This is a genomic window from Streptomyces odontomachicola (assembly GCF_039605595.1).
Lineage (GTDB): Bacteria > Actinomycetota > Actinomycetes > Streptomycetales > Streptomycetaceae > Streptomyces.
In genome coordinates this window covers 55,943-105,328 of record NZ_JBCFOK010000023.1, presented here as the reverse complement: position 1 = coordinate 105,328, position 49,386 = coordinate 55,943, and the positions used below count along the sequence as shown (strand labels likewise).

The 49,386-nt window shown below is 73.0% G+C and carries 34 protein-coding genes, 4 tRNA genes and 1 riboswitch (1 of these 39 running past the window's edge); of the genes, 18 read left to right on the top strand and 20 right to left on the bottom strand.

From position 1 onward, the window contains the following. Positions 1 to 273 precede the first annotated feature (273 nt). Positions 274 to 810, bottom strand: a complete 537-nt coding sequence (locus tag ABEE00_RS32360) for a MarR family winged helix-turn-helix transcriptional regulator (RefSeq protein WP_345749331.1) — start codon at positions 808 to 810, stop codon at positions 274 to 276. 139 nt (positions 811 to 949) lie between these two features. Here ABEE00_RS32360 and ABEE00_RS32355 point away from each other — a divergent pair, with 139 nt between their 5' ends. Next, entirely contained in the window at positions 950 to 2,245 is a 1,296-nt protein-coding gene (locus tag ABEE00_RS32355) for an MFS transporter (RefSeq protein WP_345749339.1), read from the top strand. Between the two features lie 219 nt (positions 2,246 to 2,464). Here the strand turns inward: ABEE00_RS32355 and ABEE00_RS32350 are convergent, their stop codons facing one another. Then, on the bottom strand, positions 2,465 to 4,219 hold the full coding sequence (locus ABEE00_RS32350; RefSeq protein WP_345749330.1) for an ATP-binding SpoIIE family protein phosphatase: 1,755 nt from the start codon (positions 4,217 to 4,219) through the stop codon (positions 2,465 to 2,467). 443 nt (positions 4,220 to 4,662) lie between these two features. Continuing rightward, positions 4,663 to 6,051, bottom strand: coding sequence for an NAD(P)/FAD-dependent oxidoreductase (locus ABEE00_RS32345; RefSeq protein WP_345749329.1), 1,389 nt, complete (start codon positions 6,049 to 6,051; stop codon positions 4,663 to 4,665). Between the two features lie 452 nt (positions 6,052 to 6,503). On the opposite strand from ABEE00_RS32345, the gene ABEE00_RS32340 reads away from it, so the two are divergent. Together ABEE00_RS32340 and ABEE00_RS32335 are read left to right on the top strand one after the other, a co-directional pair. Beyond that, the gene (locus ABEE00_RS32340; RefSeq protein WP_451918719.1) at positions 6,504 to 7,409 is read left to right on the top strand and encodes a TetR/AcrR family transcriptional regulator; all 906 of its coding nucleotides are present in this window, start codon (positions 6,504 to 6,506) and stop codon (positions 7,407 to 7,409) included. Between the two features lie 205 nt (positions 7,410 to 7,614). Next, positions 7,615 to 9,594: a sigma-70 family RNA polymerase sigma factor gene (locus ABEE00_RS32335; protein WP_345749327.1), complete on the top strand. Its 1,980-nt coding sequence runs from the start codon at positions 7,615 to 7,617 to the stop codon at positions 9,592 to 9,594. A 69-nt stretch (positions 9,595 to 9,663) separates the two neighbouring features. Here the strand turns inward: ABEE00_RS32335 and ABEE00_RS32330 are convergent, their stop codons facing one another. Both ABEE00_RS32330 and ABEE00_RS32325 read right to left on the bottom strand, forming a co-directional pair. After that, positions 9,664 to 13,110, bottom strand: a complete 3,447-nt coding sequence (locus tag ABEE00_RS32330) for an ATP-binding protein (protein WP_345749326.1) — start codon at positions 13,108 to 13,110, stop codon at positions 9,664 to 9,666. A gap of 325 nt (positions 13,111 to 13,435) precedes the next feature. Then, positions 13,436 to 15,754: an asparagine synthase-related protein gene (locus ABEE00_RS32325; protein ID WP_345749325.1), complete on the bottom strand. Its 2,319-nt coding sequence runs from the start codon at positions 15,752 to 15,754 to the stop codon at positions 13,436 to 13,438. Between the two features lie 1,048 nt (positions 15,755 to 16,802). Here ABEE00_RS32325 and ABEE00_RS32320 point away from each other — a divergent pair. The 4 genes from ABEE00_RS32320 (at position 16,803) to ABEE00_RS32305 (ending at position 22,364) form a co-directional block, all read left to right on the top strand. Continuing rightward, entirely contained in the window at positions 16,803 to 18,338 is a 1,536-nt protein-coding gene (locus ABEE00_RS32320; RefSeq protein WP_345749324.1) for an NsdA family TPR-like regulatory protein, read from the top strand. A 67-nt stretch (positions 18,339 to 18,405) separates the two neighbouring features. Then, positions 18,406 to 19,788, top strand: a complete 1,383-nt coding sequence (gene lhgO, locus ABEE00_RS32315; RefSeq protein WP_345749323.1) for an L-2-hydroxyglutarate oxidase — start codon at positions 18,406 to 18,408, stop codon at positions 19,786 to 19,788. Positions 19,789 to 19,914: 126 nt separating this feature from the next. Beyond that, positions 19,915 to 20,766: a tRNA (guanosine(46)-N7)-methyltransferase TrmB gene (gene trmB / locus ABEE00_RS32310; RefSeq protein WP_451918718.1), complete on the top strand. Its 852-nt coding sequence runs from the start codon at positions 19,915 to 19,917 to the stop codon at positions 20,764 to 20,766. Positions 20,767 to 20,849: 83 nt separating this feature from the next. Beyond that, entirely contained in the window at positions 20,850 to 22,364 is a 1,515-nt protein-coding gene (locus tag ABEE00_RS32305; protein ID WP_345749322.1) for a PrsW family intramembrane metalloprotease, read from the top strand. Positions 22,365 to 22,537: 173 nt separating this feature from the next. Here ABEE00_RS32305 and ABEE00_RS32300 read toward each other — a convergent pair whose 3' ends face one another. Then, a complete protein-coding gene (locus ABEE00_RS32300) occupies positions 22,538 to 22,960 on the bottom strand; it encodes a (deoxy)nucleoside triphosphate pyrophosphohydrolase (protein WP_345749321.1) in 423 nt (140 codons plus the stop codon). A 111-nt stretch (positions 22,961 to 23,071) separates the two neighbouring features. Here ABEE00_RS32300 and ABEE00_RS32295 point away from each other — a divergent pair, with 111 nt between their 5' ends. Continuing rightward, positions 23,072 to 23,476 (top strand): PPOX class F420-dependent oxidoreductase, encoded by a 405-nt coding sequence (locus ABEE00_RS32295; RefSeq protein WP_345749337.1) that lies wholly within the window; start codon positions 23,072 to 23,074, stop codon positions 23,474 to 23,476. A gap of 91 nt (positions 23,477 to 23,567) precedes the next feature. On the opposite strand, the gene ABEE00_RS32290 is transcribed toward ABEE00_RS32295, so the two are convergent. The 3 genes from ABEE00_RS32290 to ABEE00_RS32280 all read right to left on the bottom strand — a co-directional run bounded on the left by ABEE00_RS32290 (position 23,568) and on the right by ABEE00_RS32280 (position 28,088). After that, positions 23,568 to 24,512 (bottom strand): aldo/keto reductase, encoded by a 945-nt coding sequence (locus ABEE00_RS32290; protein ID WP_345749336.1) that lies wholly within the window; start codon positions 24,510 to 24,512, stop codon positions 23,568 to 23,570. A 504-nt stretch (positions 24,513 to 25,016) separates the two neighbouring features. Next, positions 25,017 to 26,204 carry a M23 family metallopeptidase gene (locus ABEE00_RS32285; protein WP_345749320.1) on the bottom strand — a complete coding sequence of 396 codons (1,188 nt, stop codon included), beginning with the start codon at positions 26,202 to 26,204 and terminating at the stop codon, positions 25,017 to 25,019. A 13-nt stretch (positions 26,205 to 26,217) separates the two neighbouring features. Beyond that, positions 26,218 to 26,444: riboswitch (cyclic di-AMP (ydaO/yuaA leader) on the bottom strand. Positions 26,445 to 26,771: 327 nt separating this feature from the next. Further along, positions 26,772 to 28,088, bottom strand: a complete 1,317-nt coding sequence (locus tag ABEE00_RS32280) for a PP2C family protein-serine/threonine phosphatase (protein ID WP_345749319.1) — start codon at positions 28,086 to 28,088, stop codon at positions 26,772 to 26,774. Positions 28,089 to 28,471: 383 nt separating this feature from the next. Here ABEE00_RS32280 and ABEE00_RS32275 point away from each other — a divergent pair, with 383 nt between their 5' ends. The 5 genes from ABEE00_RS32275 to ABEE00_RS32255 all read left to right on the top strand — a co-directional run bounded on the left by ABEE00_RS32275 (position 28,472) and on the right by ABEE00_RS32255 (position 33,829). After that, a complete protein-coding gene (locus ABEE00_RS32275; protein ID WP_345749318.1) occupies positions 28,472 to 29,797 on the top strand; it encodes a PP2C family protein-serine/threonine phosphatase in 1,326 nt (441 codons plus the stop codon). Between the two features lie 169 nt (positions 29,798 to 29,966). Continuing rightward, positions 29,967 to 30,566, top strand: coding sequence for a chemotaxis protein CheB (locus tag ABEE00_RS32270; protein WP_345749317.1), 600 nt, complete (start codon positions 29,967 to 29,969; stop codon positions 30,564 to 30,566). After that, positions 30,566 to 32,437, top strand: coding sequence for a CheR family methyltransferase (locus tag ABEE00_RS32265; RefSeq protein ID WP_345749316.1), 1,872 nt, complete (start codon positions 30,566 to 30,568; stop codon positions 32,435 to 32,437). The genes ABEE00_RS32270 and ABEE00_RS32265 overlap by 1 nt, the downstream gene beginning before the upstream one ends. A 21-nt stretch (positions 32,438 to 32,458) precedes the next feature. Beyond that, entirely contained in the window at positions 32,459 to 33,328 is an 870-nt protein-coding gene (locus ABEE00_RS32260; protein WP_345749315.1) for a GAF domain-containing protein, read from the top strand. Positions 33,329 to 33,529: 201 nt separating this feature from the next. Further along, the gene (locus tag ABEE00_RS32255; protein WP_345749314.1) at positions 33,530 to 33,829 is read left to right on the top strand and encodes an ANTAR domain-containing protein; all 300 of its coding nucleotides are present in this window, start codon (positions 33,530 to 33,532) and stop codon (positions 33,827 to 33,829) included. A 78-nt stretch (positions 33,830 to 33,907) separates the two neighbouring features. On the opposite strand, the gene ABEE00_RS32250 is transcribed toward ABEE00_RS32255, so the two are convergent. From ABEE00_RS32250 to ABEE00_RS32230, 5 genes are all read right to left on the bottom strand, one after another. Continuing rightward, positions 33,908 to 33,980: transfer RNA gene (locus ABEE00_RS32250), tRNA-Lys, on the bottom strand. Between the two features lie 196 nt (positions 33,981 to 34,176). Beyond that, positions 34,177 to 36,177 (bottom strand): DEAD/DEAH box helicase, encoded by a 2,001-nt coding sequence (locus tag ABEE00_RS32245; protein WP_345749313.1) that lies wholly within the window; start codon positions 36,175 to 36,177, stop codon positions 34,177 to 34,179. 1,069 nt (positions 36,178 to 37,246) lie between these two features. After that, complete coding sequence (locus ABEE00_RS32240; protein ID WP_345749312.1) at positions 37,247 to 37,621, bottom strand: fluoride efflux transporter FluC; 375 nt, start codon at positions 37,619 to 37,621, stop codon at positions 37,247 to 37,249. Next, positions 37,618 to 38,148: a fluoride efflux transporter CrcB gene (gene crcB / locus ABEE00_RS32235; protein WP_345749311.1), complete on the bottom strand. Its 531-nt coding sequence runs from the start codon at positions 38,146 to 38,148 to the stop codon at positions 37,618 to 37,620. The genes ABEE00_RS32240 and crcB overlap by 4 nt, the downstream gene beginning before the upstream one ends. Before the next feature lie 7 nt (positions 38,149 to 38,155). Further along, the gene (locus tag ABEE00_RS32230; protein ID WP_345749310.1) at positions 38,156 to 38,518 is read right to left on the bottom strand and encodes a metallopeptidase family protein; all 363 of its coding nucleotides are present in this window, start codon (positions 38,516 to 38,518) and stop codon (positions 38,156 to 38,158) included. A gap of 172 nt (positions 38,519 to 38,690) precedes the next feature. Here ABEE00_RS32230 and ABEE00_RS32225 point away from each other — a divergent pair, with 172 nt between their 5' ends. From ABEE00_RS32225 to ABEE00_RS32210, 4 genes are all read left to right on the top strand, one after another. Then, complete coding sequence (locus ABEE00_RS32225; protein WP_345749309.1) at positions 38,691 to 40,388, top strand: metallophosphoesterase family protein; 1,698 nt, start codon at positions 38,691 to 38,693, stop codon at positions 40,386 to 40,388. Between the two features lie 165 nt (positions 40,389 to 40,553). Further along, a tRNA-Glu gene (locus ABEE00_RS32220) sits at positions 40,554 to 40,626 on the top strand. 38 nt (positions 40,627 to 40,664) lie between these two features. Next, positions 40,665 to 40,739: transfer RNA gene (locus tag ABEE00_RS32215), tRNA-Asp, on the top strand. 20 nt (positions 40,740 to 40,759) lie between these two features. Further along, a tRNA-Phe gene (locus ABEE00_RS32210) sits at positions 40,760 to 40,833 on the top strand. A 97-nt stretch (positions 40,834 to 40,930) separates the two neighbouring features. Here ABEE00_RS32210 and ABEE00_RS32205 read toward each other — a convergent pair. The 6 genes from ABEE00_RS32205 to ABEE00_RS32180 all read right to left on the bottom strand — a co-directional run bounded on the left by ABEE00_RS32205 (position 40,931) and on the right by ABEE00_RS32180 (position 46,528). Then, positions 40,931 to 42,031: a hypothetical protein gene (locus ABEE00_RS32205; RefSeq protein ID WP_345749308.1), complete on the bottom strand. Its 1,101-nt coding sequence runs from the start codon at positions 42,029 to 42,031 to the stop codon at positions 40,931 to 40,933. 116 nt (positions 42,032 to 42,147) lie between these two features. Further along, positions 42,148 to 43,377: an ABC transporter permease gene (locus ABEE00_RS32200; RefSeq protein ID WP_345749307.1), complete on the bottom strand. Its 1,230-nt coding sequence runs from the start codon at positions 43,375 to 43,377 to the stop codon at positions 42,148 to 42,150. 10 nt (positions 43,378 to 43,387) lie between these two features. Next, positions 43,388 to 44,290: a cytochrome c biogenesis CcdA family protein gene (locus ABEE00_RS32195; protein ID WP_345749306.1), complete on the bottom strand. Its 903-nt coding sequence runs from the start codon at positions 44,288 to 44,290 to the stop codon at positions 43,388 to 43,390. Beyond that, positions 44,290 to 45,150 (bottom strand): DsbA family protein, encoded by an 861-nt coding sequence (locus ABEE00_RS32190; protein ID WP_345749305.1) that lies wholly within the window; start codon positions 45,148 to 45,150, stop codon positions 44,290 to 44,292. Before ABEE00_RS32190 ends, ABEE00_RS32195 begins: the two co-directional genes overlap by 1 nt. A gap of 157 nt (positions 45,151 to 45,307) precedes the next feature. Beyond that, on the bottom strand, positions 45,308 to 45,856 hold the full coding sequence (locus tag ABEE00_RS32185; protein WP_345749304.1) for a hypothetical protein: 549 nt from the start codon (positions 45,854 to 45,856) through the stop codon (positions 45,308 to 45,310). A gap of 96 nt (positions 45,857 to 45,952) precedes the next feature. Continuing rightward, entirely contained in the window at positions 45,953 to 46,528 is a 576-nt protein-coding gene (locus tag ABEE00_RS32180; RefSeq protein ID WP_345749303.1) for a hypothetical protein, read from the bottom strand. A gap of 282 nt (positions 46,529 to 46,810) precedes the next feature. On the opposite strand from ABEE00_RS32180, the gene hrpA reads away from it, so the two are divergent. Next, a protein-coding gene (gene hrpA / locus ABEE00_RS32175; RefSeq protein ID WP_345749302.1) for an ATP-dependent RNA helicase HrpA crosses the window boundary here: on the top strand, positions 46,811 to 49,386 show its 5' portion. 1,639 nt of this gene lie beyond the right edge of the window; 2,576 of the gene's 4,215 nt are visible here — the first part of the coding sequence; it begins with the start codon at positions 46,811 to 46,813; the stop codon falls past the right edge of the window.

Sequence of the window (49,386 nt, the reverse complement as noted above, 5' to 3'; positions counted from 1 at the left end):
AAATTCGTTCCTGCTTTTCCCCTGTCGGCGGGGTGCCTTCCGGCGTGGCCGCTACGTTAGTGGATTTCCCCGGCTGATCAAAATCAGCGTCCGCGGTCGTTTTCCGGCATGCCGAAAAGCTTCCCGCGAAGGGAGATCGTGCTGAGTAGTGGATGCCACCGGATGTGGCGGGAGGTGCTGCCGCCGTAACCTTTCGGCTCCGTGGCAACCCGAAGAACTTTACGGACGGGGCCGGGTGGTGTCAACCGTTCCCCGGGGGTCAATCCAGACCGGTCAGTCCAGGTCGGTCAGCCGGCCGCCCGCGTCGGGCTGCGCGTCCTCGACGCGGCGGAGCAGGCGGGTCAGCAGCTCGCCCAGGCAGCCGCGCTCGTCGCCCGTGAGGTCCTGGAGGAGCTCCTCCTCGAAGACAGAGGCGCGGCGCATGACCTGGAGCCACTTCTCGCGGCCCTCGTCGGTGAGGCCGATGATCACGCGGACGCGGTTCTCCTCGTCGCGCTCCCTGGTGACCAGGCCCTGCGTGACCATCCGGTCGATGCGGTGGGTCATCGCCGCGGGCGTCAGGCCGAGGCGCTTGGCGATGGTGCCCGGCCAGAGCTGGTACGGCTCGCCGGCCATCACCAGTTCCTTGAGCACCTCCCACTCGGGGCTGGTGAGGCCCAGGGTGGAGAGCTGGCGGCCGTACGCGACGTTCATGCGGCGGTCGAGCCTGCTCAGCGCGTTCACGACCTTCTCCACCTGAGGGTCGAGGTCGCGGTATTCGCGCTGGTAGATGGCGATCTGCTCGTCGAGCGTCGGCTGTCTGTCCGGCATGAGCGGGAGTATCCCCCACGGGTATCGATTCGCGCTAAACGGCTTCCCTGTGTACTCTTTAGCTTCGAACTTTAGCATTGAACTCTACGGTCCCGGTGGGCTTCTCCAGCCATCGGGGCCTTGTCCTGGGGAGGTGAGTGTGACCACCGCGATGGGCGCTGCGCTGCGCCGCATTCAGATCGGGAACGCGCTGGTGGCGTTCGGCAACGGCTTCACCGTGCCGTTCCTGTTCGTCTACGTGGCGCGGGTGCGCGATCTCGGCGACGGCACGGCGGGTGCCGTGCTGGCCGTCTTCGCCGCCGCGGCGCTGCTGGTGCTTCCGTTCTCGGGGCGGGTGATCGACCAGCGCGGGCCGCTGCCGGTCGCCTTCGCCGGGGCCGGTGCCGCCGCGGTGGGAGCGCTCGGGTTCGGGCTGTCGAGTACGGCGCCGATGGTGCTGGTGTCCTCCGGGCTGATGGGGGGCGGGATCGCCGTACTGCAGCCCGCGCTGGCGACGATGATCGTGTGGTGCTCGACGACGGCGACCAGGTCGCGCGCGTTCGCCACGCAGTTCTTCCTGAACAACGCGGGGCTCGGGGTCGGCGGGCTGCTCGGCGGGTTCCTCGTGGACGAGTCGGAGCCGGCGAGCTTCACGTTGCTGTTCTGCATCGAGGCGACGATGTTCGTGGTGCTGCCGATGGTGCTGGCCTCGGTGCGGCTGCCGGAGCGCGCCGCCGCGGGTGCCGACGTACGGCCCGGGCAGGCCGCCGGGCAGCGGAACGCCGGCTGGGGGTTCCTGCTGCGGGACCGGGCGATGGTGCTGCTGTGCGTGCTCGGGTTCGTCGTGTTCTTCACCTGCTACGGGCAGTTCGAGTCGGGCCTCTCGGCGTACGCGGTCGAGGTCACCCGGATCTCGACGGCGACGCTCGGCACGGCGCTGGCCGCGAACACGGCGGTGATCGTGCTGGCGCAGTTCGTGGTGCTGCGGCTCGTGGAGCGGCGGCGGCGCAGCCGGGTCGTGCTGGCGGTCGGGCTGATCTGGACCGTGGCGTGGCTGGCGGCCGGGGCTTCCGGGCTCGTGCACGGGTCGCAGGGGGTCGCGACGGCGCTGCTGATCTCGACGTACGCGCTGTTCGGGGTCGGCGAGACGATGCTGTCGCCGACTGTGGCGCCGCTCGTCGCGGATCTGGCGCCTGAGCGTCTTGTCGGTCAGTACAACTCGGCGTTTGCGCTGGTCAAGCAGATGGCGTTGGCGGTTGGGCCTGCTGTGGGCGGGCTGATGGCCGCGGGTGGGCTGTACGCCGTGTACATCGGGATGCTTGTCGTGTGCTCGTTGGGGATCTGTGGGCTGGCGCTGTTGTTGGGGCGGCGGTTGTCGCCTGCGCAGGATCGGCCTTATGGGTCTGTTGTTGTGGCTGAGTCTGTGCCTGATGCGCGGGTGGGGTCGGCCGTGTGAGCCCTGCGGGGCTTGGGTTGGGGTTCGGGGCTTCGCCCCGGGCCCCTTTTTCGGGGCTTCGCCCCGTGCCCCGTTGGGTGTATGGCTGGGTGGGGTGCGGGGGCTTGCGTTCCGGTGTGCCCACCCGTTCCGCCCCTTGCGGAACGACTGCCCACACCTCGGTGGGGGGGGGAGGCGGCGGTGGGGCGGCTGGCCACACCTCGTGGAGAGGGCCGGAGGCTAGGTGCGGCGGGGCAAGGCGAATTCGCACCAGACTGATTTGCCTCCGTCTGGGGTTCTGCGGGAGCCCCAGGAGGAGGCGATCGTGGCGATGATCGAGATGCCTCTGCCCGCCTCGTCGGCCGGTTCAGCGCGGCGGCGGCGTGGGAGGTGTTCGTCGCCGTCCGTCACCTCGACGATCAGGCGTCGGTCCGTACGGCGCAGTCGGAGGCGCATCGGGGGCGTGCCGTGCTGGAGGGAGTTGGCTACCAGCTCGCTGGAGGCGAGAACGCCCAGGTCATGCAGGTCGGGCGGGAAGCGCCAGGAGGTCAGCACCCCTGAGGCGAACGCACGGGCCCGGGGCGCGGCCTCCGTACCACCCAGGAGGTCGAGGGCGGCGTTGTGGAACAGCTCCGCGTCCGGGCCCTCCCTCTCCGGGTGCTGGAGCACCAGGGCCGCGACGTCGTCGTCGTGGGATGAGGTGATGCCCAGGGAGCGGAGCAGGCGGTCGCAGATGACCTCGGGGGAGCCGACCGCGCCGGCGAAGGCGCGCTCCAGGGCGTCCACGCCCTCGTCGATGTCGGCGTCGCGGCGTTCGACCAGGCCGTCCGTGTAGAGGACGGCGGAGGAACCGGGGCTGAGGGCCACCGTGCCCGAGGTGTGGGTCCAGCCGCCGGTGCCCAGGGGCGGTCCCGTCGCCTCGGCCGCGCGGTGCACCGTACCGTCGGACTCCCGTACGAGGATGGGGAGATGGCCCGCGGAGGCGTAGGTCAGGCGGCCCTCGTTGGGGTCGTGTACGGCGTAGACGCAGGTGGCGATCTGGCTGGAGTCGATCTCGGCGGCGAGGCCGTCGAGGAGCTGGAGCACCTCGTGCGGCGGGAGGTCCAGACGGGCGTAGGCCCTGACCGCCGTGCGGAGCTGGCCCATCACGGCGGCCGCGCGCACGCCGCGGCCCATGACGTCGCCGATCACCAGGGCCGTGCGGCCGGCACCGAGGGTGATGACGTCGTACCAGTCGCCGCCGACCGCGGCGTCGGCGCCGCCGGGCTGGTACGTGGCGGCGACGCGCAGGTCGTCGGGCTGCTCCAACTCCTGAGGCAGGAGTGAACGTTGCAGGGTGACGGCCGCCTCGCGCTGGCGGCGTTCGCTGGCGCGCAGCCGCTCGGCCGACTCGACCTGGTCGGTGACCTCGGCCGCGAAGATCAGGACCCCGTCGCCGCCGGGCGCGGTGATGGGGGTGCAGGTGAAGGTGTAGTAGGCGTCGCGCCCGGTGGCGGAGTGCACCCGGCGGGACTTCACGGTGCGCGGCCTGCCGCTGCGCAGCACCTGGTCCATCAGCGGGAGCAGGCCCAGCTCGTCGAGCTCGGGCAGCGCCTCGCGGGCCGGTGCGCCGGGTGCGCGGGGGCCGAAGACCTCGGCGTACGCGTCGTTGACGTACGCGATGCGGTGCTCGGGGCCGTGCACGACGGCGGCGAGCGCGGGGACCTGGCCCAGCAGCGCGTGCACGGAGAGCGCGTCGATGCTGCGGGTGACCTCGGAGGCGCCGGGCGCTTCGCCGTCGGCGGCCGCCGGGTCGGGGTCGCCGGGGCTGCCGGGGGCGTCCGGCGGGGTGTCGCGCGCCGTGTCGTGCGCTGTGTCCTGCGCGCCGCCCTCCTCGTGGCGGGTGCGCTCGGCGCGGGCCGACGGGACCGTACTCGCCTCCTCCGCCGGGCGGTGCGCGGCGGCGGTGCGCCGTTGGGTGCCGGGCAGTCGGGCGCTCCAGCGCGTGAAGTTCACGGTCGTGGGGTCCTCGTGTCGTTCGCCGTGGTCGTTCGCGGTCGTTGTCCGGCGGTCCGGGGACCGTCGGCGGTGTGTGCGCGAAGGTTCGCGCACGTTTCCCGGCGGTCCGGGGACCGTCGGTGGTCCGTACGCGAAGGTTCGCGCACGTTCTCCGGCGGTCCGGGGACCGCCGGCGGTGTGTGCGCGATGCTTCGCGCACGGGGTCCGGCGGCCTGAGGACCGTCGGTGGTCTGTGCGCGATGCTTCGCGCGTTCTCCGGCGGCCGGGGACCGTCGGTGGTGCCTTCGCGAGGCTCGTGGACGCTTCGCGGTGGTCACTCTTTGCAGGTGCGGGCGCACCCATGGTCACACGGACAGTGTGGGCCACGGTGCTGACATCCCTCAGACGCCGCCCTGCCGCGGGCAGTTCCGGCGCCGCGTCCGGGTGGGGGACGGCGCGTGTCAGCTGCCCTCCGGATGCCGTCCGGTGCCCGCCGCCAGCTCGAACTCGGCGCGCGGATGCTCCAGCGAGCCGAGCGAGACGATCTCGCGCTTGAACAGTCCTGCCAGCGTCCACTCCGCGAGCACTCTGGCCTTCCGGTTGAAGGTCGGCACCCTGCTCAGGTGGTACGCGCGGTGCATGAACCAGGCCGGGTAGCCCTTGAGTTTGCGCCCGTAGACGTGCGCCACGCCCTTGTGCAGCCCGAGGGAGGCCACCGAACCGGCGTACGCATGACGGTAGTCGGCGCTCTGGCCCCCCGTCAGGGTGGCGGCGAGATTCTCCGCGAGACGGCGGGCCTGGCGCACGGCGTGCTGGGCGTTCGGCGCGCAGAGCGCGTCGGGGTCGCCGCCCTTCTCCCTGGTGAGCAGGTCGGGCACGGCGGCCGCGTCGCCGGCGGCCCAGGCGTGCTCGGTCCCCTCCACGCGCAGTTCCGCCGTGCACCGGAGCCGGCCCCGCTCGTTGAGCGGCAGCCCGGTGGCGGCGAGCACCGGGTGCGGCTTGACCCCGGCGGTCCACACGAGGGTGCGGGTGGGGCGGCGGGTGCCGTCGCTGAGCACGGCGACGCGCTGCTCGCAGGAGTCCAGTCGGGTCTCCAGGCGTACGTCGATGTCGCGGGCCCGCAGCTCGCGCAGCGCGTAGAGGCCCATCTCCTCGCCGACCTCGGGGAGGATGCGGTCGCTGGCCTCGACGAGGAGGAAACGCAGGTCCTGCGGCTCGATGTTGTGGTAGTAGCGGCAGGCGTAGCGCGCCATGTCCTCCAGCTCGGCGAGCGCCTCCACGCCCGCGTACCCACCGCCGACGAAGACGAAGCTCAGGGCCGCGTCCCGCACGTCGGGGTTGCGGGTGGAGGAGGCGATGTCGAGCTGTTCGAGCACGTGGTTGCGGAGCCCGATGGCCTCCTCGACGGTCTTGAAGCCGATGCCGTGCTCGGCGAGTCCCGGCACCGGCAGGGTGCGGGCGACGGAACCCGGAGCCAGCACCAGTTCCGTGTAGGGGACTTCGATCGCGCCCGTGCCTTCTTCCTCCGTGGCGAGGGTGCTCACGGTGGCCACTCTCTTCTCGTGGTCGAGCGCCTGGACCTCGCCGATGAGCAGCCGGCACTGGGGCAGCACGCGGCGCAGCGGCACCACGACGTGCCGGGGCGAGATGGATCCGGCCGCGGCCTCGGGGAGGAACGGCTGATACGTCATGTACGGGTCGGGGTCCACCACGACCACTTCGACCGGTGCCGCCGCGCCGGGTTTGAGGTGCTGTTTCAGCTTCTGCTGCAACCGCAGCGCGGTGTACATGCCGACGTAGCCTCCGCCGACCACGAGAATGCGCGCGGGCTCCTTCGTCGCCTTGGTCACCCGTCCATGACGCACCCGGGGTCCGGCATTTGTCCACAGGGGGGCGGGAACGAGCAACGGTCCTGATTACGGCGTACGGGGTCTCAAGTTCCGCGCGGGGACGGTGCGTTGCAGGTCACGGGGTGGCGTGGGGAGGCGACGCGTGCGCCGGTTGGTGCGGGCTTCGCCATGTACTCCGATCGTGCGGCGTTCTGTGAGGAACTGCCCCCTTCTCTCTTGACCCGGGCTGAACTATGTTCGTATCCGTCGGAGCACGATGGGGGGCGGCCCGGACTGCGTACCGCACTGCTCGGAGCGCTTGCACACAGCACTCGCTCACAGCACTGCGTACGGCGGCGGGCGGCACGGCGGTACCGGGCCCAGCGCCACTGGGCAGCGCACGCGGCATCGTCTCCGGCCGAGACAGGGCGGGGGTCTCCGGGGGGAGACATACAGCACCGGGGGAAATACGTATGCACATGCAGGGTATTCACGGCTCTCATGGAGCCGCGGCGGCGATGACGCACGCCGCGGAGGCGGGGTCGGGCTCCGGCGGCGGCGTCGGCAACGGCGCGGGCGCGCAGGGGGACGGCGCTCCGCGCACGACACCGCTGCGGGTGGACGCGCAGCGGAATCTGGAACACGTCCTGCGCGCCGCGCGCGAGGTGTTCGGCGAGCTCGGGTACGGGGCGCCGATGGAGGATGTCGCCCGGCGCGCCCGGGTCGGCGTCGGCACCGTGTACCGCCGCTTTCCCAGCAAGGACGTGCTGGTGCGGCGCATAGCCGAGGAGGAGACCGCGCGGCTCACCGAGCAGGCGCGCAGCGCGCTCGGACAGGAGGAGGACCCCTGGGCGGCGCTGTCCAGGTTCCTGCGCACCTCCGTGGCGTCCGGCGCGGGGCGGCTGCTGCCTCCGCGGATACTGCGGGCCGACGGGGTGGGTCCCGTCGGCGCGGGCTCCTCGGGCGCTGCGGTCGACGGCTCGGCCGAGCACGGCACGCGGGTGCCGCAGCAGCGGCTCCCCGGTGAGGACGCGGCGAACGGGTCGCACGGCGCGCACGGTTCGCACGGCGCGGGCCCGCTGGGTCAGCCGGGCGACAACGGGCTGCGGCTCGTGGACGGCGGGCGCGCGGGTCAGCAGGGGCACGGTTCAGGTGCGGGCCCCGAGCCCGAGCCGGACAGCGCGGCCGAACTGCTGGGCGTGGTCGGACAGTTGGTCGAGCGTGCCCGTGAGGCGGGCGAGCTGCGCACCGATGTGACGGTCGGCGACGTGCTGCTGGTGATCGCCACGGCGGCTCCCTCGCTGCCGGACGCGGCGCAGCAGGCCGCGGCCTCGAAGCGGCTGCTCGACATCCTGCTGGAGGGTCTGCGCTCGCGGTAGCCCGTGCGACGGCGCAGCCCCGTGGCGGGCCCCGGCTCGTGACGCGTTGTGACGTGTCGGGGCGGCGATGTCACGGGGCGTGGTGGAGGCGTGTACGACGCGTTCTCGGATGAGTGGTTGCGGTGAACGGCCTCTTCCGGGCCAACCCCCGTGTGGCACTCTTGCCCGGTGATCGGGTACCGAGTTCGTACGGGGGGCCGCCACCATGAGCGCCGACAGGCGGAAGGACGCCCAGGAGTCGGAAGCAGCGGAGTCCGTCCCGGAGCAGTCCTCCGCTGAACGGCCCGCGAAGGGCACCGTTCCCAGCCAGCGCGGGCGGCACCGCAGCGCGGGGCGGGGGGCGGCATCGGACTCGGAGGCGGACGCGGGAGCTGCTCCGGGGTCCGGAGCGGCCGCCGGGTCGGCCGCGGCCGGCGCCGCGAGTGCCGCGGGCGAGGACGCGTCCTCGGACACCGACCTCATCGCGCGCATGCGCGAGGGCGACAGCTCCGCCTACGACGAGCTGTATCGCAGGCACTCCGAGGCCGTACGCCGCTATGCCCGCACCTGCTGCCGCGACGGGCACACCGCCGACGACCTCACCAACGAGGTCTTCGCGCGCACCCTGCAGGCCGTGCGCGGCGGCAAGGGCCCCGAGACCTCCGTACGCGCGTATCTGCTCACCTCGGTGCGGCACGTCGGCGCCGCCTGGGCGAAGACCCGCAAGCGGGAGCAACTGGTCGAGGACTTCGCGGTGTTCGCGCAGTCCGAGGCCAGCGCGTCCGCCGCGTCAGACGAGGACACCCTCGACCTCGGCGCCGATGTGCGGGCGATGCGCGAGGCCGAACAGACCCTGGTGGTCAAGGCGTTCAAGAGCCTGTCGGAGAAGGACCAGATGGTCCTGTGGCACACCACCGTCGAGGAGTCCAAGCCGCAGGAGGTCGCCCCGCTGCTGGGGATGACCGACAACGCCACGGCCGTGGCCGCGCACCGCGCCCGCGAGAACCTCAAGAAGGCCTACCTCCAGGCGCACGTGAGCACGTCCCTGACCGAGGGCGGCGACTGCGCGCGCTACGCCGACCGGCTCGGGGCCTATGCGCGCGGCTCCCTGCGCAGCCGCGCCGAGCTGGGCCTGCGCAAGCACCTCAAGGAGTGCGAGCGCTGCCAGGCCGCGGCGGCCGAGGTCGTGAATCTCAACGAGCGCATCCGTCTGCTGGTTCCCGTGGCCCTCATCGGCTGGTTCGCGACGGCGGGCGGCGCGAAGGCGTTCGGCCTGCTGGTCGGCGGTGGCGGTGCGGCCGCCGCTGCCGGCGCCGGCGGAGCGGCCGCCGCCGCGACCGGTTCGGGTGGGGCCGGCGGCGCGGCGGGAGGCGGCGCCGCGTCCGAGGGGCTCGGCGCCCCCGCCAAGATCGGGATCGCGGCGGGCGCCACGGTCGCGGCCGGCGCGGTCCTCGCGTACGCGCTGGCGGGCGGCGAGCCGCCCAAGAAGCCCGAGGCGAAGCCGAAGCCCCCGCCCGCCGCGCCCTCGAAGCAGCCGGAGAAGCCGAAGCCCAAGCCCCCGCCGCCGCCCGAGCCCAAGCCGAAGCCGAAGCCGGACCCGCCGAAGCCCAAGCCCAAGCCGAAGCCGCCGCCGGAGAAGCCGAAGCCCAAGCCTCCGCCGCCGAAGCCCGAGCCGACGCCCCCGAAGCCGACCCCCACGCCGAAGCCGCCGCCTCCTCCGCCGGCGGACTACCCGGTCAACGAGCTGAAGTACGACCTCGGGCAGCCGGGCGGCGGGGACGGGCTCCCCGGGCTGCCGGGCGGCGACGACAAGCAGGACGCGAAGGAACCCACCGTGCGCATGGCCGAGAGCAGCCCGCTCTGGCAGCGCCAGGACATGAGCATCGACGGCAAGAAGTACGCGCACGGCGCGACCGTGCACGCACCGTCCTCGGTGACCATCGACCTGAACCGCCCCTGCACGGCGTACGACGCGTCGGCCGGCATCGACGACATGACGCTGGGCCTCGGCAAGGCGCGCTTCTCGGTGTTCGGGGACGGCGCGCGGTTGTGGCAGTCGCCGCTGGTCAGCGGGCACGACCCCGCGGTGCCGGTGCACGTGCCGCTGTCCGGGGTGAAGACGATCAAGCTCGTCGTGGAGCCGGACTCCGCCGTCGACACGGTCGCCGTGGCCGACTGGGCGGAGTCGCGGATCACCTGCGGTTGAGGGCGTACGCGACGCTGAGCGCGCTCACTGCGAGGGCGCTCCCCGCGAGAACGGTCCCCGCGCGGGCGGTCACTTGCCGGTGAGGGTGTCCAGGAGGGCGATGGCGCGCTGCACGGTGTGCTCCACCGCCTGAGGGCCCGGGGCGTCCGGGGTTTCCGAGGTGTCCGGGGCTTCCGGGTCCTGCTCGGGCTCCCGCGCGTACTCCCTCACCCACGCCTCCATGCGGGCCTCGGGGACGGAGCGGGCCAGTTCGCCGCGTACGGAGCGGGACGCGTCGGCCAGGCGGCGGGCCGCGGTCGCGGGCGGGCAGCCGTCCGGCGTCGGCGGGATGCCCTCGGCGCTCTCCAGGACCACGGCACCCGCGCACAACAGGCAGTGGGCCAGCAGTGCTTCGGGGGCGCCGAGGTCCAGCGCGTGCCGCAGGACCTCCCGTACCTCGCGCAGCGGCTGGAGGTCGCGGTCGGGCCGGGGCCCGCGGCGCTCCCGCTCCTCGCGCTGCTCGGCCGAGATGACGCGCACCCGCAGCACGCGCAGCACCAGCTCGAAGACCGAGGGCAGGGTGCTGGCCCTGGCGTGCTCCTCGGTCTCGTCGTACAGCACGCGGGCCCGCGCGGTGTCGCCGCTCTCCAGCGCGAGGACCCCGCGCAGATAGCAGCCGAAGGTGCGGGCGTCGGTCACGCCGAGCCGATCGGCCTCCTCCAGGGAGCGCTCGGCTAGCCGTTCGGCGGCCGCCGTGTCGCCCTGCCGGTGCCAGTTGTCCGCGATGCGGGCGAGCAGCACGGGCATCTCGGTGTGCGCGCCGAGCTCCTGCGCGTACCGCATCGCCGTCTCGTACCCCTCGCGCGCCTCCTCGTACCGGCCGAGCTGGGTGTCGAACTCGGCGCGCAGCCCGCATACCTGGCTGATCAGCCAGCGGTCCCCGGTGGCCTCGGCGAGCGACTCGATCTCCGGGAAGTCGGCCGCCGCTGTGCGCAGGCCGTGCGGGGTGTCGATCTTCACGTGGGCGCGGAAGAGCAGCGAGACGGCGAGTTCCCAGGGGCCGCCGTGGGTGCGGCAGTTGGCGACGGCGCGGTCCATCAGCCGTACGACGCCCGCGCTGGTCTCCACGATGAAAGCGGAGAACGGCCAGAGCAGTCCGGGGAAGCGGGCGGCCGAGGGCGAGGGCGCTCCGCTGTAGGAGCCGGCGAGTTCGTGCGCGACGGTGCGCTGGGTCTCGTCGTCCAGCAGGCTGGACGCGTACTGCTCGTGCAGCAGGAAGTAGTAGAGGAGCTGCAGCTCGCGGTAGACCGTCTCCTGTTCCGCGGTGCGCGCGGTGTGCTCGGGCGGGAGGAAGCCGAGCGCGGCCTGCGTCCACTGGGCGCCCTCGTCGCGGTAGTTGCGCAGCCACCAGAACCAGCCCATGTGGAGGACGAGTTCGATCACGGTGTCCGCGTCGGCCGCCACTACGCAGCGGTGCAGCGCCGCGCGGATGTTGTCCAGGTCGGCTTCCAGGCGCGGGAACCAGCGGAGCTGCTCGGCCGAGCGCAGCCGCGGGTCGGCGGCCGCGGCGAAGCGGCGGATCTGCTCGGTGTGCCGCCGCTCGGCGGCCGCGCGGTCGGCGGGATGCGCGGCGGCGCGCTCGGCCGCGTACTCGTGGATGGTCTCCAGCATGCGGTAGCGCATGCCGGTCTCGGAGAGCGGCGGCGGCTCGTGCGCGACCAGGATCGACTTGTCCACGAGCGCGCCGAGGAGGGGGAGCACGTCGTGCTCGGTGACCTCGGTGCCGTCGGCGCACACGTACTCGGCGGCCGACAGGGTGCAGCCGCCGGCGAACACCGAGAGCCGCCGCATCACGGTCCGCTCGGCCGCATCCAGCAGGTCCCAGGACCAGTCGACGACCGCGCGCAGCGTCTGCTGGCGCGGCAGAACGGTGCGGCTTCCGCTGGTCAGCAGCCTGAAGCGGTCATCGAGCCGGTCGGCGATCTGGCGCGGCGTGAGCGAGCGCAGCCGCGCGGCGGCGAGCTCGATGGCCAGCGGCAGGCCGTCGAGTCTGCGGCAGATCTCCGCGACGGACGCCGGGTCGGCCTCGGTACGGAAGCCGGGGCAGGCGGTCGCGGCGCGGTCCGCGAACAGCCGGTGCGCGTGCTCCGGCGGCAGCGGCTCCACGGGGCGCATCGACTCGCCCGGCACGCCCAGCGGTTCGCGGCTGGTGGCGAGCACGGTCAGGCCCGGGCAGTGCGCGAGCAGGGTCTCGGCGAGCCGGGCCGCCGCGTGGATCACGTGCTCGCAGTTGTCGAGTACGAGGAGGAGGCGGCGGTGCGCGCAGTGCTCCAGGAGGGGGCCGAGGGCGTCGCTCGTCGCCGCGCCCCCGCCTCCGCTCTGCGTGCCTCCGCCGGTGCTTCCGCTTCCTGGCCGCGCGGTGTCCAGGCCCGCGCCGAACAGCGCCGTGTCGCGGCGGCCCAGCGCGCTGAGCACGGCGCCGGGCACCGCGGCCGGATGCTCCAGCGGGGCGAGCTCCACGAGCCAGGCGCCGTCGGGGTAGGACTCGGGGTTGGCGGCCGCGGCCTGCTCGGCCAGCCGGGTCTTGCCCGAACCCCCAGGCCCCGTAAGGGTCACGAGACGGGAGCGGCGCAGGTCCTCGCGGAGCGCGGAGAGTTCGGACTCGCGGCCGACGAAGCTGGTGAGGCGGGCGCGGAGGTTGCCCTTGGGGTGGCCGGCCGGCTCGGGGGCACGGGCTTCCGTTTCCCGTTCCGTTTTCTGCTCCGCCTGCGGTGCCTCCGGCTGCGCTTCCGGCGGTGCTTCGGGTCCGGCCGCCAGGAGCTGGGCGTGCAGCGTGCGGAGTTCGCTGCCCGGGTCGGTGCCGATGCGGTCGGCGATCTCGCGGCGTACGGCCTCGTACGCGGACAGCGCCTCCGCCGGTCTGCCGCTGTCCCGCAGGGCGCGGATCAGCAGGGCCTGGAGCGGTTCGTCGAGGGGCCACTGGGCTGCGAGGTCGCGGAGTTCGGGGAGTACGGACTCGGCGCGGCCCAAGGTCACCTCGGCGGCGAGCCTGCGCTGTTCGGTCATGCGGCGCAGGGCCTCGGGGCGGGCGGCGGCGGCCGTCTGCTCCGGCAGGTCGGAGAGGGCGGGGCCGCGCCAGAGGTCCAGTGCCTCGGCGAGCAGGCGCGCGGCGGTCTCCGGTGCGCCGTCCTCCAGCGCGCGGGCGCCCTTTTCGGCGAGGCGCTGGAAGCGGTGCAGGTCGACGTCGTCGGGGTCGGCGCGGAGGCGGTAGCCGCCGGGCAGCGACTCCACGGCGTCCTTGCCGAGGGTGCGGCGCAGGCGGCCCACCAGCGCTTGCAGCGCGGCGGGCGCGTCCGATGGCAGGGTCTCGGCGGCCGTCCAGACCTCGGCGACGAGGACGTCGACGGGTACGGCGGCGTGGGTGTCCGCGCGCAGGGCGAGCGCGGCGAGGAGGGCGCGGAGCCGGTGGCCGCCCAGGGGCAGCGGCCGGCCCTCCGTGTCCCGCGCCTCTGTGGCGCCCAGCAGCAGATATCGCACGGCCCCATTGTTGCGGAGCGTGCGGCCTACGCCCTGCGGTTTTTGGGGCGGGCCCCGCGGGTCGCACCTGAACCGGGGGCTCCGCCCCCGGGCCCCCGATTGGGTGCATAGCTGGGCGGGTGCCGGGCCTTGCGTCCGCTGTGCCCACCCGTTCCGCCCCTGCGGAACGACTGCCCACAGCTCGTGAGGGCTGAATCCCGCCGCAGCGGAAAGCAACAAGGAGCGGACCCGACCGGCGGTCGAAGCGCAGCGATGCCGCAAAGGGGGCAATCAGGACGCGCCCCGTAGCGCAAAGGAACCGGAGCAGGCCGGGGGCGGCCGGCGGCTAGAGCGCTTTGCGCGAACGCCCCGCCGTCACACCCCCCGACGCCGCCCGCTGCTTCGGCGCGGCGGAACCCGCCCAGCATGTGCCGCGGCGTGCCAGCAGGCGGCGCAGCCACAGTTCCGTGGAGACCAGGTCGGCGAGGCCGTCCAGCGGAAGCGGCGTACCGTCGGCCGCCGCGCGCAGCGCACGCCGCACCACGCGCGCCTCCACCAGACCCGCGTCGGCGAGCAGCGGCGCCTCGAAGAGCTGGAGCAGTTCCTCGGAGGCCGCCCGCAGCCCCGCCCGTACGGACGCGGTCTGCGAGGCGTGCGAGGGCGCGCCCCACCCGGCGGGCAGCTCGTGCACACCCGCCCCGGCCAGCACGGACCGCAGCACGGACGCCCGCGCGCCCGGTCTCACCCGCAGCGTCTCGGGCAGCGCGCGGCAGGCCCGTACGACCTCGTTGTCGTAGAAGGGGGCGTGCAGGCGCTGGTTGCGGATCTCCGCGGCCTGCTCCAGTACCCGGTGGTCTGCGGCCTGCCGGGCCAGCGCGGCGCGCGCCCGCCGCTCGCCGGGCCGCTCCGCCGTGGGCCGGGTCCTGGCCGCGTGCTCCAGGCGGCGCGACACCTCGGCCAGCGCCTCACCGGTGAGCCAGCGCGCGGCGGGGCCCGGCCTGCACCAGGTCAGCGCGGCGAGCGAGGCGCCCACGGCGCCCTCCTCGGCGGCGTCGAAACCACCGTTGCCGCCGCCGGCCGCCGAGCCGTTGACCGCACCGGTCCCGGACCCGGCCCCCGTACCCGCTCCCGAGGCCGCAGCGGAACCTTTCCCTCCGCGTCCCCCTCCCCCGTTCCGCAGCGCGGCCGCGGCCTGCTCCACGCCCTCGCGGTACGGCGTACGGGCCAGCTTCCGTGCGGCGCGGTACACCGTCCACGGCACCGTGACCGAACGGCCGGGCGGCGCACCCTCCGCGCGGGCCAACGCGACCACGGGCCGCAGCAGATGGCGCCGCCGCCGGTCCAGCAGCAGGTCGGCCATGCGCGCGGGGTGCGCGTCCAGCACCTGGCGCGCGCCGAGGCCCACGAGGTGGTCGGCGCTGCCCGCGGCGAGCCTGCGCCGGTGCCGCTCGGCCGTGACCAGCGAGGGCCCGGGCTCGTCGGTGAGCGGTCCGTCCAGGTCGGCGTAGGGCAGGCCCTCCTCGCCCGCCGCGACGACGACGTGGTGCAGCCGCGGGTTCTCGGCGATGGTGCGCGCGCGTTCCAGCTCGGGCCCAGCGGGCGAGCCGTTGCCCGAACCGCCCTTGGTGGCCAGGTCGTTGAAGGTGACGGCCAGCAGCCGTTCCCCGGCCTCGGTCTCGCCCGCCCCGTACAGCGTCCCCGGCATCCCGGGCAGCCCGGCGGCCAGCAGGGCCAGCGTCCCCGAAGCCGGGCCGCCGGACAGGTCGGCGCCGATGCCGGGCGCGGGACCGCCGCGCGCTGCGCGCCGCTCGGCGGGGCCCATCCCGGGAACGGGCCCGGGATCGAGGTGCCCGAAGTCGCCCTCGGCCGCGTGCCGGGGAGCTGACAGCCGCGCCCGTACGGCCTCCACCAGCGCGTCGCGTACGCGTGCCACGGCCGTGTCCGGGTCGGCCGGCGGCGGGGCGCCGGCGACCAGCGAGGTGGCGGGCTCGTAACCGGTTATCTCGCGGCTGCCACCCTCCCGCAGGATCAGCGCGTGCCCCGGCGGAACGCGGTAGACCCCCTTGTACGGGGTGCCGTCGGCCAGCGCCTCGGGCGCGTCGGGGCAGGCCAGCAGCGCGGCCAGGTGGCCGACGTCGAGCTGGGCCTCGATGAGGTCGGCGAGCGGCAGTGCCGCCGTGGCGTACGCCGTACCGCCGGCCCAGGGCGTGTAGAACACCGGCCGCACGCCCGCCAGGTCGGCGGCGAGGGTGATCCGGCGGCCGATCCTGGCGACGGCCGTGTAACTGCCGGGCCAGGAGGTCAGATGGCGGAAGGCGCCGCCGCGCGCCGCGTTCAGACCCGCGCGCAGCTCCTTGTCGTCGGCGCCGCAGCAGCCCAGCACCGCCAGGCGGTTGTTCGGGTCGGCCGTCTCGGCCTGGAGTACGCGGATCTCGTCGGGGCGCCAGTCGCCCACGGCCCACAGCGGGTCGGGGTCGCCCCAGAGCAGTTGCGCGCCGACCGGGTGGAGGGTGCGGCCCTCGTCGTCCTCGTCCCGCACCGAGCCGCCCTGGCCCCAACCGCCGTACCCGGCCGCGCCGTTGCCGAAGGTCCCGGTGCGGGCGTACGCGCCGCCCGCCTGCGCGTTGCCCGGGGCGGCGCTGCTCCACCCCACCAACCACCGCATCGCCCGCCCCGCCTTCGCTGCCGCTGGACTCCGCCGGCCCCCGCGGGCCTTCGCGCCGGGCCGCCCGGGCCCGGAACGCGGCCCCTCCGGCCGCAACGGCGGTGCCGTACCCCGCCGTTGCGGCCATGTTGCCACGAGAGCGGCGCGGGAGAGCGCATAAGGGGCGCGGACCTTGAGTGGACGCATCCCCGATGCGCCTCGGGGTTCGGCGGGGGTGCCCGCAGGGGTGGTGAGGGTTTTCCCGTACGGGATGAGGGAGGGGCCGCACCCCTAAGGGCGCGCGCGGACCCCGTACGGGATGCGCCGTGCCCCTAGCTGGGCCCCTAAGGGCCGGGCCCCGAGCCCGTACGAGCGGCGCGGGCTCCCCGTACGGGACGCGCAGCCGGCGAAGCCCGCGTCGGGGCCGGATCCTTCGGCCCCGGCCGCTTTGCACGCGTCCAGAGGGGCATATGCCCTGGGCCTCCGCGCGCGGCACGGCGCCGCGGACCGATGCCATTCGGCCAAATCCGAGCGTTCAACAGTGAGTTGAGTTCAGCGCAGAGTCACCGTGCACCGTACGGGCGGACCTCCGGCATCCGTACGGCTTCCACCGGGCGCGACAGCACTTGTCAGCCCGGGAGGCGACCCCCGCCCCCCGGGCCGAACCGCCGCCCGCGGGGAATGAGACGGCGGTGTCCCCCAGCCCGCTGCACAGGACCGTTCCTTCCTGCCAGCACAACGGGCCGACCCACGCAGGAACCATGGAAGCGCTCCCCGCCCTCCCGGCACAGGCGCATGGGCAGGCGCACGGCCACACGGCGGGAGCACGGCGTATGCGTGCGGGCCCGGGCCCGCACGCGAGGTCGGCCGGAACCCGCGCGTCCGGCGGACCCTCCGGCGGACACGCGCAGTTGGCACGTGCCGGATGTGCGCACGCGTGTCCGCACACGAATCCCGCCATCCGGCAGGCGGCCTCTTAACGGTCGGGATGCGCCGAACTACTCTGGGTTCACGAATGTCCCAAGCCACTCGGCGCGGGGCGGTCGTCAGGTGTTCAGGGGTGCTGTGCATGTCCAGGGACTCACGCGGGCCGAATGAGAAGCTCGGCACGGTTCTCGCGCTCGCAGGAATCAGCAACGCCGGACTCGCCCGGAGGGTCAACGACCTGGGCGCACAGCGTGGTCTGACGCTTCGTTACGACAAGACCTCGGTGGCGCGCTGGGTCTCCAAGGGCATGGTCCCGCAGGGCGCCGCGCCCCATCTGATCGCGGCCGCGATCGGCAGCAAGCTGGGCCGCCCGGTCCCGCTGCACGAGATCGGCCTCGCGGACGCCGACCCGACACCCGAGGTCGGTCTCGCCTTCCCGCGCGACGTCCGCAAGGCGGTCAAGGCCGCCACCGATCTCTACCGCCTCGATCTGCACGCCGGGCGCCGCGGCGGTGGCGGCATCTGGCAGTCGCTGGCCGGCTCCTTCTCCGTGAGCGCCTATGCGACGCCCGCGTCCCGCTGGCTGATAACCCCGGCCGACAGCTCCGTCGCGCGCGACCCGCAGACCGCGGCCGCCACCCGCGCCGAGCACGCCGAGCAGTCCGCGCGGTCCGGCGCCGCGCCGCCCGAGGGGCACGACGAGGCGGAGCCCGGCGCCGATCCGCACGACACCGGCGGCCCCTCCGAGACCGACCCCCCGCTGCGGGTCGGCCACAGCGACGTGGCCAAGCTGCGCGAGGCGGCCGACGAGGCGCGCCGCTGGGACTCCAAGTACGGGGGCGGCGACTGGCGTTCCTCGATGGTGCCCGAGTGCCTGCGGGTGGACGCCGCGCCGCTGCTCCTCGGTTCGTACACCGACGAGGTCGGCCGCTCCCTCTTCGGCGCCACCGCCGAACTCACCCGCCTCGCGGGCTGGATGGCCTTCGACACGGGCCAGCAGGAGGCCGCGCAGCGCTATTACATCCAGGCGCTGCGGCTGGCGCGCGCCGCCGCCGACGTCCCCCTCGGGGGGTACGTGCTCGCCTCGATGTCCCTCCAGGCCACCTACCGCGGCTTCGCCGACGAGGGCGTCGACCTGGCGCAGGCCGCGCTGGAGCGCAACCGCGGGCTGGCCACCGCGCGCACCATGAGCTTCTTCCGGCTGGTCGAGGCGCGCGCGCACGCCAAGGCCGACGATTCGCACGCCTGCGGTGCCTCGCTCTCCTCGGCGGAGAGCTGGCTCGAGCGTTCCAGGACAGGAGACGGGGATCCGTGCTGGCTGGACTTCTATTCGTACGACAGACTCGCCGCCGACGCGGCCGAGTGCTATCGCGACCTCAAGGCGCCACGGCAGGTGCGCAGGTTCACGGAGAAGGCGCTGTCCAAGCCGACCGAGGAGTTCGTGCGCTCGCACGGCCTGCGCCTCGTGGTCTCGGCCGTCGCCGAACTGGAGTCGGGCAACCTGGACGCGGCGTGCGCCGCCGGCACCCGCGCCGTGGAGGTCGCTGGGCGCATCTCCTCGGCGCGCACCACCGAGTACGTACGCGATCTGCTGCACCGCCTGGAGCCGTACGGCGACGAACCGCAGGTCGCGGAGTTGCGGGAGCGTGCCAGGCCACTGCTGATGGCTCCCGCGTGAGGGGCCCGGGACGGTACGCGGGCAGCGCGACCGGCCTGATCGTGATCAACACCGCAGCGTGTTGTCGGTGGTCGCCTTCATGATGGGTCCTGTGTCCTCGAAGTCCACGACTCCCAGATCGGCATCCGGCGGCACGCACGCCGGTTCAGACGGCACGCAGGCCGGGTCGAGCGGCAGGCAGGCCGGCTCCGGCCGCGCGCAGCCCGGCCCGGACGGCACGCGTGCCGGTTCGGGCCGTGTGCCGTACGACTGCGACGTGCTGGTGATCGGCGGCGGCATCGTCGGCCTGTCCACCGCGTATGCGCTGACCCGCGCCGCGCCCGGCACCCGCGTGCGGGTGCTGGAGAAGGAGGCGGGACCGGCGCGCCACCAGACCGGGCGCAACAGCGGCGTGATCCACAGCGGCATCTACTACCGCCCCGGCTCCCTCAAGGCCCGCTTCGCGGTCGAGGGCGCGGCCGAGATGGTCAAGTTCTGCACGGAGCACGGCATTCCGCACGAGGTCACAGGCAAGCTGATCGTGGCCACCGAGCGGGACGAGCTGCCCAGGCTGCACGCCCTGATCCAGCGCGGCCGGCAGAACGGCATCCCGGTGCGCGAGCTCGGCCCCGCCCAGATAGCGGAGCGGGAGCCCGAGGTGCGCGGCCTCGCCGCGATCCACGTGGGCACCACGGGCATCGCCGACTTCGGCGCGGTCGCGGCCCGGCTGGCCGTGCTCGCCGAGGAGGGCGGGGCCCAGGTGAGCTATGGCGCCGAGGTCACTGCCGTGGACCGCCGCGAGGGCCTGGGCGTCGCGGTGCGCACGGCGGACGGCACGGTGATCCGCGCCCGCACGCTGGTCAACTGCGCGGGCCTGCACAGCGACGTCCTCGCACGCCTCGCCGGCGACGAGCCCGCCGCCCGCATCATCCCCTTCCGCGGGGAGTACTACGAACTCGTCCCCGAGCGCCGCGACTTGGTCCGCGGCCTCGTCTACCCCGTGCCCGACCCCGCCTTCCCCTTCCTCGGCGTGCACCTCACCCGCGGCATCGACGGCGAGGTCCACATAGGCCCCAACGCCGTGCCCGCCCTCGCCCTGGAGGGCTACGACTGGCGTACGGTCCGGCCCCGCGAGCTCGCCGGCGTGCTGGGACACCCGGGCTCCTGGCGCGTGGCCGCGCGGCACTGGCGGTACGGGGCGGGCGAGCTGCGCCGCTCGGTGTCGAAGCGGGCGTTCACCGCGGCGGTGCGCCGGCTGCTGCCCGCCGTGACCCCGGAGGATCTGCGGCCCGCGCCCGCGGGGGTGCGCGCCCAGGCCGTGCTGCCCGACGGCACCCTCGCCGACGACTTCCTGATCACCGAGACCCCGCACATGGTCCACGTCCTCAACGCCCCGTCCCCCGCGGCCACCGCCTCGCTGCCGATCGGGCGGCATGTCGCGGAGCGGGTGCTGGGGGAGTCGGGGGTCTGAGGGCCGCGCCCGCACGCGGAGGCCGGGTCTCGCGGAGTGCCCCCGTCACGGGGTGTCCCGTCACGGGGTGTCCCCGCGGGCGGACGGCCCCCGCCCGCGCCCTCGTAAACTGGCATCACTGTGTCCATGTCCAAGAACCCGAGCCCGAGCGCGGGCCCGACCCCGAGCGCGAGCCTGAACTCCGAGATGACCGAGAAGCGCGAGATGTTCCCCGACGGCACCGGCCCCGCCGCCGACCCGGCCGGATCGCACCACGAACGCCGCATCCGCAGCTTCCAGCCCCGCAGGAGCCGCGTCACCGCAGGTCAGCGCGCCGCGCTGCGCCGCTTCTGGCCCACCTGGGGCTTCGACATCGACGGGCTGCGCCGGATCGACCTCGACGAGCTGTTCGCCGACGCGGGCCTCGCGCCGGACAAGGACCCCAACCTCAACCCGGCCGTGCCCCGTACGGTCCCGGTCGTCCTGGAGATCGGCTTCGGCATGGGCGAGGCCACGGCGGAGATGGCCGCTTCCGACCCCGAGGTCGGCGTGCTCGCGGTCGACGTCCACACCCCGGGCCAGGGCAATCTGCTCCGCCTCGCGGACGAGAAGGGCCTGCGCAACGTGCGCGTCGGCAACGGCGACGCGATCATCCTGCTCCGCGAGATGCTCGCCCCGGAGAGCCTGTCCGGGCTCCGGGTGTACTTCCCCGACCCCTGGCCCAAGAAGCGGCACCACAAGCGCCGCCTCGTGCAGCCGGAGTTCCTCGACCTCGCCGCCGTGCCGCTGCGCTCCGGCGCCCTCGTCCACTTCGCCACCGACTGGGAGTCGTACGCGGAGCAGATGCTCGAGGTGCTCGACGCCCACCACGCGTACGAGAACACCCAGCCGGACGGCGGCTTCGCCCCGCGCCCCTCCTTCCGCCCGCGCACCCGCTTCGAGGGCCAGGGCCTGGACAAGGGCCACAAGGTCTACGACCTGCTCTTCCGCCGGGTCTGAGCGCGGCATCCGAGCCGCTCGGCGCGCGGCTTGGCGCAGCACGGTCTTCCGCACCCCACCCCTGCCCTCGTTAGTGTCGACAGGTGAACAACGAGGGAAACGGCGCCCACGACATATCCGGCACCCCGGGCAGCCCCGGCGTGCCTCCTCAACCCGCGCCCACCACGGGGCCCTTCGCGCCGCAGGGGTCACCGGACGGCGCGTACGGGGCTCTCCCGAACCCCTACGGGTCCCCGGAGGGACAGGGCGCGTACGGGTTCCCTCAGGGGCAGTCCCCCAGGCCGTCCGTGCCGCCGCTCCCCGCGTACGCGCCCGCGCCCGGAGAGACCCCGCACTTCCCCGAGATGCCGGCCTCGCCGTCCCAGTGGCGGTATCGCGCCCCTGCCGTCCCCTCCTGGTGGCACCGCCACAACCGCACCGTGCGCATCCTCACCGTGGTGGCGCTGCTGACGCTCTCGGCGCTCACGATCTTCGCGATGGTGCGCGAACAGACCGGCACGGCGGGCATGTTCGTGGGCCTCAGCCTCTCCGTACTCCCCGTTCCGCTGCTGGTCGCGGCCTTCCGCTGGATCGACGGCGTGGAGCCGGCGCCCTGGCGCGAGCACGCCTTCGCCTTCTGCTGGGGCGCGTTCGCCGCCACCCTCGTCGCGCTGCTGGTCAACAGCGCGGGCACCAACTGGCTCGCCGGATCCGCCGCGCACGCCGACGTGCTGGGCGCCACCGTGATCGCCCCGGTCGTCGAGGAGACCGCGAAGTCCTGCGCGATCCTGCTGCTCTTCCTCTTCCGCCGCCGCAGCTTCGACGGGGTCGTCGCGGGCCTCGCCGTCGCGGGCATCACCGCGACCGGCTTCGCCTTCACCGAGAACGTGCTCTACCTCGGCACCGCCTTCGGCGAGGACCAGCTCCTCTCCCCCAACGCGCTGAACGAGTCGGTGACCCTCTCCACCTTCTTCGTCCGCATCGTCCTCTCCCCCTTCGCGCACCCCATGTTCACGTCCCTTACGGGTATCGCCTTCGGGATCGTCGCCGCGCTGCCCACCAAGGGGCGCCCCTTCCGGGCCGCCGTGCCCCTCCTGGGCCTCCTCACCTCGGCCCTCCTGCACGCGATATGGAACGGCTCGGCCTCCCTCCCGGCCCTCACCTTCCTCGCGGTCTACGCCCTCTTCGTGCTCCCCGTGCTCGCCACCCTGGTCTGGCTCGCCGTCTGGTCCCGCCGGAACGAGCTGCGCACCGTACGGGAGACCCTCCCCTCGTACGCCGCCGCCGGCTGGTTCGGCCCGGCCGAGCCCTGGTCCCTGGGCTCCATGCGCGCCCGCGCCCTGGCCCGCAACCAGGTGCGCCGCACCCACGGCCCGCAGGCGACCCGCACCCTCGCCGAGTACCAGCACTTCGCCACGACCCTGGCCCTCCTCAGGGCCCGCACCAACCACGGAGCCCCCACCCCCGACTTCCACGCCCGAGAACAGGAACTCCTCCACCACCTGTGGACCCGCCGCGCCCTCTCCGCACCCCCGACGGTGTCGGCGGGAGTGGCCCTGAACAGGCCACGGGTGCCGGCGGCGTGGGTACCGGCTGCTGGGTGGAACGGGCAGCGGTGAAGGGCGACGTCAGGGCCGGGGTCAGGGGCGGGATCGACCTCAGGGGCAGGGTCGGGGCCGGGCTCGACGTCAGGGTCAGGGTCGGGCTCGGGGTCAGGGCCGGGCTCGGGGTCAGGGCCGGGCTCGGGGTCAGGGCCGGGCTCGGGGTCAGGGTCGCGCACGGAGGGGTCGGGTCAGGGTCCCGGTTCGCGTGATGTCAGGGTTCGGACGATCTCGGTGACGGCGGGGACGTCCTGTTCGACCCACGCCACGTCGAAGGCGTCCTCGGGGGTCAGCCAGCGCAGCTCGTCGTGATCCTGGAGGGGCTTGGGTTCGCCCTCGATCAGCCTCGCGCGCCACACCTGGAGCACCAACCCGGGCCTCTGCAGCGGCCATTCGCCGGGTACACGCTCCACCGGCTCCGTCTCGACGCCCAGCTCCTCGCGGAGCTCCCGTACCAGCGCGTCCTCGGCCGCCTCACCCGGCTCGACCTTCCCGCCGGGCAACTCCCAGCGCCCCGCCAACTCCGGTGGTGCGGTGCGTCTGGCGGCCAGCAGACGCCCGTGCGCACACACCGCTCCGCCGACCACGACCTGCCGCTCTGCCTCCTGGACCATGCGGGCAGCCTAGGCCGAGGCCGCGGCGCACCGCCCGCCGCATCCTTCCGTACGATCAGTCCCGTAACCCTCCCGAGAGGAGACTTCGTGGACGCCGCCGCCTTGTCGAGGATGCTCGGCCGGTACGACCTGGGTGTGCTCGTCACGCTCAAGCGGGACGGCCGGCCGCAGTTGTCGAACGTCAATTACCTCTACTCGCCGCAGAAGCGCCTCATCCGCGTGTCCATCACCGCGGGCCGCGCCAAAGCGCGCAACCTCTCCCGTGATCCCCGGGCCAGTTTCTATGTGACCAGCAAGGACGGCTGGTCGTGGGCCGTCGCCGAGGGGAACGCCGAGCTGTCGCCCATCGCCGCCGACCCCAACGACGCGACGGTGGACGAACTCGTCGAGATATACAGCCTGATCCGCGGCGACCACCCGGACTGGGACGAGTACCGGAACGCCATGGTGAACGACCGGCGGCTCGTCGTACGGCTCAACGTGGAGCGGGTGTACGGGCACATCCAGCGCCGATAGACACAGCACCTGAGGGGCGCCGTACGGGTCTTCCGTACGGCGCCCCTCAGGTGGCCGGACCACTAGGTGATCAGCCCTAGGTGACGACCCCTTACGCGGACGCCTCCGTGAGCTTCGCCAGCTCGTCCTCCGTCAGCACCGTGCCGCCCACCGCCATCAGCGCGGGAAGCTGGTCGACCTTGCGGGCGCTGGCGATCGGCGCGGTGACCGTCGGCTGGGCGGCGAGCCAGGCGAGGGCGATGGTCGCGGCCGACGCGTCGTGGGCGCGTGCCACCTCGTCCAGCGCGCGGAGCACCCGCTGGCCGCGCTCGGAGGCGAGGTAGTCGGCGACGCGGGAGGCGCGCGCGCCCTCGGGCTCCGTGCCGGGGCGGTACTTGCCGGTGAGGAAGCCCGAGGCCAGCGCGTAGTACGGCATGACGCCCAGGCCCTCGCGCGCCGCGATGCGCTCGAGCTCGCCCTCGTACGTGTCGCGGGACATCAGGTTGTAGTGCGGCTGGAGGCCCACATAGCGGGCCAGGCCCTCGCGCGCGCTGAAGTCCAGGGACTCCTGGAGGCGCGCGGGGCTGATGTTGGAGGCGGCGATCTCGCGGACCTTGCCCTCCTTGACCAGCGCGTCGAGCGCGGTGAGGAACTCCGACACCTCGACGCTCTCGTCGTCGTAGTGCGTGTAGTAGAGATCGATGCGGTCGGTGCGCAGCCGGCGCAGGGAGTCCTCGACCGCGGCCTTGATCGTCGTCGCGGCGAGGCCGTTGTTCGGCGCCAGCGCGCCGACCTTGGTGGCGATGACGACCTGGTCGCGCACGGAACTGCCGCGCTCCGCCAGCCACTTGCCGATCACGGTCTCGGACTCGCCGCCCGCGTTGCCGTCCACCCAGGCCGAGTAGACGTCGGCGGTGTCGATGAAGTTGCCGCCGGCGGCGAGGTACGCGTCCAGCACGGCGAAGGAGGCGGACTCGTCGGCGGTCCAGCCGAAGACGTTGCCGCCGAGCGAGAGGGGGGAGACGGCGAGCGTGCCGAGGGGGCGCCGGTCTTCCATGGAGTGAGGGGAAGGGGTGTTCCGGGTGGTGTCAGCCATGGCGTAGACCGTAACTCCGCCGCTTCCGCCCGGCACGGACATTTCCCTGCGGACAAGCCCCGTAAGGGGAGGCCGGACGCCGAGGCCAGGGCCCGAAGCCAAGGCCACTAGGGGTCTCGTAAGGGGAGGGCGGAGCCCCTAGGGATCCCGTACGGGGAGGGGCCGGCGGCCCTGGTGTCGGGGGGTGAGCCACCAGGACCGCCGGGGTCTTCCGTACGGATGCGTACGGATGCGTGCGGAGGGGAGAGGGGGCAGGGGAGGCCCCCGTTCGCCGCCGCCCCGTCCCCTCCTGCTGTGCGCGCCGTGGAGGCGACAGGTCGGATGGTGCGCTGACCGGTCGGACCGCCCGGCAGTCCGAGGCGGCGGCGTGGATGTGAGCGGAACGTTCCGAAGCGGGAGGCGGGCGGGGTGGGGAGGCCGTCCCTTACGGGGCCGGCCCCGTAAGGGACACCGCGCGGCGCCTCCTCAGACGCTGAGCCCCTTGCCCCGGAGCCACGCCAGCGGGTCGATCGCGTCGCCCCCGCCGGGGTGCACCTCCACGTGCAGGTGCGGGCCCGAGGAGTTGCCGGTGGAACCGACCCTGCCGATGACGTCGCCGGTGCCGACCTTCTCGCCGGCCGACTTGTTCATCGAGGACAGGTGGCAGAACCACAGCTCCGTACCGTCGTCCAGCTGCAGCACGATGCGGTAGCCGAACGAACCGGCCCAGCCCGCCTCCTTGATCGTGCCGGAGTGGATGGCCTTCACCGGAGTACCCGTAGGGGACGCGAAGTCCTGCCCCGTGTGGGTGGACTGCCACATGCCGCCGGAGGCGCCGAAGCCCTCGGAGAGCGTGTAGTTGGAGACCGGCAGCGTGAAGGAGCGGGCCAGCTTGGCGAGCCGCTCGGCCTCCGCCTTCCGCTTCTTCTCCGCCTCGATCTTGGCCTTCTTCTCGGCCTCGGCCTTGCGCTCCGCCGCGGCGTTGGCCTTCGCCTTCTCCGCCGCCGCGTGCGCCGCCTGCTGCGCCGCGGCCTCGCGGGCCTTGGAGTCGGCGTCGTTCTGCTGCTGTTCGGCCTGCGCGAGTATCCGGGCGCGCAGCGCCTCGCCCGCGTCGGTGCGGCCCTGCTGCGCGTCGCCGTCGGTGATCCCGGCCTGGCTCAGGGGCGCGCCCGCGAGCACCGAGTCGTCGGCGGACTCGTCCGCCAGCAGGCGGCCGACGCCGGGCAGCTCCTTGGCGTCCGGGATCTTCTCGGCGGCCGAGGCGAGGTCGGGCATCGAAATGGGCGCCGGCGCGCGGTCCTTGGCGGTGGCCATGCCGCCGGCGCCGACCGCGGCGATCACGCCGACGCCGAGCACCGCGCCGCTGCGGGCCATGCCGCCGCCGCGCTGCTTGCCGACCCTGTGCCGTCCCCTTACGGGGCGCAGGGACTCCTCGGTCGGGTTCCACTCGCCCAGCGGGCCGCCGTCGCCCGGCTGTTCGTCGGAACCGTACGCCGCGACGGGTATCTCGGCGGTCTCGGCCGCGGGGAAGAAGGTGGTGGCGGGCCCGTAGGGGTCGGCCATGCTGCCGTACTCGTCGTACCTGCTCCGGGGCCGGTCGTACGCGGCGGCCTGCGCGTACGGTGCGCCGCCGGTCTCCGGCGGGGCCTCGGGGGCATGCCTGTTGGACGCCACGGGGGGCGTTCTCCTTTCCTTCCTTCTCGCCTACCGGGTTAGCTGACGGGTTCGGAGCAGGAAGGTCTCCTACGGGTGCCTCGTGGGAGAAGGCACCCGATTCACCCCGGACCTCCCGTACGGCCCCTAGGGGTCGGACGGTGAGGAACCCTCCTCGGGCGACCGTGTGGACGGCCGTCGAGCAGGGGTGGTTCCCCGGTTCCCTCGGTGCTGCCTATCGAGTTGTGGCTCGTGATGGAGCACGTACGGGATTCGGCGACGGCGCACGGTGCCGTCTCTCGTGACGGCAGTGACGACCGCGCTGCGTTATCGAACGTTAATAGAGTCGGTGGCTTTATTCCAAGCCGTTCCGGTGATTTTGTAGTCGCCGTCGCCCCGCAGTTTCCGCCCAGCGGAGGGCAATTGGGGCGCTGAATCACCCGTTTTGAGCCATGCGATCGCCGAGAGTGACCAACGCGGGCCGCGATCGCGGCGGTTGAGGAACGGTCACGGCGCCCGGCGGCCTTCACGTGCTCCTCACGATTTTGCTTCTCGAACGTGATCATGGACCGGCCGCGCCCCGGACCGTCACCCCTGGTCAGACCCCGTACCCCTAGGGGCTCCGTCTCCGCTAGGAGCTCCGCTTCCCCTAGGGGCTCCCTCTCCCCTAGGGACTCCGTCTCCCTTGGGGACCCCGTCCCCCTCAGGGGCTTCGCCCCCGGGCGCCCCACTCCTGGGCAGCCGTCCGAAGGCCGCCGCGCTGCCTCCGGCGAAACCCGTACGGGGCTTCTCGTGCAGCACGGAACCGGAGCGCCGCGCCACGAGCAGCGCCAGGTCGTCGGTGGTGCCGCCGCCCCCGGTGTACGCGAGCACGTCCGCCATCACGGCGTCGAGCAGCGAGTCGGCGGTGTCGAAGCGCAGGCCGGCGAGGCGTTCGGCCGGCTCGTAGAAGGAACCGTCGAGATGCGATCTGGCCTCGGACAACCCGTCGGTGTAGAGCAGCAGTTGCGAGCCCACGGAGAAGGTGACCTCGTCGGCGCGGTCGGGCCACACCCCGAGCTCCGGCATGCCCAGCGGCAGCGCGTACCCGGTCGGATCCAGGCTCCGCACCGTCCCGTCGCCCTCGATCAGCAGCGGCGGAGGGTGGCCGCGGTTCACGATGCGCAGCGTGTCCGGGCGGTCGGCCGGCACCTCGGCCAGCACCGCGGTGGTGAAGCCCTCGAACTGGTCGAGCCCCCGCCGCCGTTCGCCCTCCCTGTGCAGCGCCCACTCGAGACGCGCGGTGAGACCCTCGAGGGTCCACTCCTGCTCGGCCGCCTCGCGGAAGGCGCCGAGCACGATGACCACGGCCTCCACCGCGCCCATTCCCTTGCCCCTGACATCGCCGACCAGCATCCGCGTCCCGTAGGGGGTCTCCTGGACCGCGTACAGGTCGCCGCCGATCCGCGCGTCCGTCTGGGCGGCCTGGTACCGGGCGCCGAACTCCAGCGCCCCGATCCGGGAAGGCGGCAGCGGCAGCACCGCGCGCTGCGCCGCCTCGGCGATGCCGCGCGCCGAGGCGAGCTCCGCGTCCCCGCGGCGCAGCGCGCGGTTGATGCCCAGCGCGAGCACGGCGACGGTGACGATGGTCAAGGTCCGCATCGCGTCGCCGAGCGGGCTCTGGTCGCCGTCCAGGGCCAGCAGCGCGCCGAAGAACACCGAGGCCAGCACCCCGATGACGGCCGTGCAGCGCTGCGTGCAGAACGGCGCGGCCACCAGCGGAGCCGCGGAGAAGAAGGGCCCACCGGTCATCTCGGGGGCCGGGAAGAACACCCGGCACAGCACCCCGAGCGCCAGCAGGAGCGCCGGAATCCACCGCGCGAACCACGGGGCATTCCGCCCTATGACGGGCACGTTCTTCCGCACCGGACGGCTTCCTCTCCTGCTGTGCTGCTGCGCTCGGGCACCGTCCCAATCTGGCCGCTCGCCTACGGGTCGGCCACTCGGCCTCCGCCATTCGTCCGGACCGGGTTCTCCCTTACGGGAAGGGTCACCCCCTAAGGGATGCCGGGCCCTAAGGGCCTGGTCCCGGGCCCCCGGAGGGGTCGGCCCCCTAGGTGAGGGGCACCCCTACGGGTCTGGCCCGGGGCCCCGGAGGCGCCGGCCCCTAGGTGAGGGGCTCCCCCTAGGGGTTCCGCTGGGGACCTGCCGCGCAACCCGATCGCGCCACTCCATGCCGCGCGGCGGGGCCCGCGACGTTCCACTGGTAGCCGGGAGCCGTCACCGGGACACGAGGGAGAGCGCCGGGCGTGGGAACGGGCAGAGCGGTCAGGGCGCAGAACACGGCCGTGTGGCCGCAGACCTGGGTGCGCTGGCTGCCGCCGCTGTTCATCGTGATCGCGGTCGCCCTGGAGGTGACCGTTCCGCCGCGGTACTTCTTCGGCTCCCTGCTGAGCGCCTCGGTCCTGCTCGGCGCGCTGGTCTACCCGCCGCTCGGCACCCTCGCCACGGGCTTCGCCTGCGCCCTGATGCTGGTGATCCTCGACATCAGCGCGACCAAGGAGTACAACGAGCACCTCTCCGGCGCGATGATCACCGTCTGCATCGTCACCGTCCTGGTCACCCTGCTGTCGGTGGCGCGTGTACGGGCGGCCCGGCAGCTCAGCCAGGTGCGCGCGGTGGCGCAGGCGGCCCAACTCGCGCTGCTGCGCCCGCTCCCCGAGCACATCGGCCCCGTACGGATGGCGGGCTGCTACCAGGCGGCGACCGACGAGGCGCTGATCGGCGGCGACCTCTACGGCGTCCGCCGCAGCCCGTACGGGTTGCGGGTGCTGATCGGCGATGTCAGGGGCAAGGGAATCGGCGCCACCGGCACCGTGGCCACCATCCTGGCGTCGTTCCGCGAGGCGGCCACGGTCTGCACCGACCTGCCCGAGGTGGCCGACCGCATCGAGGCCGCGCTGGCGCTGGACCGCGAGGACGCCGAGGCCGGGATGCTGCCGAGCACCGCGCCGCCCCCTGAGGACCCTGTCAGGGCAGCCCGTAAGGGGTCTCAGGGGCGCCCGCAGGGCGCGCCGGCCGTCCCTGAGCCGCCGCAGAGCGCCGGGGAACTCTTCGCCACCGCCGTCCTGATGGAGCTCCCCGAGGACGAGGAGGTCGTCCGCGTACTGGCGCGCGGCCACCCGCCGCTCTTCCGCCTCGGCCCCGACGAGGTCACCCCGCTGGAGCCGCTGGAGGAGGAGTACGGGCTGCCGCTCGGGCTCGGGGAGCTGGCGACGGGGCCGCAGCGGGTGCGCAGGTTCGAACTCCCCGCGGGCCGGATGCTGGTGGCGTACTCGGACGGCGTGACCGAGGCGCGGGACAGGGACGGCGAGTTCTACCCGCTGCGGCAGCGGCTGGCGGCACACTTCACCAGCACGGACACCGGCACCGGCTCGGGCTCCGGCCCCAGCCCCGGCCCCGCCGCGGACTGGGACGCCGAGCCGCCCCTGGCCCCGAGCGACGTGGTCTCCTTCGTCCAGCGCGACGTGAACCGCTGGGCGCCCTCGCTCAACGACGACCTGGTCGTCGTCGTACTCAAACGCTGCGCAACCCCTGAGGGCCAGCACCCACAGAGCGCGGGCCCTGACACGTAACGCCCCACACCAACCGGACCGGAAGCCGGCTCCCGTCACACACCGACGCTTCCCACGGAGGGCGCGCCCGCACGCAGCGGCGGCGCCCTCCGTGGCGCGTGCCCTCCCCCGGCCGTGTCCGGCCGGTCCGCGCGGTCCCCTTGCTTGGCCCGTCCACTAGGCTCGCGGCGTGACCGAAGTCCAGCCGGCGGCAGACCGCTTCGATGTGCTGGCCGTCGCGTCCTCGGCAGGAGGAATCCACGGCCTGAGCGTGCTGCTGGGCTCCCTCGAACCGGAATTCGGCGTCCCCGTGCTGGTGGTGCAGCACCTCGATCCGAGGCACCGGACGGTCATCGCGGAAATCCTCGCGCGCCGTACGCGGCTGCCGGTGAAGCTCGCCGAGCAGGGGGACGTCGCACAGCCCGGCGCCGTGTACGTCGCACCGCCCGACCGCCACCTGCTGGTGGGGGCCGACGGCACGCTCTCGCTCTCGGACAGCGAACTGGTCCACTTCCTGCGCCCCTCGGCCGACCTGCTCTTCGAGTCGGTCGCGGGGGCGTACGGGGCGCGCGCGATCGGCTGCGTGCTCACCGGCACGGGCTCGGACGGCGCGATGGGCGTGGAGGCGATCAAGTCACGCGGCGGCACCGTGATCGTGCAGGACCCGGAGACGGCCGAGTTCCGGGGCATGCCCGACTCCGCCGTGGGCACCGGGTCCGTGGACTTCGTGCTACCCCTGGAGGAGATCGCTTCGGTGATCCGCGGACTTGTCGAGACCAAGAGGCAGTAATGAGCGAAGCGCAGCAGGCCGGAACCGACGAAGAGTTGGAGGATCTGCTCGTCTTCCTGCGGGATTCGCGGGGGTTCGACTTCACGGGGTACAAGCGCTCATCGCTGGGCCGGCGCATCCGCAAGCGGATGGCCGCCATCGACGTCTCGACCTACACGGACTACCGGGACCGGCTGGAGGCGAACGCCGACGAGTTCGGCGCGCTGTTCAACACCATCCTGATCAACGTCACCTCCTTCTTCCGCGACCCCGACGCCTGGACGTACCTCCAGCGCGAGGTCGTCCCCGAGCTGCTCGGCGAGATCGGGGACGAGGAGGAGGTCCGGGTGTGGAGCGCCGGCTGCTCCAGCGGCGAGGAGGCGTACTCGCTGGCCATCATGTTCGCCGAGGCCCTGGGCATCGAGGAGAGCCTGCGCCGGGTGAAGATCTACGGCACGGACGTGGACGAGGAGGCGCTGCGCGCCGCGCGCTCCGGGCTCTACCCGGCCAAGTCGCTGGAAGCGCTCTCGCCCGAGCTGCGGGAGAGGTACTTCGAGCAGGACGGGGCGCAGTTCGTCTTCCGCTCCGACCTGCGCCGCCGTGTGATCTTCGGCAGGCACGACATCACGCGGGACGCCCCCATCTCCCGGCTCGACCTGCTGGTCTGCCGCAATGCGCTGATGTACTTCAACGTGGAGGCCCAGCGGCAGATCGTCGACCGCTTCCACTTCGCCCTGCGGGAGGGCGCGTACCTCTTCCTCGGCAAGGCCGAGATGCTGCTGAACGACGCCGACAGGTTCGAAGTGCTCAGCATGCGCCAGCGGGTGTTCCGGCGCCGCCCCGGGGAGTCGGGGCCCCCGTACCACCAGCATCCGCTGAAGGTGCGGATCAGCGGGCCGAGCGAGTTCCAGACGCCGGGACGCAACCGGCAGGTGCGGGATCTGCTGCTCGACTCCTTCCCCTCGCCCTCCGTCGCGGTGGACGCCGACGGCAGCGTGGCGCTGATCAACAGCCAGGCGCGCCATCAGTTCGGGCTCACCAACAACGACATCGGGCGGCCGTTCCAGGACCTGGAGATCTCCTACCGCCCCGTCGAACTCCGCTCGCTGATCGAGCAGTCCACGCACGAACGGCGGACCCTGCGGGTGAACGGCGCCGAGCGGCGGGTCGGCGAGGAGGTGCAGTTCTACGACATCCTCATCCAGCCGCTCATGGGCGGCAACGGCCTCCCCGCGGTCACGCACATCACCTTCACCGACGTGACGGTGTCCACCCAGCTCAAGTCCGAGGTCAAGCGGGTCCGCGAGGACCTGGAGACCGCGTACGAGGAGCTCCAGTCCACCAACGAGGAGCTGGAGACGACGAACGAGGAACTCCAGTCCAGCATCGAGGAGCTGGAGACCACCAACGAGGAACTCCAGTCCACCAACGAGGAGCTGGAGACCACCAACGAGGAACTCCAGTCCGGGAACGAGGAGCTGGAGACCATGAACGAAGAGATGCGCACCAGGACCGAGGAGCTGGACGAGGCCCGCGCCTTCCTGGAGGGCGTGGTGACCAGCATCGCCGCCGGGGTGGTCGTCCTGGACACCGAGGTCAGGGTGAAGAGCTGGAACCGCGGCGCCGCCGACCTGTGGGGCCTGCGCTCCGACGAAGTGATGGACTCCTCCTTCTTCTCCCTGGACTTCGGGCTGCCCACCGAGAAGCTGCGCCCGGTCGTCCAGCAGTGCCTGGACTCCCGCTGCCGCACGGGCCCCGTCGACGTGGAGGCGGTGAACCGCATCGGCCGCTCCATCACGTGCAGCGTGGTGTGTTCCCCCTTCGACGGGCACAACGGCGGCGTCGTGCTGCTGATGGAAGAGGGCAGGAGCGGAGTCGTCGACGGGGCATGACGGCGTCCGTACGATGACGGTATGGAACCGGGTGGGGGCGCTCCGGACCGGGCCGCTGAGGCATGGCGTCGGGCGGCGCTGGCGCGTCGGCGTGCCGAGGCGGCGCAGGACCGGGCCCGGCATTACGAGCTGCTCGCCGCCGGATCGGAATCGGGGCGGGTCGCGAGGCTCAAGGCCGAACTGGCCGCCCTCCAGCGCAGGAACGCGGAGTGCCATCTCTCCTCGGCGCAGCTCCAGGAGGCGTACGCGCGCCGCGCCGCGCAGTGGCGGGGCAACGCCCCCGAGCCCCGCTTCATGACGGGCGTCGCCGAGGCGTGCGGCAGCCGGAGCGCGGTGCTCACGGTGCTCGGCGCCGACCACGGTCAGCTCTCCTTCGCCGCGTCCGACGAACGGGCCGAGCGGGCGCAGGAGGTCGAATACCTCCTGGAGGAGGGCCCGGGACGGGACGCGACGCTGGACCGGGGCCCGGTGCGCGCTGCGGGGAGCGCCATCCCGGAGCGCTGGCCCGGTTACGGCCCCGAGGTGGCCGGGCTCGGAGTGGCAGAGGTGCTGGCCGTCCCGCTGCTCGTGGGCGCCGAATGCCTGGGAGCGCTGACGGTCTTCGACGGTCTGCGGCAGGGGAGCCCGCGCACCGCCGAGCTGGTGGCCGAGACGCTGACCCGGATGGTTCTCCTGGGCCCCGAGGCGGAACCCGAGCTGTACGGGGGCGCCGAGCATCAGTACGTGGTGCAGCAGGCCGCCGGAATGGTCGCGGTACAGGCGCGCTGCGAGGTGGCCGACGCGCTGGCGATGCTCAAGGCGCGTGCCTTCGCCGAGGGCGCCCGCATCGAGGCGGTCGCCGATGCGGTGGTGCGCAGGACGCTCAGACTGGGCGGGGCGGACGCGACCTGAAGGTCCAGGCGCTCCTGCGGTCTTCGGCTCGTCTTCGGCTCGGTCGGCTGCGGAGGAGGGATGCTCATGGAGCCTGTTGCCGAGTCGGCAGACTCCACTTACCGGGTCAGGGCGGCGGACCGGACCGCGTGTCAACAGGCCGTGGACCGCGCCGTCTTCATGCGAGCGTGGTCGATGCAGAGGCGGGCTGCGGGAGTCGAGATGCGCCTGCGAGCGGTCTCGATGCGCCTGTTCGCACGGGCCATGCGCGGTGACCGCCGGCATCCGCCGGCCGCGCCGGCTCCTGGCGCCGCGCCTGCGTCTCCCCTGCCGGGCCTGCAGCGGGCCATCGTGCTGGAGCAGGCCAAGGGCGTCATCGCGGAATGCCTCGACTGCTCCGTGGACGAGGCCGGTGTCCTGCTCACCGAGCACAGCCGCAGACTGAACCAGCCGCCCGACGCCTTCGCCTGCGAAATCTTGAACAACCGGGGCGCCGAACTCCGGCCGCACAAGGCGCCCTGACAGCGACGGGCCCCGGCCAGGGTGAGTGGCCGGGGCCCGTCGTCGCAGTTCAGAGCCCTACAGAGAGCGTCTGTCCGGTAGGCCGTGTGGGACTCGAACCCACAACCAATGGATTAAAAGTCCACTGCTCTGCCAATTGAGCTAACGGCCCGCCCCCGCAGCATAGCCCGGCGGCTCTCCGCATCTCGAAGGCATTCGCCTTTGCGTGGAGTCGGGCCCGGAGTCGGACCCGCCGGGCCTCCTCAGCGGGCGGCTACGGAAGGGCCGCCGACGGCCGGAGCCGACGGCGGCCAAGAGCCCCTAGGGGGAGGGAACCCCCTAGGGATCCCCTAGGGGGTCCCTGAGCGTCAGCCGTTCCGCTTCCAGCGCGGCTTGTCCGCGCGGCGGTCGAAGGAGCGGTTGCCGCCGCGGTGGCCGCCGCCGTACTCGCGGTGCCCGCCACGGGAGTCGTGGTGCTGCTCGTCACGGCGCCCGTAGGAACGGCGGTCGTCGCGGTTGTACGAGGAAGAGCGGTCGTCGCGGTTGTAGGAGGGGCGGTCGTCGCGGCGGTAACCGCCGCCGCCGTTCCGGTTGCCGCGGTTGTCGTCGCGGCGGTTGTCCCGGCCTTCACGGTTGTCGCGGTTGTAGGGGCGGCGGTCGTCGCCGCGCCCGCCGCGGTTGTCGTCCCGGCGGAAGCCGCCGCGGTCGCCCCGGCCGCCGCCGTCGCGGTCGCCGCGGTTGTCCCGGCGGAAGTCGCCGCCGCGCCCACCGCGGTCGCCGTCGCGCCCGCCACGGCCACCGTCCCGGCCGCCATCCCGGCCGCCGTACGAACCGCGCTGGTCACGGCGGTCCTTCTGCTCCTCGCGCTTGGCCTCGCGGCGCTCGCGCTCGCGCTCCTTCTCCTCCTGGCGGGCCTCGCGGCGTGCCTCCTCGGCGGCCTCGGCCTCGACCTCGGCGGTCAGCGCGGCCTGCGCCTCGGCGACGGCCTGCTCGGGGTCGTCGCCCCGCTCGCGCGCCGCGCGCGCCGTCAACCGCTCGCTCTCCTCGCGGAGTTCGGTCGCGCGCCGCTGCGCGCGCTCAAGCTGCCGGGCGAGCTGCTTGGCCTCGCGCTCGGCCTGCTTGGCGGTGTCGCCGGCGGACTGCGCCTGCACCTCGGTCAGCGAACGGGCGCCGGTGATCCGCGCCACGTCCTCGTCAAAGACCTCGCCGCGGCCGATGATGTGCCGCGAGGCGTCCACGCCCGCGTCCTCCATCAGCCGGAAGATCTGCCGCCGCTGGTGCGGCAGCGCCAGCGACACGACCGTGCCGGACTGGCCCGCACGCGCCGTACGACCGGAACGGTGCAGGTAGTCCTTGTGATCGCCCGCCGGGTCCACGTTCAGTACGAGGTCGATGCCGTCCACGTGGATGCCGCGCGCGGCGACGTCGGTGGCGACCAGCGTGTTGACCTTGCCGTCCTTGAAGTCGGCGAGGGTGCGCGTACGGGCGCCCTGGGTCATGCCGCCGTGCAGCGCGTCGGCGCGCACGCCGGTCTCGCGGAGCTGCTCGGCGACGCGGTCGGCGCCGAGCTGGGTGCGCACGAAGATGATGGTGCGGCCCTTGCGCGCCGCGATGGCCGCGGTGACCGGGGCCTTGTCGCGCGGCTTCACGACCATGACGTGGTGGGTCATGGTGGTGACGGCACCCTGGGCGGCGTCCACCTCGTGAACCTCGGGGTTCGTGAGGTAACGCTTCACCAGCGAGTCGATCTCCTTCTCCATGGTCGCGGAGAAGAGCATCCGCTGGCCGCCCTCGGGTACGAGGTCGAGCAGCTCGGTGACCTCGGGCAGGAAGCCCAGGTCGGCCATCTGGTCTGCCTCGTCGAGGATGGCCACCTCGACGTCGTCGAGCGAGCAGGCGTTCCGGTTGATCAGGTCGCGGAGCCGGCCCGGGGTGGCGACCAGGATGTCGACGCCGCGCTCGAGCGCGGAGATCTGGTTGCCCATCGAGGTGCCGCCGCAGACGACCTTGAGCTTGAGGCCGAGCACGTCCCCGTAGGGCTGGAGCGCGTCGGAGACCTGCATCGCGAGCTCGCGGGTGGGCGTGAGGATCACGCCGCGCGGGCGCTTGCGCTGCGTGCGGCCGCCGCTGTTCAGGCGGGTCAGCAGCGGCAGGCCGAAGGAGAGCGTCTTGCCGGAGCCGGTGCGGCCGCGGCCGAGGATGTCCTTGCCCGCCAGCGCGTCCGGGATGGTCGCGGCCTGGATCGGGAAGGGGGTGGTCACGCCGTTCTCGGCGAGCTTGCGGACGACCGGGCTCGCGAGGCCGAGGTCCGCGAACGTCACGGTCTCGGTGTCCTCGGGCAGGACGGCGTCAGGTGCAGCAACAGACATGCGAAATGCAAACCTCTCGGAGTCATCGGCACGTGCCCCGGACTCCGTGAGTGCACACACGACCGCCTCGATGCGGTCTCCATCACGGCTAAGCAGGAACGCGCCACACGGCGCGTGGGAAGGGCGCCGGGCAAATGGGATCAAACGATCTAGCAGCATACGCGGCGTCGGCGCCCCCGTGCAAATGAGGGAGGGTATGGGCGCCCACGGCCACGGCACTGCCGGACCACCCATCCCAACATCCACCCTCCGCTCGGCATTCCCCGCCCCGGCACCGAATTCCGCACGGGATTCCGTACGAGGTTCCGTAGGGGATCCCGTACGGGGCGTACGAGCCCCTTCCGGGGCGCCCCTGAGCCGCCGGGCCACCTCCGGGCCGGGGCCGGTCGGGGCCGGGACACCGCCGCCCCTACCGGTCCACAGGGGAGGGCGAGCCGCCCCCGCCCCCTGGGGATTCGGGAGGGGACTCCCCTCCGGGGTCGCCCGAGGGCCCGCCGGACCCCGACGGAGGTTCCGTAGGGGGCGTCGGGGTCGGGCGCGGGGACGAGGGCGGGCGCTCGGGGACACCCGTAGGGGCAGGGCCCTGCGAAGTACGCGGCGGAGTCGGCCTGTTGGGGCTGCGGGACCCCGGATCCGGCCGTCCGGGACCGGCGGGCAGTCCCGTCTCGGGGTTCCGCCCCTCGCGCTGCCCGGAGGGGTTGCCCGTACGGGTAGGGGCTCCCGCGCCCTTCCCCTGCCGGCCCGTGCCCCCGGGGCCGCCCGCCTGGCGCTCCCCCTGCTCCGCCACCGAGGGGCCGCCCCCGTAACCGGTGCCGTCGCCGTCCTGCGCCGCGGTGCCGGGACCGGCGCCCGGGGCCCCCTGACCGGGCAGGCCCTTGCCGTGCACGGTCACGCATCCGGTGGCGGCGGCGAGTATCAGGGCGGTGACGGCGGTGCGGGCAACTGCCCGCGCGCCGTGGGGAGTTGGGAAGGGAGAGCGGGGCACAGCGGGACCTCCTGGCACGTGACCTGGCGCCCGGCGGCAACGAGCAGAACGAACGGGCGCGGAGACGCCGTGCCCAACTCCCGTTCACCCCAACAGGTCACGCGCGACGCTCAGCCCGAGCACCACGCCGCCGAGCCCCACCAGCAGCGAGGCCGCGACATTGGCCGCCGCGAGGAACCGCGCCCCGCGCTCGTACAGCCGCAGCGTCTCGTAGGAGAACGTCGAGTACGTCGTGAAGGCGCCGCACAGGCCCGTACCCAGCAACGACATGCCGCCGGTGCCCAGCGAGCCCGCGTTCGCCGCGCCGGTGAGCGCGCCCAGGAGTACCGAGCCCGCCGCGTTCACCACGAACGTCCCCCAGGGGAAGACGGAGTCGTGCCGCGCCTGCACCGCGCGGTCCAGCAGATACCGCAGCGGCGCGCCGAACGCCGCGCCCAGCATCACGAAAGCCCAGGTCACCGCGTACGCACCACCCATCGCGTGCAGGCGGTTCCGGCCCATACGGCGAGCAGCGCGGCGAGCACGGTGCCGAGCAGGTACGCCGCGGTGACCCCGACGTTCCCCGGACCCTGGTCCAGCAGCCGGGCCACCTCCACCGCGTACGTGGAGAAGGTCGTGAAGCCCCCGAGCACCCCGACACCCAGGAAGGGGCGCGCCAGCGGATGCGCGTGTGCGCCCCTGCCTCCCTCGCTGACCAGCACCATCAGGACGCCGATGAGCAGGCAGCCCACCACGTTCACCGACCACGTGGGCCAGGGGAACCCCTGCGGGTCGGCCGGGAGCGCCAGCGTCACGGCGTACCGCGCGAGGGCGCCCAGCGCGCCGCCCGCCGCGATGGCCGCGAGCACGGTTCCGGTGCGGCGCGGCCCGGCCAGCTCGCCGCGGTGCGCGAGCACATGGAGATCGACATCGGGGTCGACCGCCTCCTCCGCTTCGGGGCCGGCCCGTCCGGCGCCCGTCCTCGTTCCGCGATCCGCCGTGCTCACGCGCCCCTCACCCGTATCCCAGCGCGTGCAGCCGCGCGTCGTCGATGCCGAAGTGGTGGGCGATCTCGTGCACGACGGTCACCTCGACCTCGCGCACGACGAGTTCGCGGTCACCGCCCTCCGCCGCGACCATCCGCAGCGTCGGGCCGCGGTAGACGGTGATCCGGTCGGGCAGTACGCCCGCGTACCACTCGCCCCGCTCGGTGAGCGGGGTGCCCTCGTACAGACCGAGCAGTTCGGGGTCGTCGGCGGGCGGCTCGTCCTCGACGAACACCGCCACGTTGTCCATGAGCCTGGTCAGTTCGGGCGGGATGCGGTCGAGTGCCTGGGCGACCAGCTCCTCGAACTCCTCGCGCGTCATCTCCAGCACCCGGCCATTGTCGTGCACCGCGCCCCGCCACCGCAGTACGGGCCCACGCCCCGCACGGGCCCGGGCGCCCCCTAGGGGCAGGGTTCCCCTAAGGGCAGGGGCCTCCCGGGGGTGCCGGCGCACCGGGGCGTTCCCCGCATAGACCCCCACCCGTAAGGGCATACGGGGCCTCATGGCCCGCGATGCGAGCAAGCCGCGCATACCGCCCCAACCGCTCCGCGCCGCCTGGTCCCTCCCCGCAGCGGCGGTCACCGGCGCCGTCCGCCGGCTGCGCCGGTTACCGGCCGCGCTGCTGCGCCGCTACCGCTCGCACCACTCGCCCCCGACGGTCTCGCTGACCCACACCCCGCACCCCTACTGGAGGGCCACCGGGCTCGCCGCGGTCACCCTGCTCGGGGCCTGGCTCGGGCTGCTGATCGTGGGCAGCGTCCACACGCCGGTCGGCCCCGTGGACACCTCGATGACGCTCCGGCCGTCCTTCACCGGCGGCACCAAGGTCAACGTCTCCCCGCTCGGCGCCCTCGAACTGCGCAGCCACCACGCGCCGATCCGGCTCGACGTGGACGTGGACCAGATCGACCAGGAGCGCGCCGCCGTCCTGGTCGACCACCCCGAGCGCATCCGCGGCCTGCAGTCCGAGATCACCTCCGACGTGGAGGACGGCACGGCCTCGCTCGCGCTGCGCTCCGCCGTCGCCGTGGTGTCCGGGGCCACCGCGCTGGGCCTCGCGGTGTACCGCCGCCCGCGCCGCGCCCTCGCCGCCGGCGGCCTGGCGCTCGCGCTGCTCACGGCGTCCGGGGCCACCGCGTACGCGACCTGGAATCCGGACTCGGTGCTGGAGCCGAAGTTCTCCGGTCTGCTGGCCAGCGCGCCCTCGCTGGTCGGCAGCGCCCGCAACATCGTCAGCGACTTCGACGTCTACCAGCAGGAACTCGCCCGCCTCGTGGGCAACGTCTCCAAGCTGTACGAGACGACCTCCACGCTCCCCACATACCAGCCGAACCCCGGCACCACCCGGGTCCTGCACGTCTCCGACATCCACCTCAACCCGGGCTCCTGGCGGATCATCCGCTCCCTGGTCAGGCAGTACGACATCGACGTGATCGTCGACTCGGGGGACACCATGGACCACGGCACCGAGGCGGAGAACGGCTTCCTGAAGCCGGTCCCGAAGCTCGGTGCCCCTTACGTCTGGGTCCGGGGCAACCACGACTCGCTCACCACCCAGGACGCCGTGAAGAAGCTCGGCGGACGCAACGGCAGGGTCCATGTGCTGGACAGCGGCGTCCCCGTGAACGTGGCCGGGCTCCGCTTCGCCGGCTGGGGCGACCCGCAGTTCACCCCGGACCGCTCGGTCGTGCCGCAGGGCGATCCGGCGGAGCGGCGGGACGGCAGGAAGCTGGCGGACACGCTGCGCGCCCAGAAGGCCAACGGCACCCCCGTGGACATCGCCGTCGGCCACAACCCGGTGCTCGCCAAGCAGACCGACGGGCTGGTCCCGCTGGCGCTGGCAGGGCACACCCACAAGCGCAGCACCGAGAAGCTGCCCAGGGGCACCCGGCTGATGATCGAGGGCACCACGGGCGGCGGCGGGCTGCGCGCCGTGGAGAAGCAGCAGCCGCAGAAGGTGCAGGCGTCCGTCCTCTACCTGGACCGGAAGACCGACCGCCTCCAGGCATGGGACAACATCACGCTCGGCGGGCTCGGCCTGTCCTCGGCCGAGGTGGCCCGGCACCTGCCGGCGGAGGCCAAGCCCGGACGCCACACGCCGACCCCGACACCGACCCCGTCAGGGTCCTCCCCGGGCTCGTCCCCTACGGGTCCGCCGGGACCCAACTCCCCTACGGGCAGCCCGAGTCCGACGCCCTGAGCCATCCCGTACGGGGCGCGCCGGAGGAGCCGGGGGCGCCCGGTGCGGGAGCGCTCCGAAGGGGTACGGGGAAAGCGTTTTGGCGAACGGTCCCGGTATCCCATATGCTTCTCACGTCCCCGACGCGCTGACGAAGCGAAACGGAAGCGCCCAGGTGGGCCATCAGCCCTCATCGTCTAGTGGCCCAGGACGCCGCCCTTTCAAGGCGGTAGCACGGGTTCGAATCCCGTTGGGGGCACGCACAACCTGTGCGAGACTAGGTCCCGCACAACGCTTGGTCCTGTGGAGCAGTTTGGAGTGCTCGCCACCCTGTCAAGGTGGAGGCCGCGGGTTCAAATCCCGTCAGGACCGCTGCGATCGCGAGATCGCGTGGCTGGGTAGCTCAGTTGGTACGAGCGTCCGCCTGAAAAGCGGAAGGTCGCCGGTTCGACCCCGGCCCCAGCCACCGCAGCACTTGGCCCGGCAGAGAGATCTGCCGGGCCAAGTGCTTTTTCACGCCCTGGGGGACGTGCCCTAGGGGCAGGGCCCTGCCCCTAGGGGTCCTACTCGTACATCACGTACTCCGGCTCGGGCTTCAGCTTCAGGACCTCGTCGGGGTCCATCAGGCGGCTGCCGCCCTCGGTGTCCTCGTCGTAGAAGAGCTTGAAGCCGGTGTGCACGCCCTTGGGCAGGTCCTTCACCAGGTGGCGCCAGGTGCCCCGCTTCATGCCCGGGGTGCCGATGCCGTCGGCGCTCTTGATCATGGCGACGCCCGGGGTGGGGCGCAGCTTGTCCTGGTCGGGGACCACGGAGACGGCGACCTGGTGGAAGACGAACGGCTTCTCCGGGAGGTCGTTCTCCTCGACGACCTTCGAGAGGTAGCGGGACACCTCGTTCAGTTCGGAGCCGCTGGTGCTCCCGTAGGTGTTGCCCGGGACCTCGCCGGGGCCCATGTCCCACTCGGGGTCCAGGGCGACGCCCACGTCGGGGTGGACCAGCCAGTCGTGGAGGGCCTTCACCTCGTCGAGCATCGTCGCGCGGCCCGGCTGGATGTTCAGGAGCAGCATCCCGTCGTGCTTGCGGGCCAGTTCGTGGAAGCGGCGGACGGTGTCGTCGGCGGTGCGGCTGCGGTACTTGCCGTCAGGTCCTGGCGCCGAGTTGGTGACCGTGGAGAGGAGCTCGAAGACCGGCATGGGCTCGCGCTTGCCCGCGTACTCGCGCGCCTTCTTCTCGACCTCCTTGGCCCGTTCCTCCAGGTCGCCGGTGCCGAGCTTGCCCAGGGCCTCGGCGCCGGGCAGACCGCAGTAGCCGACCAGCCGGTAGTGCGGGAACAACGCGCGGCCGCCGCGCGGCAGTTGGGGCTTCTTCTTCGTACGGCTCGGGGACGGGCTCGGGGAGGCGGAGCCGCCGGGGGAGGAACCCCCCGAGGGGTTCTTCGGCTCCGCGCCGGCGCTGCCGTCGGCGCGTTCGGTGCCGCAGGCGCTCAGCAGGCCGAGCCCGGCGGCAGCGGAGGCGGCGAGCAGCGCGCGGCGGCCCGTACGGGTTTCCCCTGGGGGTGAGGCGTGCGGGATGAAGGCGGTCGTGCCCGGCGGGGGTTCCCCGCCGTGGCCGTCCCGCGTGCGGGGTGCGTCTTCCCCCCTGGTCCTGCCGGATTCTCGGCGCACCGTTTCCCTCCGTTCGGCCGGTCTGCCTGACTCCTGTCCGGGGCGCTTGTCCACGCACCTGCCAGGCAAAACGCCCCGGATGACCCGGAGCGCCCGCGACCCACCGTACGGTCAGGTCAGCTTCCGCTTGGGGCCGCCGCATGGGCGCCCGCCGTACGTCCGCCCGGATGGCGGTGCCGCCAGGTCCAGAAGACCGCGCAGGACACCAACGCCCAGGCCGCGAGCACCAGATATGGCTGTAGGTGCTGATGTCCGGGGAAGTAGACGGCGGTGTGCTGGGCGTTCACGGAGGCGCCGGGCGGGAGCCAGCGGCCGATGGTGCCCAGGACGGAGGGGAGCAGCGGCCAGGAGACGGCGCCGCCGGACGAGGGGTTGCCGAGCAGCACCATCAGGCCCCAGGTGGGGATCATGGCCCACCTGCCGAAGAGGGTGTTGAACATCGTGAAGACCATTCCCGACGTGAACATGGTCAGCGAGAGGATCATCCACGAGTGCACGAACGGCAGGTGGAGAGCGCCGAGCAGCCAGTCCACGACCGCCGCGATCACGAAGCCGCCCAGCAGCGCGTACGCGATCGTGAAGCCGATCCGCTCCAGCGGGGCCAGCGCGCGGGCGTGCACGCTGAGCTGGATCGCGCCGACGAAGCCGATGATCACGGCCGCGAGTGAGATGTAGAACACCGAGAGGCCGCGGGGGTCGCCGGTGTTCAGCGGCTTCAGGTCCTTCACCGCGACCTGCACGCCGGCCTTCTTCCCCACCTGTGGACCGGCCTGCTGGAGCACCTGCGCGACCGAGGCGCCGGACGCGCTGGAGATATCCATTTCGACCCGGCTGTCTCCCTTCACCCGCAGGACGGCGAAGACCCGCTGCTCCTCGATGTCCTGCTCGGCGCGCTGGTAGGTGGAGTAGTGGTGCAGCTTGAGCGAGGATCCGAGGGCCTTCTCCATGCCCTGGATGAAGGTGCGCGACTCCTTCTGGCTCGACGCCTTGCCGACCACCGCGACGGGTACGTGGTGCGGCGTCGGGTCGGCCATCGCGTACGTGTAGGAGCCGGCGAACAGGCCCGCGGCCGCGCCGAGGATCAGCATCAGGACCAGCGCGGGCAGGTACGGCGACTTCTTGAACGAGCGCCACTTCTCGGCGCCGGTGGGCAGCCGTCCGTGCGCCCCGTGGGGGTGTTCCCCGTCGGGGTTCTCCCCGTGAGGGTTCTCCCCGTCAGGGTGTTCTGAGGGCCGGGGCTCCTCGGGGGCGGACGTACGGGGCGCCCCGGAGGAAGAGCCCGGCGCACGGGTGGCGCCGGACTCCCCTTCCGGGTCCGGCTCGGGGTGCGGGTGCGGCTCGCTCATGGAGCACACCCTAAGTCTGATTTGCCCCGCTTTCTCCGGCTGGGACGCCCTCGTCCTCCGCCGGTGTGCGCTCGTCCTCCGCCGGTGTGCCGCTGCTCTGCCGCCGCTGCCGTACCCAGCGGACCAGCAGCACCACGGCGACCACCGCCACCAGGGCCGCCAGCAGCGCGCCGTCCGGGACGGCGGAACCGGCGCGCTTCGCCCACTCCTCGGCGGTGAACGCGCCGTCCACATTGGTGAGTCCGGGCAGCGAGGCCGCCCCGTCGAAGACGAGGAAGAGCACGCCGAGTACGAGGAAGAAGAGGCCGGAGAGGAGGGAGGTGGTGTGCAGCCGCAGCCGGCCCAGGGTGAAGCCCCGACCGCGGAGCCAGCGGCGTTTGCCCAGGTCGAAGCGTTCCCACAGCAGCGCGAGCAGGAACAGCGGGACCGCCATGCCCAGCGCGTACACCGCCAGCAGCAGCCCGCCGTACACCGGGTTGCCGCTCACCGCCGCCACCGTGAGCACGCTGCCCAGGATGGGACCCGCGCAGAAACCGGCCAGGCCGTAGACCGCGCCGAGTGCGTACACCGAGAGGCCGCTGGTCGGGCGGATGCGCCCGGACGCCTGCTGGAGGCTCTTCGGCGCGAAGCCCATGCCCAGGATCTGCACGAGCCCGAGCGCGATGATCAGCCAGCCGCCGACCGAGATCAGCAGGTCACGGTGCCCGTAGAAGAGCCGCCCGGCGAAGGATCCGGCCGCGCCCAGCGGTACGAGGGTGGTGGCGAGGCCGAGGTAGAAGACGCCGGTGCGGGCGAGCAGCTTGCCCGTGTTGGTGATCGAGTACGCGAAGAAGGCGGGCAGCAGCAGGGCACTGCACGGGCTGAGCAGCGCCAGCAGCCCGCCGAGGAAGGCCGCGAAGTAACCGACGTCCATCACTCGCCGCCCTTACCGGAGCCGCCCTTGTCCGAGCCGCCGTCCTTCTTCTTCGCCTCGGCGAGCGCGGCGTCGATGGTGTCGGTGAAGACCTGGTCGGGCTGGGCGCCCGCGATCGGGCGGCCGTTGATCAGGAACGCCGGGGTGGCGGCGGCGCCCAGGCTGTACGCCTCGTTCTGGTCCTTGGCGAGGAGCCGCTGCGCGCCCTTGCTCTTCCGGTCGCGGTCGAAGCGGTCCAGGTCCTCGATGCCCGCCTGCTTGGCGATGTCGTGCAGGTGGCCGTCGGTGAAGGAGTTCTTCTCGTTGCCCTCGTCCGCGTACACGGCCTTGTAGAACTGCCAGAAGCGGCCCTGCTCACCGGCCGCCCAGCCGGCCAGCGCGGCGCGGTTCGAGCCCTCGCCGAAGACCGGGAAGTTGCGCCACTCGATGCGCAGCAGGCCCTTGTCGATGTACTTCTTCTCCAGCGCGGGCTCGGTGTCCCGGGCGAACTTCCCGCAGAACGAGCAGCCGAAGTCGGCGTACTCGATCATCACGACCGGGGCGTCCTTCTTGCCCCGCGCCATGGGGTCGTTCGCGTCCCGGCGCGCGAGCTTCATCAGGGCCGGGTCGCCGGGGGCCTCGTCGCCGCCCTCGACGGTGGCGTTCTCGTTGCCGGTGGCCGAGGTGTCCTTGCCGCCGGAACCGCTGCCGCCGCCGTTCACCATGTACTGCGACAGCCACCCGGCGAGCAGCGCGACGACGGCGACCGTGACCCCGATGATCAGGCCCTTGCGGGACTTGGGTGAGGAGTCGGCGGAGGGCTTGGCCGAGGACTTGGTTGAGGGCTTGGCTGAGGACTTCGTGGGCTTGGTCGAGCTCATGGGATTCTCCTGGAATGAGAACGCTGAGCAGCTCGGGGCTGCTCTGAGTAACTGAAGGAAGAGAACGAGGAGTTGACCCCTAGGGGAGCCGAACCCCTAGGGGCAGGGGCCACCCCTAAGGGGCAGGGCCCCTGGGGGCAGGGGCGCATCGCGCCGCTCAGCCCCGCGCCGGCACCCCGCACGCCGTCTCGCCCGCGAGCCTGCGCACCGTGGCCGCCGCGAGCAGCGCCAGGGAGACCACGGCGAGCAGCGGCTGCAACGGCTGCCACACGGTCAGGGCACCCGAGGTGCCGAGCGCGAGGAGCACGAGCTTGTTGCACACCGGGCAGCCCACGGCGAAGAAGCCGAGCAGCCCGCCGACGGCGCCGAAGCGCCCGGGCCGCCGGTCCTCCGCCGGCTCCTCCGGCCCCTCGGAGCCGCCGCCCCGCCCCGTACGGATGTACGTGGCGAGCAGCAGCCCGGCGAGGACGGCGGTGGCGGCGAGCACCGGGTAGGCCCACCACGGGGTGGGCACGGAGCGGCCGAAGAACGGGTTCGGCACCACGGCGGTGGGCAGTCCCACGGCGAGCGCGGTGAGGGCGGCGGCGCCGGCGGCGAGGGCCCAGCGCGAGAGCGGCCAGGCCACGACGGCCCGCGCGGCGAGCCGCAGCGAGGACACCGCGCCCGCGGCGGCGCTGCGCGCGCCGGAACGCATGACAGTGCGCATGCGGAATGACTCCTGTCCTGATGACGGGTGGAGGCGGACGGAGCGGCACCCCCGTGGCACGCGCGGCGCGCACGGGTGGGGTGCCGTCCGGCGCATCTACACGCGCAGGACGGAGAGTTCCGCAGGCGAGGGCGGAGGTATGGGGGACGGCCCCGGCACCGGCAGTCTCGACTGGGCCGCGGCGTGTGCGAGGTGTGACTCGGGGAGGGGGCACACGGTGAGCGCGGGCAGCACGTTCTGCTGGGAGGCGCTGGGTGTGGCCGGGACGGTGCCGTTGGTGCCGCCCTGCTGCTTGTGGCACCCCGGCATGCCGTCGGGGTCGCCCTCGGCGACGGCGGCGCGCAGGGCGTGCGCGGAGTCTCCGTACCCCGAATCGACGGAAGCGGCGGCGGTCTTGGACCCGCGCTCGGAGGCAGCGGAAGCGGGGGCGCCAGGCGCGGAGTCCGCTGACGCGGAAGGCGAGGAAGCGGAGGCCGAGGCAGCCGCAGGCGCCGAAGCCGCCGGCGCGGAGGCGGAAGACGAAGAAGCGGGTGCGGCCGCAGAAGCAGCACCCGGCGTGGACGCCGAAGCGGAAGCCGCAGTCCCGGACTGCTGGAACAGCACCCCGCACGCCACCACCAGCAGCCCCACCAGCACGGCGGCGATGCGCCGTCGCGGTGCGCTGCTGTCCATCACCGGCCGCCTCTCCTCATTCCTCACGTCCTGGTCCCGGCCCAGCCTAACGGTGCCCTCGGACACCGCCCCGTACGGCCGCGAAGGCGCAGGTCCGAGGCGCCTCGGCGCACACCCGCGGAGTCGGCGCGAAGCCCACGCGGACCCAGCACGAAGCCCACGCGAAGCCCGCACGGCCCCCGCCCGAACCCCGTACGAAGGCCCCATGGAGCCCCCGAGGAGGCGGAGCGGAGCGCAAACCGTTCGCCACGCCGATCCGCGAGGTGAGATCCTGGGCCAGGTATGTCGACTTCCACGCCCCTTTCCGCCGCCGCTCTCCGCGAGCGCCTGCCCGAGCTGATGCTGCGCGACCGTACGCGCCTCGCCCGCAGGCTGGAGGGTGCGCGGAAGATCCGTAAGCCCGAGGCGCGGGACGCCGTGCTCGCGGAGATCTCCGACGCCATGGACGAGTCCGAGCTGCGGGTCGCCTCCCGCCGCGAGGCCGTGCCGGCGATCGCCTATCCCGAACAGCTCCCGGTCAGCGAGAAGAAGGACGCGATCCTCGAGGCGATACGGGACAACCAGGTCGTGATCGTGGCCGGCGAGACCGGCTCGGGCAAGACCACCCAGATCCCCAAGATCTGCCTGGAGCTGGGCCGCGGCGTGCACGGATTCGTCGGCCACACCCAGCCCCGCCGCATCGCCGCGCGCACGGTCGCCGAGCGGATCGCCGAGGAGCTGGACACCCCGCTCGGCGAGGCCGTCGGCTGGAAGGTCCGCTTCACCGACCAGGTCGGCGAGAACACGCTGGTCAAGCTCATGACCGACGGCATCCTGCTGGCCGAGATCCAGCAGGACCGCGAGCTGCGGCAGTACGACACGCTCATCATCGACGAGGCGCACGAGCGCAGCCTCAACATCGACTTCCTGCTGGGCTACCTCGCCCAACTGCTGCCCCGCCGCCCCGACCTGAAGGTCGTCATCACCTCGGCGACCATCGACCCGGAGCGCTTCGCCCGCCACTTCGGCCGCTTCGCCACGGTGGGTACGGAGTCCGGGCGCGGGACCGAGCAGCAGTCCGGGCAGGCACCGAAGCAGCGGGCCGAAGCCGAGGCCGAGCACCAGGCCGAGCCGGCGACCAAGCCGAAGCCGCAGGACACCGAGGGCGCGGACAGCCCCGCCGCCCCCATCGTCGAGGTCTCGGGCCGCACGTATCCGGTCGAGGTGCGCTACCGCCCCCTCCTGGAGGCCGAGTCCGACACCCCGGACCGCGACCAGATCACCGCGATCTGCGAGGCCGTGGACGAGCTGCGCGGCGAGGGCCCGGGCGACATCCTGGTCTTCCTCTCCGGCGAGCGGGAGATCCGCGACACCGCCGACGCCCTCACCAAGCGCAAGCTCCCGCAGACCGAGGTCCTCCCCCTCTACGCGCGGCTGTCGCACGCCGAGCAGCACCGCGTCTTCCAGCGGCACAGCGGCAGACGGATCGTTCTGGCGACGAACGTGGCGGAGACCTCCCTCACCGTCCCCGGGATCAAGTACGTGATCGACCCGGGCACCGCGCGCATCTCCCGCTACAGCCACCGCACCAAGGTGCAGCGGCTCCCGATCGAGCCGGTCAGCCAGGCCAGCGCCAACCAGCGCAAGGGCCGCTGCGGCCGCACGTCGGACGGCATCTGCATCCGGCTGTATTCGGAGGAGGACTTCCTCTCCCGCCCCGAGTTCACCGACGCGGAGATCCTCCGTACGAATCTGGCCTCGGTGATCCTGCAGATGACGGCGGCGGGGCTCGGCGACATCGAGAAGTTCCCCTTCATCGACCCGCCGGACCACCGCAGCATCAAGGCCGGCATCCAGCTCCTGGAGGAGCTGCACGCGCTCGACACCCGGCAGAAGGATCCCAAGAAGCGGCTGACCGGCACGGGACGCAAGCTGGCACAGCTCCCGGTCGACCCGCGGCTGGCCCGGATGGTCCTGGAGGCCGAGCAGAACGGTTGCGTTCGCGAAGTCATGGTCATCGCGGCGGCCCTCTCCATCCAGGATCCGCGCGAGCGCCCGTCCGAGAAGCAGCAGCAGGCCGACCAGCAGCACGCCCGCTTCAAGGACGAGACCAGCGACTTCCTCGCGCTGCTCAATCTGTGGCGCTATGTGCGCGAGCAGCAGAAGGCGCTCTCCACCTCGGCCTTCCGCCGCATGTGCAAGTCGGAGTTCCTCAACTACCTGCGCATACGCGAGTGGCAGGACATCTACACCCAACTCCGGCAGGTCGCGAAGCAGTTGGGCCTCCAGCTCAACTCCGGCGACCAGGAGCCCGACGGCAACCGCGTACACCAGTCGCTGCTGGCCGGGCTGCTTTCGCACATCGGGGTCAAGGAGGGCGAGAAGAACGAGTATCTGGGCGCCCGCGGCACCAAGTTCGCGGTCTTCCCCGGCTCCGCGCTCTTCAAGAAGCAGCCGCGCTGGGTGATGTCGGCCGAGCTGGTCGAGACGTCCAAGCTCTGGGCCAGGGTGAACGCGAAGATCGAGCCCGACTGGGTCGAGCCGCTCGCCGAGCACCTGGTGAAGCGCACCTACAGCGAGCCGCACTGGGAGCAGAAGCAGGCCGCGGTGATGGCGTACGAGAAGGTGACGCTCTACGGCGTGCCCATCGTGCCCGCCCGCAAGGTCAACTACGGGCGGATCGACCCCGAGACCTCCCGCGACCTGTTCATCCGCAACGCGCTGGTGGAGGGCGACTGGCGCACCCACCACCAGTTCTTCCAGGACAACAGGAAGCTGCTGGGCGAGGTCGAGGAGCTGGAGCACCGCGCGCGGCGCCGGGACATCCTGGTCGACGACGAGACGCTGTACGACTTCTACGACCAGCGCGTACCCGAACA

What these genes read in the sequence shown, in the direction of transcription:
- ABEE00_RS32190 (WP_345749305.1), bottom strand. Translation starts at nt 45,150, where the DNA reads ATGAGCTCGACCAAGCCCACGAAGTCCTCAGCCAAGCCCTCAACCAAG.
- ABEE00_RS32260 (WP_345749315.1), top strand. Translation starts at nt 32,459, where the DNA reads ATGGAACCGGGTGGGGGCGCTCCGGACCGGGCCGCTGAGGCATGGCGT.
- ABEE00_RS32300 (WP_345749321.1), bottom strand. Translation starts at nt 22,960, where the DNA reads ATGGTCCAGGAGGCAGAGCGGCAGGTCGTGGTCGGCGGAGCGGTGTGT.
- ABEE00_RS32180 (WP_345749303.1), bottom strand. Translation starts at nt 46,528, where the DNA reads ATGGACAGCAGCGCACCGCGACGGCGCATCGCCGCCGTGCTGGTGGGG.
- ABEE00_RS32320 (WP_345749324.1), top strand. Translation starts at nt 16,803, where the DNA reads ATGTCCAGGGACTCACGCGGGCCGAATGAGAAGCTCGGCACGGTTCTC.
- ABEE00_RS32295 (WP_345749337.1), top strand. Translation starts at nt 23,072, where the DNA reads ATGCTCGGCCGGTACGACCTGGGTGTGCTCGTCACGCTCAAGCGGGAC.
- ABEE00_RS32360 (WP_345749331.1), bottom strand. Translation starts at nt 810, where the DNA reads ATGCCGGACAGACAGCCGACGCTCGACGAGCAGATCGCCATCTACCAG.
- ABEE00_RS32255 (WP_345749314.1), top strand. Translation starts at nt 33,530, where the DNA reads ATGCGCCTGCGAGCGGTCTCGATGCGCCTGTTCGCACGGGCCATGCGC.
- ABEE00_RS32185 (WP_345749304.1), bottom strand. Translation starts at nt 45,856, where the DNA reads ATGCGCACTGTCATGCGTTCCGGCGCGCGCAGCGCCGCCGCGGGCGCG.
- ABEE00_RS32325 (WP_345749325.1), bottom strand. Translation starts at nt 15,754, where the DNA reads ATGCGGTGGTTGGTGGGGTGGAGCAGCGCCGCCCCGGGCAACGCGCAG.
- ABEE00_RS32195 (WP_345749306.1), bottom strand. Translation starts at nt 44,290, where the DNA reads ATGGACGTCGGTTACTTCGCGGCCTTCCTCGGCGGGCTGCTGGCGCTG.
- ABEE00_RS32245 (WP_345749313.1), bottom strand. Translation starts at nt 36,177, where the DNA reads ATGTCTGTTGCTGCACCTGACGCCGTCCTGCCCGAGGACACCGAGACC.
- ABEE00_RS32200 (WP_345749307.1), bottom strand. Translation starts at nt 43,377, where the DNA reads ATGAGCGAGCCGCACCCGCACCCCGAGCCGGACCCGGAAGGGGAGTCC.
- ABEE00_RS32290 (WP_345749336.1), bottom strand. Translation starts at nt 24,512, where the DNA reads ATGGAAGACCGGCGCCCCCTCGGCACGCTCGCCGTCTCCCCCCTCTCG.
- ABEE00_RS32225 (WP_345749309.1), top strand. Translation starts at nt 38,691, where the DNA reads ATGGCCCGCGATGCGAGCAAGCCGCGCATACCGCCCCAACCGCTCCGC.
- ABEE00_RS32335 (WP_345749327.1), top strand. Translation starts at nt 7,615, where the DNA reads ATGAGCGCCGACAGGCGGAAGGACGCCCAGGAGTCGGAAGCAGCGGAG.
- trmB (WP_451918718.1), top strand. Translation starts at nt 19,915, where the DNA reads ATGTCCAAGAACCCGAGCCCGAGCGCGGGCCCGACCCCGAGCGCGAGC.
- ABEE00_RS32265 (WP_345749316.1), top strand. Translation starts at nt 30,566, where the DNA reads ATGAGCGAAGCGCAGCAGGCCGGAACCGACGAAGAGTTGGAGGATCTG.
- ABEE00_RS32340 (WP_451918719.1), top strand. Translation starts at nt 6,504, where the DNA reads ATGCACATGCAGGGTATTCACGGCTCTCATGGAGCCGCGGCGGCGATG.